Source organism: Bradyrhizobium sp. CCH5-F6 (assembly GCF_001556045.1).
Taxonomy (GTDB): domain Bacteria; phylum Pseudomonadota; class Alphaproteobacteria; order Rhizobiales; family Xanthobacteraceae; genus Bradyrhizobium.
Map to the genome: position 1 here is coordinate 1 of NZ_LSIC01000180.1, position 57,475 is coordinate 57,475.

At 59.1% G+C, this 57,475-nt stretch carries 57 protein-coding genes and 2 pseudogenes; 6 read left to right on the plus strand and 53 right to left on the minus strand.

The window, feature by feature from the left end; all coding sequences use genetic code 11:
• Positions 1–536 precede the first annotated feature (536 nt).
• Positions 537–941: a nuclear transport factor 2 family protein gene (locus tag AX729_RS30805; RefSeq protein ID WP_061027952.1), complete on the plus strand. Its 405-nt coding sequence runs from the start codon at positions 537–539 to the stop codon at positions 939–941.
• A gap of 28 nt (positions 942–969) precedes the next feature.
• On the opposite strand, the gene AX729_RS30810 is transcribed toward AX729_RS30805, so the two are convergent.
• The 3 genes from AX729_RS30810 to AX729_RS30820 form a co-directional block, all read right to left on the minus strand.
• Positions 970–1,446 (minus strand): RES family NAD+ phosphorylase, encoded by a 477-nt coding sequence (locus AX729_RS30810; protein ID WP_061027953.1) that lies wholly within the window; start codon positions 1,444–1,446, stop codon positions 970–972.
• A 9-nt stretch (positions 1,447–1,455) separates the two neighbouring features.
• Positions 1,456–2,178 (minus strand): Xre family toxin-antitoxin system antitoxin, encoded by a 723-nt coding sequence (locus tag AX729_RS39105; protein ID WP_082770579.1) that lies wholly within the window; start codon positions 2,176–2,178, stop codon positions 1,456–1,458.
• Positions 2,179–2,704: 526 nt separating this feature from the next.
• Positions 2,705–3,541, minus strand: a complete 837-nt coding sequence (locus AX729_RS30820) for a hypothetical protein (RefSeq protein ID WP_061027955.1) — start codon at positions 3,539–3,541, stop codon at positions 2,705–2,707.
• Between the two features lie 433 nt (positions 3,542–3,974).
• On the opposite strand from AX729_RS30820, the gene AX729_RS30825 reads away from it, so the two are divergent.
• Complete coding sequence (locus tag AX729_RS30825) at positions 3,975–5,240, plus strand: tyrosine-type recombinase/integrase (protein ID WP_245325474.1); 1,266 nt, start codon at positions 3,975–3,977, stop codon at positions 5,238–5,240.
• A gap of 241 nt (positions 5,241–5,481) precedes the next feature.
• On the opposite strand, the gene AX729_RS30830 is transcribed toward AX729_RS30825, so the two are convergent.
• The 19 genes from AX729_RS30830 to AX729_RS30920 all read right to left on the minus strand — a co-directional run bounded on the left by AX729_RS30830 (position 5,482) and on the right by AX729_RS30920 (position 21,430).
• Positions 5,482–6,177, minus strand: coding sequence for a HoxN/HupN/NixA family nickel/cobalt transporter (locus tag AX729_RS30830; RefSeq protein ID WP_061027956.1), 696 nt, complete (start codon positions 6,175–6,177; stop codon positions 5,482–5,484).
• A 33-nt stretch (positions 6,178–6,210) separates the two neighbouring features.
• Positions 6,211–7,344 (minus strand): hydrogenase nickel incorporation protein HypB, encoded by a 1,134-nt coding sequence (hypB, locus tag AX729_RS30835; RefSeq protein WP_082770580.1) that lies wholly within the window; start codon positions 7,342–7,344, stop codon positions 6,211–6,213.
• Complete coding sequence (locus AX729_RS30840; RefSeq protein WP_061027957.1) at positions 7,344–7,685, minus strand: hydrogenase maturation nickel metallochaperone HypA/HybF; 342 nt, start codon at positions 7,683–7,685, stop codon at positions 7,344–7,346. The genes hypB and AX729_RS30840 overlap by 1 nt, the downstream gene beginning before the upstream one ends.
• A 10-nt stretch (positions 7,686–7,695) precedes the next feature.
• A complete protein-coding gene (gene hypE, locus AX729_RS30845; RefSeq protein WP_061027958.1) occupies positions 7,696–8,763 on the minus strand; it encodes a hydrogenase expression/formation protein HypE in 1,068 nt (355 codons plus the stop codon).
• Positions 8,760–9,890 (minus strand): hydrogenase formation protein HypD, encoded by a 1,131-nt coding sequence (gene hypD, locus AX729_RS30850; RefSeq protein WP_061027959.1) that lies wholly within the window; start codon positions 9,888–9,890, stop codon positions 8,760–8,762. Before hypD ends, hypE begins: the two co-directional genes overlap by 4 nt.
• Positions 9,887–10,579, minus strand: coding sequence for a D-sedoheptulose-7-phosphate isomerase (locus tag AX729_RS30855; RefSeq protein WP_061027960.1), 693 nt, complete (start codon positions 10,577–10,579; stop codon positions 9,887–9,889). The genes hypD and AX729_RS30855 overlap by 4 nt, the downstream gene beginning before the upstream one ends.
• A gap of 13 nt (positions 10,580–10,592) precedes the next feature.
• On the minus strand, positions 10,593–10,874 hold the full coding sequence (locus tag AX729_RS30860) for a HypC/HybG/HupF family hydrogenase formation chaperone (RefSeq protein ID WP_061027961.1): 282 nt from the start codon (positions 10,872–10,874) through the stop codon (positions 10,593–10,595).
• The gene (gene hypF, locus AX729_RS30865) at positions 10,844–13,315 is read right to left on the minus strand and encodes a carbamoyltransferase HypF (protein WP_063817314.1); all 2,472 of its coding nucleotides are present in this window, start codon (positions 13,313–13,315) and stop codon (positions 10,844–10,846) included. Before hypF ends, AX729_RS30860 begins: the two co-directional genes overlap by 31 nt.
• Positions 13,312–14,514: an NHL repeat-containing protein gene (locus AX729_RS30870; protein ID WP_061027962.1), complete on the minus strand. Its 1,203-nt coding sequence runs from the start codon at positions 14,512–14,514 to the stop codon at positions 13,312–13,314. The genes hypF and AX729_RS30870 overlap by 4 nt, the downstream gene beginning before the upstream one ends.
• Positions 14,515–14,516: 2 nt before the next feature.
• Positions 14,517–15,392: a NifU family protein gene (locus AX729_RS30875; RefSeq protein WP_061028004.1), complete on the minus strand. Its 876-nt coding sequence runs from the start codon at positions 15,390–15,392 to the stop codon at positions 14,517–14,519.
• 29 nt (positions 15,393–15,421) lie between these two features.
• Positions 15,422–15,646, minus strand: a complete 225-nt coding sequence (locus AX729_RS30880) for a hypothetical protein (protein WP_061027963.1) — start codon at positions 15,644–15,646, stop codon at positions 15,422–15,424.
• A gap of 10 nt (positions 15,647–15,656) precedes the next feature.
• Positions 15,657–15,866 (minus strand): hypothetical protein, encoded by a 210-nt coding sequence (locus AX729_RS30885; RefSeq protein WP_061027964.1) that lies wholly within the window; start codon positions 15,864–15,866, stop codon positions 15,657–15,659.
• A gap of 18 nt (positions 15,867–15,884) precedes the next feature.
• Positions 15,885–16,880 carry a tetratricopeptide repeat protein gene (locus AX729_RS30890; protein ID WP_245325475.1) on the minus strand — a complete coding sequence of 332 codons (996 nt, stop codon included), beginning with the start codon at positions 16,878–16,880 and terminating at the stop codon, positions 15,885–15,887.
• Positions 16,881–17,014: 134 nt separating this feature from the next.
• A complete protein-coding gene (locus AX729_RS30895) occupies positions 17,015–17,329 on the minus strand; it encodes a hypothetical protein (RefSeq protein ID WP_061027966.1) in 315 nt (104 codons plus the stop codon).
• Positions 17,326–17,814, minus strand: coding sequence for a hydrogenase maturation protease (locus AX729_RS30900; protein ID WP_061027967.1), 489 nt, complete (start codon positions 17,812–17,814; stop codon positions 17,326–17,328). Before AX729_RS30900 ends, AX729_RS30895 begins: the two co-directional genes overlap by 4 nt.
• Positions 17,815–18,038: 224 nt before the next feature.
• Complete coding sequence (locus AX729_RS30905) at positions 18,039–18,347, minus strand: hypothetical protein (protein ID WP_061028005.1); 309 nt, start codon at positions 18,345–18,347, stop codon at positions 18,039–18,041.
• Between the two features lie 41 nt (positions 18,348–18,388).
• A complete protein-coding gene (locus AX729_RS30910) occupies positions 18,389–18,700 on the minus strand; it encodes a hypothetical protein (RefSeq protein WP_061027968.1) in 312 nt (103 codons plus the stop codon).
• A gap of 101 nt (positions 18,701–18,801) precedes the next feature.
• The gene (locus AX729_RS30915) at positions 18,802–20,400 is read right to left on the minus strand and encodes a nickel-dependent hydrogenase large subunit (protein WP_061027969.1); all 1,599 of its coding nucleotides are present in this window, start codon (positions 20,398–20,400) and stop codon (positions 18,802–18,804) included.
• A gap of 67 nt (positions 20,401–20,467) precedes the next feature.
• Positions 20,468–21,430, minus strand: a complete 963-nt coding sequence (locus AX729_RS30920; protein ID WP_061027970.1) for an NADH-quinone oxidoreductase subunit B family protein — start codon at positions 21,428–21,430, stop codon at positions 20,468–20,470.
• Positions 21,431–21,742: 312 nt separating this feature from the next.
• On the opposite strand from AX729_RS30920, the gene AX729_RS30925 reads away from it, so the two are divergent.
• Positions 21,743–23,059 carry a globin-coupled sensor protein gene (locus AX729_RS30925; protein WP_061027971.1) on the plus strand — a complete coding sequence of 439 codons (1,317 nt, stop codon included), beginning with the start codon at positions 21,743–21,745 and terminating at the stop codon, positions 23,057–23,059.
• Between the two features lie 120 nt (positions 23,060–23,179).
• Here AX729_RS30925 and AX729_RS30930 read toward each other — a convergent pair whose 3' ends face one another.
• The 14 genes from AX729_RS30930 to AX729_RS30995 form a co-directional block, all read right to left on the minus strand.
• Positions 23,180–23,869, minus strand: coding sequence for an OmpW/AlkL family protein (locus AX729_RS30930; RefSeq protein WP_063817316.1), 690 nt, complete (start codon positions 23,867–23,869; stop codon positions 23,180–23,182).
• An 857-nt stretch (positions 23,870–24,726) separates the two neighbouring features.
• Positions 24,727–26,172 carry a sigma-54 dependent transcriptional regulator gene (locus tag AX729_RS30935; RefSeq protein ID WP_061027973.1) on the minus strand — a complete coding sequence of 482 codons (1,446 nt, stop codon included), beginning with the start codon at positions 26,170–26,172 and terminating at the stop codon, positions 24,727–24,729.
• Between the two features lie 178 nt (positions 26,173–26,350).
• On the minus strand, positions 26,351–27,064 hold the full coding sequence (locus tag AX729_RS30940; RefSeq protein WP_061027974.1) for an HAD-IA family hydrolase: 714 nt from the start codon (positions 27,062–27,064) through the stop codon (positions 26,351–26,353).
• Positions 27,061–27,780, minus strand: a complete 720-nt coding sequence (locus tag AX729_RS30945) for an HAD-IA family hydrolase (protein WP_061027975.1) — start codon at positions 27,778–27,780, stop codon at positions 27,061–27,063. Before AX729_RS30945 ends, AX729_RS30940 begins: the two co-directional genes overlap by 4 nt.
• On the minus strand, positions 27,774–28,454 hold the full coding sequence (gene rpe, locus AX729_RS30950; RefSeq protein WP_061027976.1) for a ribulose-phosphate 3-epimerase: 681 nt from the start codon (positions 28,452–28,454) through the stop codon (positions 27,774–27,776). Before rpe ends, AX729_RS30945 begins: the two co-directional genes overlap by 7 nt.
• A gap of 4 nt (positions 28,455–28,458) precedes the next feature.
• Positions 28,459–29,373, minus strand: a complete 915-nt coding sequence (gene cbbX, locus AX729_RS30955; RefSeq protein ID WP_061027977.1) for a CbbX protein — start codon at positions 29,371–29,373, stop codon at positions 28,459–28,461.
• A gap of 164 nt (positions 29,374–29,537) precedes the next feature.
• A complete protein-coding gene (locus AX729_RS30960) occupies positions 29,538–29,960 on the minus strand; it encodes a ribulose bisphosphate carboxylase small subunit (protein ID WP_061027978.1) in 423 nt (140 codons plus the stop codon).
• 11 nt (positions 29,961–29,971) lie between these two features.
• Positions 29,972–31,432 (minus strand): form I ribulose bisphosphate carboxylase large subunit, encoded by a 1,461-nt coding sequence (locus AX729_RS30965; RefSeq protein WP_061028006.1) that lies wholly within the window; start codon positions 31,430–31,432, stop codon positions 29,972–29,974.
• 58 nt (positions 31,433–31,490) lie between these two features.
• Positions 31,491–32,576 (minus strand): class II fructose-bisphosphate aldolase, encoded by a 1,086-nt coding sequence (gene fba, locus AX729_RS30970; RefSeq protein ID WP_061027979.1) that lies wholly within the window; start codon positions 32,574–32,576, stop codon positions 31,491–31,493.
• 10 nt (positions 32,577–32,586) lie between these two features.
• Complete coding sequence (locus AX729_RS30975) at positions 32,587–33,795, minus strand: phosphoglycerate kinase (protein ID WP_061027980.1); 1,209 nt, start codon at positions 33,793–33,795, stop codon at positions 32,587–32,589.
• Positions 33,792–34,799 carry a type I glyceraldehyde-3-phosphate dehydrogenase gene (gene gap, locus AX729_RS30980; protein WP_061027981.1) on the minus strand — a complete coding sequence of 336 codons (1,008 nt, stop codon included), beginning with the start codon at positions 34,797–34,799 and terminating at the stop codon, positions 33,792–33,794. Before gap ends, AX729_RS30975 begins: the two co-directional genes overlap by 4 nt.
• Positions 34,799–36,826: a transketolase gene (gene tkt, locus AX729_RS30985; RefSeq protein WP_061028007.1), complete on the minus strand. Its 2,028-nt coding sequence runs from the start codon at positions 36,824–36,826 to the stop codon at positions 34,799–34,801. The genes gap and tkt overlap by 1 nt, the downstream gene beginning before the upstream one ends.
• A gap of 41 nt (positions 36,827–36,867) precedes the next feature.
• Entirely contained in the window at positions 36,868–37,740 is an 873-nt protein-coding gene (locus AX729_RS30990) for a phosphoribulokinase (protein WP_061027982.1), read from the minus strand.
• Positions 37,741–37,759: 19 nt separating this feature from the next.
• The gene (locus tag AX729_RS30995; protein ID WP_061027983.1) at positions 37,760–38,797 is read right to left on the minus strand and encodes a class 1 fructose-bisphosphatase; all 1,038 of its coding nucleotides are present in this window, start codon (positions 38,795–38,797) and stop codon (positions 37,760–37,762) included.
• A gap of 137 nt (positions 38,798–38,934) precedes the next feature.
• On the opposite strand from AX729_RS30995, the gene AX729_RS31000 reads away from it, so the two are divergent.
• Positions 38,935–39,867, plus strand: coding sequence for a LysR family transcriptional regulator (locus AX729_RS31000; RefSeq protein ID WP_061027984.1), 933 nt, complete (start codon positions 38,935–38,937; stop codon positions 39,865–39,867).
• Positions 39,868–39,911: 44 nt separating this feature from the next.
• Here the strand turns inward: AX729_RS31000 and AX729_RS31005 are convergent, their stop codons facing one another.
• Positions 39,912–42,179, minus strand: coding sequence for a TonB-dependent receptor (locus AX729_RS31005; protein ID WP_082770583.1), 2,268 nt, complete (start codon positions 42,177–42,179; stop codon positions 39,912–39,914).
• Between the two features lie 315 nt (positions 42,180–42,494).
• Between AX729_RS31005 and nikR the strand changes: the two genes are divergently transcribed.
• Complete coding sequence (gene nikR / locus AX729_RS31010; protein ID WP_061027985.1) at positions 42,495–42,947, plus strand: nickel-responsive transcriptional regulator NikR; 453 nt, start codon at positions 42,495–42,497, stop codon at positions 42,945–42,947.
• A 67-nt stretch (positions 42,948–43,014) separates the two neighbouring features.
• On the opposite strand, the gene AX729_RS31015 is transcribed toward nikR, so the two are convergent.
• Positions 43,015–44,331 carry a DUF3422 family protein gene (locus AX729_RS31015; protein ID WP_061027986.1) on the minus strand — a complete coding sequence of 439 codons (1,317 nt, stop codon included), beginning with the start codon at positions 44,329–44,331 and terminating at the stop codon, positions 43,015–43,017.
• A gap of 676 nt (positions 44,332–45,007) precedes the next feature.
• Here AX729_RS31015 and AX729_RS31020 point away from each other — a divergent pair.
• Positions 45,008–45,958: a LysR family transcriptional regulator gene (locus AX729_RS31020; protein WP_061027987.1), complete on the plus strand. Its 951-nt coding sequence runs from the start codon at positions 45,008–45,010 to the stop codon at positions 45,956–45,958.
• Here AX729_RS31020 and AX729_RS41895 read toward each other — a convergent pair.
• The 15 genes and pseudogenes from AX729_RS41895 to trbB all read right to left on the minus strand — a co-directional run bounded on the left by AX729_RS41895 (position 45,955) and on the right by trbB (position 57,264).
• Entirely contained in the window at positions 45,955–46,080 is a 126-nt protein-coding gene (locus tag AX729_RS41895; RefSeq protein WP_422867776.1) for a DUF2274 domain-containing protein, read from the minus strand. The two genes, AX729_RS31020 and AX729_RS41895, sit on opposite strands and share 4 nt — an antisense overlap.
• Positions 46,069–46,382 (minus strand): annotated as a pseudogene (locus AX729_RS41400) (TrbI/VirB10 family protein); the annotation flags it as partial. The pseudogene AX729_RS41400 and the gene AX729_RS41895, both read right to left, overlap by 12 nt.
• A gap of 3 nt (positions 46,383–46,385) precedes the next feature.
• Positions 46,386–46,625 (minus strand): DUF2274 domain-containing protein, encoded by a 240-nt coding sequence (locus AX729_RS31030; RefSeq protein WP_061027988.1) that lies wholly within the window; start codon positions 46,623–46,625, stop codon positions 46,386–46,388.
• 4 nt (positions 46,626–46,629) lie between these two features.
• The gene (locus tag AX729_RS31035) at positions 46,630–47,814 is read right to left on the minus strand and encodes a TraB/TrbI/VirB10 family type IV secretion system protein (protein ID WP_061027989.1); all 1,185 of its coding nucleotides are present in this window, start codon (positions 47,812–47,814) and stop codon (positions 46,630–46,632) included.
• Complete coding sequence (gene trbG, locus AX729_RS31040; RefSeq protein ID WP_156457302.1) at positions 47,811–48,767, minus strand: P-type conjugative transfer protein TrbG; 957 nt, start codon at positions 48,765–48,767, stop codon at positions 47,811–47,813. Before trbG ends, AX729_RS31035 begins: the two co-directional genes overlap by 4 nt.
• 14 nt (positions 48,768–48,781) lie before the next feature.
• Positions 48,782–49,465 (minus strand): conjugal transfer protein TrbF, encoded by a 684-nt coding sequence (trbF, locus tag AX729_RS31045; RefSeq protein WP_061027990.1) that lies wholly within the window; start codon positions 49,463–49,465, stop codon positions 48,782–48,784.
• A gap of 80 nt (positions 49,466–49,545) precedes the next feature.
• Positions 49,546–50,721, minus strand: coding sequence for a P-type conjugative transfer protein TrbL (gene trbL / locus AX729_RS31050; protein WP_245325476.1), 1,176 nt, complete (start codon positions 50,719–50,721; stop codon positions 49,546–49,548).
• Positions 50,645–51,880, minus strand: a complete 1,236-nt coding sequence (locus tag AX729_RS31055; protein WP_061027991.1) for an IS701 family transposase — start codon at positions 51,878–51,880, stop codon at positions 50,645–50,647. Before AX729_RS31055 ends, trbL begins: the two co-directional genes overlap by 77 nt.
• A 45-nt stretch (positions 51,881–51,925) precedes the next feature.
• Positions 51,926–52,199, minus strand: a pseudogene (locus AX729_RS31060) (type IV secretion system protein); the annotation flags it as partial.
• A complete protein-coding gene (trbK-alt, locus tag AX729_RS41900) occupies positions 52,200–52,577 on the minus strand; it encodes a putative entry exclusion protein TrbK-alt (protein WP_082770586.1) in 378 nt (125 codons plus the stop codon).
• Positions 52,577–53,311, minus strand: coding sequence for a P-type conjugative transfer protein TrbJ (gene trbJ / locus AX729_RS31065; protein WP_061027993.1), 735 nt, complete (start codon positions 53,309–53,311; stop codon positions 52,577–52,579). Before trbJ ends, trbK-alt begins: the two co-directional genes overlap by 1 nt.
• On the minus strand, positions 53,308–55,749 hold the full coding sequence (gene trbE, locus AX729_RS31070) for a conjugal transfer protein TrbE (RefSeq protein WP_061027994.1): 2,442 nt from the start codon (positions 55,747–55,749) through the stop codon (positions 53,308–53,310). Before trbE ends, trbJ begins: the two co-directional genes overlap by 4 nt.
• An 8-nt stretch (positions 55,750–55,757) precedes the next feature.
• A complete protein-coding gene (locus AX729_RS31075) occupies positions 55,758–56,021 on the minus strand; it encodes a VirB3 family type IV secretion system protein (RefSeq protein WP_061027995.1) in 264 nt (87 codons plus the stop codon).
• Positions 56,021–56,347, minus strand: coding sequence for a TrbC/VirB2 family type IV secretion system protein (locus tag AX729_RS31080; protein WP_061027996.1), 327 nt, complete (start codon positions 56,345–56,347; stop codon positions 56,021–56,023). The genes AX729_RS31075 and AX729_RS31080 overlap by 1 nt, the downstream gene beginning before the upstream one ends.
• On the minus strand, positions 56,344–57,264 hold the full coding sequence (gene trbB, locus AX729_RS31085; RefSeq protein WP_492338697.1) for a P-type conjugative transfer ATPase TrbB: 921 nt from the start codon (positions 57,262–57,264) through the stop codon (positions 56,344–56,346). Before trbB ends, AX729_RS31080 begins: the two co-directional genes overlap by 4 nt.
• Positions 57,265–57,475: the final 211 nt, after the last annotated feature.

Sequence of the window (57,475 nt, forward strand, 5' to 3'; positions counted from 1 at the left end):
GTTCGTGCTGGCAAGACTGCTCGACCTGCCGCCGATTGCGGCCGGCGTCGTCGAGCTGTTCGCGGCGATGCCAACCAGCGCGAACGCCTACATCTTCGCGGCGTAGTATCAGCGGCTGGTGTCGGTGTCAGGCGCTGGGGACGCTGCTGGCGGCGGTGACGCCGGTGGTGGTGTGGATGGTGGCGGGGTGAGGCATGCGAGGCTTTGCGGGCCCCGCACGGCCTCGCCGCGCCCAATCAACAATCAGCGCAGGCCCAGGAACGAGAGCACCGCACCAATCACGACGACAAGCCCGATGATATAGATAATTCCGTTCATAGCTCAGCTCCCTCAGCGTTGTCTGTCCTGCCGCAGCTACAAACACCTGGGGTCCTGAAAAGGTTCGCCGGCGCTCCCGCCGTTTTCTTGCAAAACCGGGGAACGAAAACGAACGATGCTGCTTCCGCGTTCGAAGCCCTTACACCTATTGAGATCATTTTTGCCTTTACACGCAAAGGTGGCTAGACTGGCCTGATACGTGTTGCAGGGAGGGTAACATGGCACAACGCGAAGACATGCTCGCATTGGTCAGGAGCGCCTATGCCGCGCGGGACGGCGGTGACACCGAAGGCTTGGTGACGGCTTTCCATCCCGACGGTCTGTTCACCCTAAAGGGCGACAAGAACGCGCTCGAGCTTACCGGGAGCATGCAGGGCCACCCGACCCTGCGCGGCGGGTTCAGCCAATTGATCAAAGACTTCGGGTTCGAAGGCCGCGAGATTCTGGCGGAGTTGGTCGATGGAGATCGGGTCGCGATCCATTCCCGCGTCAACGTCAAATACCATCCAAGCGGGAAGACGTTCAGCACCGAGATCCTGGATCTGTTCAGAATTCAGGATGGCAAGATCGTCGAGCTGGTCGAATTTGCGGATACGGCGCAGGTCAAGGCGATGATTGCGTGAAGGGGCGACGGTGGGATTCCATGCACTGTCACGGTGATCCTATTCGCAGCCCAAACAGCCGCTCGTCGTGAGGATAACGCCCAACATGAGACACGCGGATGCGCGCCGCATCCACGTGTCTCGGATTGATCAGATAATTTTGCGCGAACGGTACGATGACAGACGGCACCGACACCACGGCAGTGCGCATCTCGTCGAACCATGGCCTCAACACATCACGTGTCACCCTGGGATCGCCGGCCCAATCGGGTGTTTCCCTCTCAAGATCGCTCAAGCTCACCTTTTCGACAGCCAGGTTATCAGGCACGTCAATACCAAGCAGCTGGTAGCTGGTCGGCAAATCTTCCACATCGATTTCCAGATGCACCATTACTTCGAGCAGCGCGGAAGCCGGATGGTCAGCGGCGTAGACCACGTGCCGGCCACGATCGTGCCAGCGGCCTTCGGCCTTCAGGCCGCCAATACCGGAAAGATCGTCGAAATTGGAGATCCGCCAGATCCGCACGCCGAATCCTCAAGCGAGGATGCCATGATCGATCCGATGCAACATCTCCTCGACCACGCGAGCGCCCGCTTCCGTCGCAAGATAGGCAAGCGGCGTATCCCCGCCCAGCGCCCTCTTCGGCTTCCGAAGCCAGCGGTGCGCCTTTGCGGCATCGCCGAACACGTTTGCGGCGAGGCGGTCGACCCGCGCCAGCCGCACCGCCTTGTCGGTCTCCTCGACCGTCAGCGGCTCACCATCTGACAGCCGTCGCGCCAGCGTGCGTTTCGGCACGACGATGGCGTGAATCTCATCATCACTGTAATTGGCAAGATGCTTGAGCGCAGCGGGCTCGATGCGAAACAGGCTGTTGCCGTCGATCACGACGTCGAACATTTCGGCCGAGGAGCGCGCTTCATCCTCCGCGCGTTTGCCGAGCCCGCGTGAAGGCGCATCTGTGACGGTGGAGAGCCCGGTGACCGCATCGAAATGCCCTCGAACAACAACCGCGCCGGGCTGCGGTTGATAGGTCTGGTCTTGCTCGGCGGCGGACAGCCGCTCAAGCGTCGCCGACTTGCGGGGTTTGTCCAAAGGAGATTTGCGAGTCGCTCTCAACGACTGTTTATGGTCAGGCCGCTGAGTAAGTGCCGACGCTGCAATCGTCTTGATCTGCTTGGTGGTCAGCGAGCCGGGGGCGCGAACGCCCCGCGAAGAGGTTCGAGCAACGCCTTTGCCACTACGCTCGTTCTTACCCATGTGATTATGTCTCGGCGATCCTTGTGCCAAATGCCCGCATTATTCGGCCAGTTGGCATATAAGCACATGCAGGGATGGATTCAAGTATCGACGCGCTCGAGTTCACCGCCGCAATGCTGCCGGCGGCCGCGAAGCAGCGTGGAAGGATTTGCCGGACCCGGCGACCTTAAAGCACGACTTTTCGCCGACCATCAGCCGCGTAGGATGGGTTGAGCCCTTGCGAAACCGTTCTAGCCCTCGTCTTAACGTCACATCACGACAGCCTGCCATCGTGATGTCGTGCCGGGCGGATGCTGCTTCTTGATCACGTCGCGCCCACGAAGACCGGTCGCCAAGAAGAGATGGGTTTCGCAAGGGGCTCAACCCATCCTACGAGCTTGCTCCGCCCGAGCCGGTGCAGGGGTAGTCTCCAGCCGCGCGATAAACTACCATGTTCAAGCGATTTTCAACGATAGTACCAATCTGCGCACTGTCACCGCATTGCTGAAAATGCCACCCGGCGCGAACGCCGTCGTCGAATGAATGTTCAATCAAATCCTCTGCCAAATGTCTCTTTGAGCTTGTCATTGAATCCTTTGGTATCGCCATATTTATCAATGAACTTGGCCGCCTCGGAGGTGTAGCCGCCCTGTTTCACACAGCCGTCGTACAGCGCTTGAATCTCGTCGGCTAGTTTTCGCGCGGCTTCGGCATCTTGTGCGCTGACCCAGAGCGTAGGGAGCGCCCGACGAAGCGAGGCCCGCAGGTTGTAACCGTCAATGTCGTCATATGGACGATCAAGCTGCGCCCGCCACTCATTCACCGCGAGAATGTGTTTCTGGTGGGCGTCCTTCAAGGCCTGATCGTCTGGGTGCTGCCTAATCTGATCTGCATAATCGCGTTGGCGAACGTGCACGTAGCGATCAATCGTGTGGACGAAGGACTGGTAAAGATCGAGCCCGATAAGACGGACCAGCGGCCGCGCAATCTCCTTTCGTTCCGCCTTACTGACGTGCAGAACCTCAAGCTGTTGTTCCACCTGATCGAGAAGAGCCTTCTTCTCCTCGGCGCTCGGCGCACCCATCCTGTTGCCCCACGCTAGTGTGGTGTAGCCAACGCGTGCGTTCACTTTCGCTAGATCCCTGAGTTGCTCGATGGCCTCCTTCGCAAGGTCTACATTTTTCTTGAGCCTGACATTAACCGCAAAGGCGCTGACGCTCTCAGCTTGAGGCAGATAGGCGAGAACTACGCAAAGGAAGAAGAGACCGCTCAATGCCGCCGCTGTCTTGAGGCTTTCAAGCCAGAAGAACCAGAGCGCCATTCCGAAACAGATGAACGCGCCCAGAGCGAGCAGATACGGGGGAAGCGTATCAATAAACTTCATGGAGTCACTCAATCGGTGTTCGGGTAATCGCTTGGTACCACTTCTCGCGTGGACTTGGTGGCCTTGCGGCTTCTCGGTTTCCGCTACTCACAGGCGATTTGTCTAGGCACTACACTCTGACACCGGTGTGTAAGCGATCGGACGACACGGCTACCTGCTTTCGGATACGGATCAATCGTCTGCGACGCGGATACGCGAAGCTGCTTCAAGCTGCCGAAGATGTCGTGATTTACCCCATTGGTACAGTTGGGTGGGCTCGAACCACCGACCTCCTGTTCCACAGACACCGCACGGGCTCCGCCGATGCTACGCAACTCCCGCCTTTTGTACGAAAATCATAGTCTTATCAATTAGTAAGATCGCCGCCCCCCGCCTTACGTGCGCTGCAATTTGCGCTATGGTGGTAGCTACGTGGTAGCTACAGAGGCGATCGATGGCTGTTTCGAGTATCACGATCCGCGCAGTGCAAGCACTCAAGCCAGGCGAGACAATTTGGGACGCAGACCACCGCGAGGCGGTGCGGGGCTTTGGCGTTCGCCGCCAACGCGACCGGGCGACCTACGTTCTCAAATATCGAGTGTTCGGTCGGCAGCGCTTCGTCACCATCGGTGCTCACGGCGCCCCTTGGACGCCGGAGCTCGCACGCAAGGAGGCCAAGCGGCTTCTGGGCGTGGTTGCCAATGGCAAAGACCCGGCGGACGAGAAAGCCAAGGCGCGCCTACAGGCGGCCGACACCCTCCGAACCATTGCGGATCAATATCTGCGGACCGCCAAACAAAGGCTGAAGCCCAGGACCTATTCGGAAATAGAACGCTACCTGTTGGTCAGTTGGAAACCCCTGCATTCGGTCTCGGTCTTCCAGATCACTCGCCGCCATATCTCGGCTCGTATCGCTGACTTCGCATCAGTTCATGGAGCGGTCTCAGCAGCCCGCGCCCGTACAGCCCTGTCCTCAATGTTCAACTGGGCAATACGCGAGGGCCTTGAGATCGCTGCGAACCCGGTTCTCGGCACTAACCGACCGGCGCAGCCGGGAAGCCGCGAACGGGTCCTAACGGAGACGGAGCTATCAGCCATCTGGCACGCCTGTGAAGATGACGACTACGGACGCATCGTGCGTTTGTTGCTGCTCACAGCCCAACGCCGTGATGAAGTGGGCAGTATGCAATGGGCCGAACTTGACACCAGTTCGGGGCTATGGACGCTGCCAGGCACCCGGACCAAGAACCATCGCGAGCATTTGCTGCCATTGGTTCCCGCCGCCCTGGCCCTACTCCCACCCCGCCGAGATGGTCGAGACTTCCTCTTTGGTGACGGACCCCGACGCAGCGGTGACCCGCATCGCGGGTTTTCAGGCTGGTCAAAGTCGAAGTCGGCGCTTGATGCGCGCATTGCGGAAGCCCTGGGTGAATCCCTACCCCATTGGACCGTTCATGATCTTCGCAGATCGGCGTCCACTGTGATGGCCGACCGGCTTGGCGTGCTGCCACACATCGTGGAGGCGATCCTAAACCACGTCAGCGGCCACCGGGCTGGCGTAGCTGGTGTCTATAACCGCGCGCGGTACGCGGCCGAGATGCGCGAGGCGCTCGAACGTTGGGCAGAACACGTCGCGGCCTTACCAGCCCAAAAGCCGGGGTGTGCTGGCGCCGGCTCTCATCCTGATTTCTTCCACGAGGCAGCCTGGGTCCATTCCTAGTTCAAGCTAGCCCGCGAGGGGTCGAGGCTTCTAGTCGAGAGAGGCGCTCGCCCCCCGCCCAGTTCAAATCCGGACACCTCGGCGGCGAGTACGCTGCCTTGGTCCGAGAACCGGTTTTGGTACGTTACGCAACACATGACTTACCTACCGCTAAGTGATGATTTATGAGAATCATAAATCACAAAAAATCAAGCAAAATCAATAAATTAACGAACAAATGCAACCCGGATCTATACCGGTTCTATATAAGCGATGTCGAATAGATCGTCGTTGCACCGATCGCGATCGTGATAACCCCTACAGACCCCTGAAGACCGCGATTGGCCCAGGTCAGCCAACGCGCTGACGCCACGAGCGGCACCGCGATCACGGCTGACAACGCACCCATGCCCAGCATCGAACCTAATCCGAACAACAAAACGTAGAGAACGCCATACACTGGATCCGCGACCTGTGTAACTGCGAGCACTAGAAGCGCAGCCGACCCCGCCATTCCGTGCATCAGGCCCACGAGCAAGGATTTCCACCGAAAGCCGTGATAGTGCGCATGACTACTGCGCCGATGGGCAATGTTGTCCCCAGCATGGCCGTGGAGATGGAGGTGCTCGGAGCCGTCGTCGTGCCGATGCTGATGGAAGTGCACTCGGTCGCGCCACAATCGCCATAGCACGTGCGAGCCAAGCCCAACCAGCATGATGCCGACCGCCGTTTCCAACGGCCGCGAAAGATGTTCGGGAATCGCCTGGCCGAATAGGATCGCCGCACCGGCAAACACGAAAAGCGTGACCGTATGACCGAGCCCCCAAGTCAGGCCGTGCCTGACGATATCGCCGACGTTAGTCCGTCGCGCAGCAATGCTGGATACCGCCGCTATATGATCGGCTTCAAGAGCGTGCTGCATTCCGAGCAGAAAGCCCAACCCCACGATCCCAAACATGCTTTCCCCGGTTTCATTTACCGTCACCAAATCTCAAGCAAAAGCAGATTCGCGGGCTTTGGCGGCTTCATTTCGGAGCCAGGCATACCAGCCGGCCAGCCCCTCGCCGCTCCGCGCCGAGACCTGCAGGACGCCGATATTCGGATTGACCTCGCGCGCATTTGCAACGGCCCGCGCGACGTCGAAATCGACGTGCGGCAGCAAATCGGTCTTGTTGAGGATCATGATTTCCGCGGCGCGAAACATGTGCGGATATTTCAGCGGCTTGTCTTCCCCCTCAGTCACCGAGAGGATGACCACTTTGGCGCGCTCGCCGAGATCGAACATCGCCGGACAGACGAGGTTGCCGACATTCTCGATCATGACGACGGAGCCGGCAGCCGGCTTTAGTTCTGCAAGACCGCGCGCCACCATGTCGGCTTCGAGGTGGCATCCCGTGCCGGTGTTGACCTGTACCGCGGGCGCACCCGCCGCTCGGATACGCTCGCCGTCATTGGCCGTCGCCTGGTCACCCTCGACCACATAGAGTTTCAGTTCGCCCTTCAGGTCGCGAATGGTGCGCTCCAGCAGCGTGGTCTTGCCGGAGCCCGGCGAGCTGACGAGGTTGAGCGCCAGAATGTCTCGCCCAGCGAACCAGGCCCGGTTTTTGGCCGCCAGGGCATCGTTCTTGGCCAGGATGCGCGTTTCCAGCTCGATCACGGCGTCCGTCGTGCGCGGCCCGTGATCGTGGCCATGGCTGTGATCATGATGCCCGTCATCGTGGGCATGGCTGTGCCTGGTACCGTCGGCATGGACATGGTCATGTTCGTGGGTATGACCATGCTGGTGATCATGGCCGTGATCGTGCTCGTGGCAGTGATCGGTACCGTCGGCATGGACATGGTCATGCGAATGATGGTGCGCGGGATCGTGGCCGTGGTCGTGCGCACCGTCATCATGACCATGTCCGTGGCGATGGCGCGTTCCATCGGCGTGAACGTGCTCATGCTCGTGCGAATGGCCGTGATGATGGTCATGGCCGTGGTCATGACCGTGATTGTGACGGGTGCCGTCGGCGTGGACGTGATCATGGTCGTGGGAATGGCCGCCCATCGTCGTTTCCTTTCCGGTCTGGAGATTGAGAATGGTGGCGCCGGTTTTGTCTCCGCACCCGCAATGTCCGCACATCAGGCGACCTCCGTTTCGAGTTCCATGTTCTTGATGTTCAATTCCTCTCCCTGCAGCCGCTTGAACTGCCGCGAACCGCAGCCGCATGGCGTAAACAGGGTGTCGGCGACGAACTCGGTGCCGCATGCGTCGCAGCGAGCGCGCCCGACGATCGGCCTGATCTCCAGAGTCGCACCGTCGAGCGCCGTCCCCCGCGCGACCGTGTCGAAGCAGAAGGCGATGGCGTCCGGCATCACGCCGGACAGGTTTCCGACCTCGAGCGTGACGCGGCGGACCCTGCGCCCTTTTGCGGCATCGCCGACGATTGCGACAATATTCCTGACAATGCCGAGCTCATGCATAACAACGCCCTCAACAGATCCGGGGCAGCTGTTCGCCGACCAGCATGTCGACGATCCGCCGCCCGCCAAACACCGTGCGCATGGTCACGCGCCCGGCCTCGCCCTGATTGACGCGCCCGATGATGCCGGCGCCCCCGCCCAGCGGATGGGAACGCATTGCGCCAAGCGCCGCCTCGGCTTGCTCGGGCGGCACGATCACGACGATCTTACCTTCATTCGCCAGATAAAGCGGATCGAGCCCAAGGATCTCACAAAACGCCTTGACCTCCTCGCGGATCGGCGTGGCCCCCTCGTCGATCTCGATCGCGATCTGCGATGCATCTGCAATCTCGTTGAGTACTGTCGCAAGACCGCCGCGAGTGGCGTCGCGGATGAACCGCACCCCGGGCGCCGCCGCCAGCAGCGTTTCGATCAGCCCGTGAAGACAAGCGCAGTCGCTTTCAATCAGGGTGTCGAGCGCCATATCGCCCCGCGCGCACAGGATCGCCGCGCCGTGATCACCGAGCAGGCCATTGACAAGTACCAGGTCGCCAGGTCGCGCGGCGTCGACACCGAGCGTGCTTCCGTTGCGGATCACGCCAATGCCGGTCGTGGTAATGAACAACTTGTCGCAAGCGCCCCGCTGCACCACCTTGGTGTCGCCGGTGACAATCCGGACTCCTGCATCTCCAGCGGTTTTCGCCATCGAGCGGGCAATCCGCCGCAGCATATCGACGCTCATGCCCTCTTCGACAATCACGGCACAGGACAGATAGAGCGGGATCGCGCCGCCGACCGCAAGGTCGTTGACGGTACCGCATACCGCGAGTTCACCGATGTCACCTCCGGGGAAGAACAGCGGATCGACCACAAAGGAATCCGTAGTGAACGCCAGCCGGTCGCCATGGCGTGCCAGTTCGGCCAGATCGAAGCGCGCCTGGTCTTCCAGCGGCGCCAACACATGATTATCGAACGCGGCAACGAACACGTCGTCGATCAGGTCTTTCATCGCTTTGCCGCCGCCGCCATGAGCAAGCGTCACGGTGCCGACACTGACCTTGCCGAGCCGCCTTGTACGGATAAAGGGCGCGACGTTCATACCGCCTCCTTGTAGCGCTTGACGCCGCCATATTGATAATAGGCCGCGCATGCGCCCTCTGACGACACCATGAGTGCGCCCAGTGGAGTTTCCGGTGTGCAGGCCGACCCGAAAACCTTGCATTGCCATGGCTTGATCACGCCTTTGAGAACTTCGCCGCACTGGCACGATTTCGGATCGGCGATTTTCAGGTTCGGAATTGCGAACTTCTGCTCGGCATCGAAATGCAAGTATTCATCACGCAGCCTGACGCCGGAATGGTCGATCGAACCGAGCCCGCGCCACTCAAAGAACTCACGTAGTTCGTAGACGCGCGATACGGCCTGCAGTGCGGGCGCATTGCCACCGTCTGGGACAATGCGCGCATACTGGTTCTCGATGTCAGCGCGCCCCTCCTTGATTTGCTTCAGCACCATCCAAATCGACTGCAGAATATCGAGCGGCTCGAAACCGGCGACCACCATCGGCTTTCTGTAAAAGTTCGCGATGAACTCGTAAGGCGCGGTGCCAATCACCATCGAGACATGCCCCGGACCCAGGAAGCCATCGAGCTGCAGCCCTGGGCTATCGAGGATCGCCTTGATGGTCGGCACAATCGTGATGTGATTGCAGAACACAGAAAAATTACGGATACCTTCGGCTTCCGCCTGGAGGATAGTGAGTGCCGTCGACGGCATCGTGGTTTCAAAGCCGAGTCCGAAGAACACCACCTCGCGATCTGGGTTCTTGCGCGCCAGCGCCAGCGCATCCATCGGCGAATACACCATCCGCACGTCCGCACCTTCAGCCTTGGCCTGCAACAGGCTCTTCTTTGAGCCGGGCACACGCATTGCGTCGCCGAAGGTCGTGAATATCACGTTCGGATTCTCGGCGATCGACACGCAGTCGTCGACCCGTCCCATCGGCAGCACGCAGACCGGACAGCCCGGTCCGTGGATCAGTTCGATTTCCTTCGGCAGCATGCCTTCGAGGCCGTAGCGGAATATTGAATGGGTGTGGCCGCCACAGACCTCCATGATGTATAGCGGGCGCTCCGCCGGAATCGTCATGGTCGCGACCAGCGCCTCGATCTCCTTGATCAGGACGCGCGCCTTGTCGCCGTCGCGAAATTCGTCGAGATATTTCATGCCGCAGCTCCCTTGGTCGTTGCCGATCCACGGTCATCGGCTAGCAGCGTGTGAACGAGATCCCACAGGATGTGATAGGCGGCGACGTGACATTCCTGGGTACGGTGGATCGACGAAGTCGGCACCACCAGACAGAAATCCACCACGCCCGACGACTTCATTTTACCGCCGTCGCCACCGGCCAGGCCGATGGTGACAATGTTCATTTCCCTGGCCTTGGTGAACGCCGACATCAGATTCGCCGAATTGCCGCTGGTGGAGATACCGATCAAGGCGTCCCCCGCCCTGCCTTGCGCCAACAACTGGCGCACGAACACATGGTCGAAGCCGAGATCGTTACCGACGGCGGAAATCATCGCGAGATCCGCCACCAGATTGGTAGCGGCCAGCGCCGGACGCCCCGCGGTGATCGGATGGACGAACTCCACCGCGACGTGGGACGCATCGCAGCTCGAACCGCCATTACCCATTGAGAACAGCCGGCCGCCGCGGCGATAGACCTCAGCGAGCGATTTGGCCGCGGCGACAAGGACCGCGGCGTTTTCGCCGAAAAAGCGCGTATTGGTCTCGCGGGAATCTCGGGCCTTCTCCTCGACGGAATGCAGCAGTGCGGCGTCGAGCCGCGCCGGGGCCTGCGGTTGGCCGTGCAGGAACGGATAGAGCGCCTTGAGGTCACCATCGTTGGACATGACACGAACCTCCCTATTCGGCCGCCGATAACCGCATCGCTTCGATCTCGGCCTGGGCTTCGCCGAGTTCGGTGAGAATTTGCAGTGTCAGCGCGGCCTCTTCCTCGTTGATCCGGCTCATGGCAAATCCGACATGCACCAGCACCCAGTCGCCGACGCAAGACTCCACCAAGTGCTCGTCATTGACGATGCAGGCGATGTTGATCAGCCGCTTGACGCCGCCGACATCGACGGTCGCAAGCTTCCTGGTAACGTCGTTGATCTCTACGATCCGTCCGGGAATGCCAAGACACATGACGCGTTTCCTTCCGACTGGTTTCTTATCTGTTGGCTATTGGAATCGATGAGATGCGCGGCGGCGATCGCCGCCTGACCGAGTGCCAGGCCGCCGTCATTGGCGGGCACCAGCGCGTGCGACAGCACCGTGTAATGATCGCTTTCGAGTCGGTGGCCGACCTCCTCGAACAGGATTCGGTTCTGGAAGCAGCCGCCGGACAACGCCACAGTGTCGAACCGCCGCGGGCCGGTTTCGTCCTCGCCGCTGGCCAACTTCTTCGTCATGGCGACGATCGATTTTGCCAACCCCTTGTGAAACCGCGCCGCCATGACAGGGGCCGGCGTCTTCAGGATGAGATCGCCGAGCACCGCGTGCCACATCGCCAGCGGCTCGATATAGGGTAGTCCGGAACCCCTGAGATTGGGGATGCTGAGGGGGTAGCCGAGCGTATCGTCCTCGTGCCGCAGCGTGTCCTCGTCGACGATGGCTTCCAGCCGCGCCGCCGCTTCGCCTTCATAACCCTGCCGTTCCCGGCAGACATCCAGCGCGGCCGCAACCGCATCGAACAGCCGCCCGCATGAGGTGGCTTGCGGCGCGTTGACGCGGTTCCTGATCATGGCGTCGAGCGTGGCGCGCGGCTTTCGTTCGAAATAGCCGTGCAGTTCCAGCTCCTCGAAATTCATCGCAAACGCCGGCCAGGCCATTTCAGCCATCAGATGGGCGTAGAGATTGCGCCACGGTTCGCGTGCCGCTTGCGCGCCGCCCGGCATCGCAACCGGCTTGAAGGTGCCGAGCCGCTGATAACGGCGATAGTCGGCAAGCAGGAACTCGCCGCCCCACAGCGAATCGTCGCCGCCCCATCCCAAGCCGTCGAGCACGATACCGAGAACCGGGGGGCCGTCCAGTGGATGACCGTTCTCGGCGAGACACGAGGCAACGTGGGCGTGATGGTGCTGGACCTCCAGCAAGGGGATCGTATCGGCGGCGGCGCGCGCGCGCGCCAGTTTCGACGACAGATATTCCGGGTGCAGATCAGCGACCAGCGCGACCGGATTGTGATCGAACAGCTTTTGATACAGCGCGAGGTTCTTGCGGTAATCGTCGAAGGTCCTGAGCTCCTCGAGGTCGCCCTGATGCTGCGACAGGATCGCCGCACCATCCTTGACGAGGCAAAACGTCGATTTCAATTCGCCGCCCATCGCCAGAAGTTCCGGCGCGGTCTCGAATCCCCCAGGCAACCGGATGGAGCCGGGCGCATAACCCCGGGCGCGTCGCATCACGCGCGGGCGTCCCATCACGACACGCGCCACGGAATCATCGATCCGGTTGGCGATCTCGCGGTTGTGCATCAGCGCATAGGTCGCGATGCCGCCGAGCCTCTCGCCCGCCTCTGAATCGTCGATCACCTGTGGTTCGTCGGACAGATTGCCACTCGTCATCACCACCGGCCGGCTCATCCGCCGCAGCATGATCTGATGCATCGGCGTGGTCGGTAGCATGAAGCCCAGCGTCCTAAGACCCGGCGCGATCGCATCCGGCAGCTTCTCGCCGCCATCGGCGCGCAGCAGCACGATCGGCGCAGACGGACCGGTCAGCAACGCCACCTCCTCTGGGCAGACGCTGCAATAACGCCCGATCACATCCAGGTCGCGCGCCATCAGTGCGAACGGCTTGGCGTCGCGCTTCTTCAGATGCCGTAGCCGGGCAACCACTTCGGCCTTGCTGGCATCGCACGCCAGCTGATAGCCACCGATTCCCTTGATGGCGACAATCTCGCCGTTCTTCATAAGTCCGCAGGCGGCATCGACATCGTCCATCATCGAAAACTGATCGAAGCTGAACGGAAGACGATCGAAGCGGATCAGCTTCGCTTTGGGACCGCAGACGTGACAGGCAATGGCTTCGGCGTGAAAGCGACGGTCGGCCGGATCGTCGTATTCCGCGCGGCATATCGGGCACATCGCGAACGGCGCCATCTCGGTATTGGCGCGATCATAGGGAATGCCCGTAACGATGCTCAGCCGCGGCCCGCAATGGGTGCAATTAGTGAAGGGATAACGGTATCGCCGCTCGAACGGACTGGCGATTTCCTCCGCGCAGGCCCCGCAGATCGCGGCATCCGGCGCAACCTGCGTATGCGCAGCGCCACCAAGGCTATCGACAATCGCAAACTCGGCCGGCAGATCGCCGAAATAGGGGTGCGACGCCATGGCATCAATGCGGGCGAGCGGTGGCGGCTCGCGCTCAATGCGACTGGTCAACTCGGATATGGCGGCTACGTTGCCGAAGACACGGATCAGAACACCGTTGGAATCGTTGAGCACCTCGCCAGCCAGGCCGAGCTCACGCGCGTAGCGCCAGACCGTCGGCCGGAAGCCGACCCCTTGCACGCGACCGCGCACCCGGATTTCGACCGAGACCCGCTCGTCCAGTTCGACGATGTTGCTGCGACGGCTCACGACGCGGCCTCCCAGAGCAGAACTCGGTTATTGCCGGCATCGGCAATCGCAAGCAGCTTGCCAGACGCCGCGGCGCTGTAGGGCCAGCACACGCTATCGCGGCTGGCGGCACGCCAACGGTTGTCGCCTTTGTCGGAAAACAGCGGCTGCCCGGCAAGCGCGATCGCGGGCGAATCCATTCCAAGGCCGTCGAGCTCGAAGCCGAGCAGCCGGGAATTGGCGGTGTCTGCCACGACGAGCATACCGCCTTGAACGGTCAGCCCGTAGGGCATGTTGAGCGCACTCGAGTTCGGATAATAGGAGGCGCGGTTATGATCGAGCCCGATGAAATCGGTCTGCCCGAGCACGAAGTCGCAAGCGCGGCCGGTCGATTGCGGAAAATTCCGCCACGCCATGATGCGGTTGTTCCCGGCGTCGGACACGAACAACATGCCGCGCGCCACTGCGATGCCATGAGGCCATCGCATTCCCAATGCGCCACCGGCCTGCCCCGCATTGTCGTCTCGGGTGACGAAATCGCGCTGGCCGAGAACCACATCGGCCGGCGTGCCGTTCGCGTGCGGAATCGTATTCCAGATCAGCACACGGCGATTGCCGGTGTCGGCGACAACGAGCTTGCCGTCGGCGACGGCGACGCCATAGCTCCAGTTCAAAGTGTCCGCGGTGGGCAGGCTTGCTCCGCGGTTGGCGATCCCGCCGGTGAAATCAGCCTGACCGAGTACGACGTCGGCAGGTTGGTTGGACGTCTCGGGATAGCTGTGCCAGATCAGCACGCGGTGATTCCAGGCATCGGCCACCGCGAGAATGCCGTCGCAAGCCGCGACACCGGTCGGCATGTTGAGCGTAGCGGCGCCAACCTCGCCCTTGGCGTTGCGGCCTTCGCGCGAAAAATCCGGCTGGCCGATCACGATGTCGGCCCCCACCTGATCGTCCAATGGAGGCTTGCGCCAGATCATCAGCCGGTGATGCCCGGTGTCGCAAACAAACAGCGGGCCACGCTCGCTTGCAAGGCAGGCGCCGCGCGGGCCGAACAACGTATCCGCGCCGGGTACGATCGATCGGGCCAGCCCGTTCGCGAGCGCCTCGCCGCCAAGCACCACGCGCGCGCCTGCGGCAGACAGCAGCGGCAGCGCCACATGGTTGTCGCCGGCCCGGGGTAGAGCCTTTTGCAACCGTCTGGCGGCAAACGAGACCTGCATGGCTATTTCGACATCCTGACTTCGACGCGCTGGCCGACGACGCGCACGGCATGCGACTGCAACTGAACTTCCGGCGCAGTGAGGCATTCCCCGCTGGAGAGATCGTACCTGAAGCCGTGATGCGGGCAGGTGATAATGCCATTCTCGATATCGCCGTCATGGATCGGGAAACCAAGATGCGCGCAAGCGTTCTGGAAACAGGTAACGGTGGCGCCATTACGCGACAGCAGAACCTTTTCGCCGCCCAGCTCCATTGAGCGGATCGACCCTTCGGGTATTTCTGACAGCAAGCCAGCAGCGAGCCAATTACCTTTTGCACCGAGCGCGAACGGACTAACGAAGCGGACGCCGCTATCTTCTGAGCCGGCGAGACCCTTGACCTGCACGATGTTGGTAATCTCGGGACATGCCTCCTGAACCGCCTTTTTCACGCCGGCGTGGAAAGTCAGTGCTGAAGCCGGACAGCCATCGCAGGCCCCAATAAACCGAACTTCGACGGCGGGCGGCTTCACCTTGACGAGTTCGACGTTTCCACCGTGCGAAGCCAACATGGGGCGAATGCTTTCAAGTGCAACTTCAACGCGCTCATTCAAGCTCGGCTTGACGATGTCGTGCCGCCGCAGGACGGCATAGACCACTTCGTCTGCAATAGCGCTCTTCATGGCGGCGAATGCCGCAGGATCCGTTTTCAAGGACCGGACCAGACGACGCAAGGCCTCGGCATTAAGGGCCTCAATCGAGAGCTTGTAGGCTCCAACGGCGGCCCGGTGTGTCTCCTCCCATGTCGCGAATAAGGCCTCCAGCCGCTCAATATCACCGACGAAGCCGGCAAGATCGTCACGCGTGGTCGATACCATATCCTGATCGTGAGCGTTCATTTTGTTCTCACTTGCACGATCCGCATGCCTCATCGATAGCGGAGATTCCGAAACAAATACGGCTGCAATCCGCCTCCTAGCAGCGCGGCCACGAGCGCCGCTATCCACAGCGGCGCGCCCACCTTCGCGATTGCGATCAGTAACAATGCCGTAACGGCAATACCGATCAGAATCTTCTGAAAGGCCTTGCCTGGTTCCGCGAATAACTTGCCGCGAAAAAACAAAACGATTGAATTTTGAGCCATAGCGAACATGAGATTTTCCTCAACCAGTGACCGTAAGGACGAAGAGTCCGATGACGACGCCGGCGACGCCGGCGAGCGGACCGTAAAATCCTCCCAACATTGCGGCGAGTTCATTTCCCAGTACCTTGCCGCCGACGGCAATGCCACCGACGGCTCCGCCCACAATCGACGCAACCGCGCCGAACACAAAGGAAATGGCCAGCATTTCGGGGGAATAGGGTAGATTCATCGCTCAACAAACTCCTCTTTACTTGGTTCGGGATCGCATGGATTGGCGGCCATCATGGCCGTTGGTCGGTGGTAAAGCTAACATCTCGCGCTCGATCTGGTTGAATGCTTCCGCAACGAGACGCGCCTTTTCAGGTTCGCTGTGCGCCACGAATATCTCGCGCGCTTCGGCGTAATAGGCGCGCGCCTGCGCGAGATTGATCCGATTTCCGCTCTCCGGATCCGCGGGATCATCGGGCAAATTCCATAAGCAATTTGCCTTATTCGAGATGGTGTTCGCGTATTCCAGCGGGGTCGTCTGCCGTGTACGTACTTTCAAGGCTTCGTCGTAGGCCTCGATCGCGCGAATGTTGTTCTCAAGAGTGTGACTCGATGAAACGTATTGCAGCGCATTGCCGAGATTGTTCTGCAACATCGCGTATTCGGTCGGGTTGTCGATCAGCGTGACAACCTTGAGACCTTCCTCGAAAGCCTGCACCGCAAGCGCTTCGCGCATCTTTCCACGCTCGTCGGTCATCGGTATTGAAAGAAATGCAGTCGCAAGATTATTCTGCAGGATCACGAATTCATGCGGATACTTGGCCCGGGTGAAAGTTCGAAGGGCACGCTGGTAGGCCGAAATCGCGTCGGTGATACGCGCCCGCCCAACGCCAGCCAGATTTTGCAGCGCAAGGCCAAGGTTCATTTCGGCCTCAGCTAGTTCTTCCGGTTTTCCAAAATCGATCAACGTCGGGATGGCTTGCTCGAACGTCGCGCGCGCTTGCTCAAGCGACGCCGTTCCCTCTTCGGGAATGGCCTGCAGCGCAGTGCCTTTGCGCGCCAGGATTCGCGCCGCCAGAAGCTGCATCTCTTCCGGACAGATTGAAAGCGCCTTGTCATAGAGCGTAACCGAGGCGCGCAATTGATCGGGTGATTTGGGTTGCTGCTGCAGACCCATCGCGATTTCCATGAGCATTTCAGCGCGCTCGGAAGGACTCGCGTCCGCATCCTCTGCAGCCGCGAGTGCTGCACGCACTTCATCTCCGACAAGACTTGTATTCACTCGTTTCCCCCAATCGCGCCTTTTCGGCTGCATGTTTTTATTTCGCGATCCATGCTAACCGGAACGAGTCGCAAATGTCTAGTTGTTTTTCTAATTGCAAACTTACTTTACATGTCGAATGTGTCAGCCGCGACCAGCGCGCCCTGTTCTGCCGACCAGACGACGGACAGTTGCAGCGCGATATCTTCGTTGACGCGATGTTCACGGAAGAAATCGGGGGCATGAACAACGCGATCACCAAGCTTGTTGCGGAGTTTGAGAAGATAGCCGCCCGCGGCCGCGTGCCGGACGGGCAAGACGCAAAGGTCGCGTTCGCGGCGGATTAAAATGACGGCCTCTAGCGCCGTGAAATAGCGATCGTAAATCTCGCAACTCAGGTAGAGCGCCCCGCGCCTGAGTGTGACGGTCGCAGCCGCCGTCACGACGTTGCCCGCCGCTCGAACAGGCGCGCTTGGATCAGTCCGCTGATGCGGTCAGCGACTTTCGCGACTGCGGCTGAGACGGCTGGCGACAAACCCATCCCTAGATCCACCGTCGCCGCCTCGATCAGCAGCACCATTACGTCAGAAGGAAAGTCTTCACGAAAGATCTTTTTACCCGCGAACAGCGCGTGATCCCAACGGAAGTCATGCAGGTTGAGAGACGCTTTGTAACTTTGCTCGAGTTCGTTGCCCGGCACCTCGAAGACTGCGCCCGGCTCCGAACCGGAGCGGCAAGCATCGACAACGATCAATGTGCGGCAACCACGGGCCGCAAACATTGTCGCCATTCCGTCGGTACCTGCAGCAAGCAGCCGAACATTTTGCGCGTCGCGGCAGACGCCGCGAGCTTCCAGCATCCGCAGAACCTCGATGCCCGCTCCATCGTCGAGGCGATTTGGGTTTCCGCACCCGACAACCACAATCATGAGGAGCCTCCCGGATTCGAAGCATTACCATTCTGCAGCCGGATTGCACTCACCAATCGATGTCGCATTGCATCATCCGGGATCGGTCTGAGACATCCGATACCCGATAGAGGGCACTTCGAGCCAGCCGTCCTCGCCGGCATCCTCTTCGGCCACCTGGCGGGATACACGGTCTAGAAGGCGTTAGCCATGCCGCGGGAGCCGTAGGACTTCGTGAGCAGGCCTCAGATACGCCAGAGCCTGCATGACCACTTAGGTTCAACCGGTATATCGAGTTCAGGCAACTCGCAATATTGCCGGTGAACCTTGTAATACATGCAGGTTTCGCACAACTGCTCGATCTCCGCGTGCTCAATCGGTGCGAGTGTAAACCCTCCGATTGCGAGCTTTGCCTTCAGATCAAGGCCTGCTGCCTTGAGCCGGAACACGATTGACTGAACTTCCTCATGTGTGTCGGCACGAGGAAACACTTCGGTCTTGAAGCCGCCCTCAAGGAGACATCTAATCTCATCGCGAAGCTCTTCGTCGCTCATAGACCCCATCTTCCCGGGTCACCGTCCGTCGAACTGGAACGTCAGATTCGCCACAATCGGCACCACCATTCCGGTTCGACCGGAACTGCAAGTTCAGGCAGGTCGCACCATTTTCGATGCACGAGGTAGTACATGCACTCCAGGCAACGCTGTCTTTCCGGTCCGTATGGATGATTCACAAAGCCACCGACAACGAGCTTGCCCTTAAGATCCTTCGGATCAAGCTGGCGAAGCTGGAGAAGAATGTCGGCGAACTCTTTATCGGTCTCGGGAAAAGGCTCGACTTGCGTCTCAAGCCCTTTCTCAAGCATGTCGGCGATCGTCTTGAGCAAAACCCCGTTATCGGACGCCATATGCGACCGCCTTTCGCGATGAATATTTCAGTTCAAGGCCTTGGAGTCGCAAGCCCACCTTCCCCACGATGGGCCAACGACTTTAGATTGACAATGACTGCTTAGGCCGTCCGAAAGCGAGCCAATTCCTCACCCGTCTTTGCATCGTGGGCATGGACGGTGCAAACGAGACAGGAATCATAGGAACGACAGACGTGACCGACCTCAACGGGATCGTGCGGGTCCTTGATGGGGGCTCCGATCAGGGCTTGCTCCATCGGCCCGCGAATACCGTCCGACGACCTCGGTCCGACGTTCCACGTTGTCGGGGCAATAATCTGGTAATTCTTGATCTTGCCCTCCTTAACTTCAATCCAATGACACAGCGCGCCGCGGATCGCCTCAGTCGCGCCCCAGCCGCGGCCGTCCCTCTCGGTCGGCTTGATGTACCAAGGATCGTTCAACTTGAATTCGCGCAACGCGTGTTCAGCCTGGCGATACAACTTTACGCCCTCATGCATGCGCGCAAAGTGACGCAGCATCACGCTGGCGCCGCCGAGCTTCTTGTACATATCGAGAACCAGCGGATCGTAGTGCTGCCAAGATTCGCCGTGCTTGCCGCCCGCGATCAACTGACGCGATAGTGGTCCGGCCTCAAGGCGGCCGCTTTCATCATGGCGCACGGCAGTCGACCAAGAATACTGACCGTCCATGTTCACGGTGTTTTTCTGTGTCGGCACGGTCTTGCGGTCAAACGGATGCAAGCCGCCCGGCTCGTCGTACCAGGAATGCATCGTGTCTTCGCGCGTAAACTTCTGGTCCATCAACTTGAACTGATCAGTCTTGCCGTCGTAAACGCCACTTTTCATAATCAACGCCGCATTGCGGCCTTCGATCGTCGGCTTTTGGTATTTGTCCTCGTGCGGCAAGTAACCCCACGAAACGAAACGACCATGGCCTTTGCCGAACTTGTCCATTCCGCAATCGAGGCTCATGCGCCAGAACATGCCAAGATCCGAATTCGCATGCTCCGGCTTCTCGTCCAGCCAAGCCATGAAGTCGTCGAGGGTTTTGATTTCCTCGTAACGCTCCAACGAACAACCCAGCCAGATCTTCTCCATCCAATCACGGCGGAAATATTCGAGAATCGACCATGCACGGGTGACGTCGGTCAAAGTCGGGGCGCACATCACACCGCCAGGCACCATGTAGCTCGAATGCGGCCATTGCCCCCCCAACAGCGCGTAGATCTCAACCGGCTTGCCGGAGATGGTGACGCCGATTTCGTAATTGCTGCCCGTGTACGGCGACCATCGCTTCACGGCCTCCTCATAATACTTGGACTTCGCATAATTTTTGTGGGTGTAGTCGATCATGAAGAGGCCGTAGTGATGGCGCGGCAAGCTCTGGAGACTTTCGACGAGCTGTCCGAGATTGCGCGCCAGGATCGCATTACGGGGCACTTCGGTTTGCCACGCGGTATCGAGGGCCCACGCAGCGCATGTCAGATGCGAGGCACCGCAGATGCCGCAAGCGCGCGGCGTGACGACGAGGCCGGCTTGCGGATCCTTGTCCCGTAAAATGACCTCGAAGCCGCGAAACAACTCGGCCTGGGTCCAGGCGTCAACGACGACGCCGTCCTGAATGTTAACACGAACGTCAAGGTCCCCTTCTACTCGACCGACGGGTGAGATATCGAGGGTTTGGACTGCTGATGGCATGATAATTTATCCTATTTGGCATGAAGGCGCGAAGATGCATTCGTAATTGGTCTGGCGAGTATTTCCGTCAAACGACGAACATGTCTTCTTCGGCCCAGGCCGGAGATGCAGCTTTTGCGGCCGCGGTGAGCTTGATGTAACCTGCCTTATCGACCCCCGACGGCATGTCCTTCGGAACGCCCATGACGGTCTGAGTCTTGAAGACGGTACCTGGCATAAGATCGAAGAACGGGAATTCTGGCTCCGTACATCCCATGCACGGCATGCCCGCACGCGTTTTCGACGACTGCCGATTCCACAAGATGCGGTTGCAGGGCGAGTGCGTCATAGGACCTCGGCATCCGAGATCATAGAACAAGCAACCTTTGCGCTGCCCATATTCAGTCGCCGAAACCTTGTAGGCGAAGTGCATGTTGCGGGTGCAACCCGTCTGCGTGAAACTAGTGAAGAAGGTTTTCGGCCGCTGGAATTCGTCGAGCGACAGATCGCCGCCACGCCCCGTAGCCACCGCGACCACGATTTGCGTGATCCAGTCGGGGTGTGCGGGACATCCAGGTACGTTGATGACGGGCAAGCCAGCCTTGGACTTGTACCCTGCCCCCAGGAAACCGCCATGCTTGCGCTTCAAGAACTGCAAGCCCTCGCTATCCGACGGATTGGGCGCCGTTGCTGGAATACCGCCCCATGTCGCGCAGTCCCCGATGGCCACGGTATAGCTCGCCACTTTTGCGAGGTCCGCGACCCAATCCTTCATCGGACGGCCTGCAAATCGATTCCATTCACCGGTGCCATTTGGTGCGTTGACGACAGTGCCCTCAAACACAAAGATATCGAGCGCGAGTTCGCCGGAAGTCAGCGAGTTCAACAACTTCTTCAGATTGTCTCCCAGCTCCATGCCAAGTGACGGATGCCAGAGCACATTGATGCCAAAGTCCGTCACAAGATCGCAGGCGCTCGGCTCCTCCGCATTGAGAAACGACATCGTATTTCCGGAGCACGCTCCGCCCTGGAGCCAAAGAAGATTAGCCATCAGTTTCCTCCAACATTGTTTTGTCGCCAACCAGAAGGGCGTCGCATACTGATTAGCAAATCGCGTGCCGGTTTGGTCGAGAGCTAAATGACTACGGTATCTCAGCAGCTTAACCGTCACGGGGTACTTTTGGCACCGCACACCATGGCTGAACGTGAATGCAAACGAAGTTAGCGGTGCAAAGTTGGTATTCAGAAATACGCGCGAAAGCGGCCGCATCAAAGCCCGTATTTGGCTGCGGCACGTACTAAGATATTTTTTATCAAGGCTTGATAGAAGCAAGGCATTCCATGACCGCGGGGCACTCAACAAATGATCGAAGATATTAAGCGAGTGGCGCAACTGCACACATTGAACGCAGAGACCTGGCATTGCCTCCAGCAAGCATGGCCTGCCATCGAACCCCACGCAGAACGCATACTGGTAGAATTTTTGACACACTGCGTCGACGAACCAGCGTTCGCACGGATCGGCTCTGATCAAAAGACCGCTTTGGTTGCCGAACAGCTTGCGCACTGGCAGCTCGTTTTTACCGCCAACCTTCGTGACGAGTATCTTGAAAGCACACGCAGGATGACGTTGGCGGTCATGGAGGCCGGGCTCTCGTCCCACTGGCCCATGACCGTCGCAAATTTTTGCCAACAAGGATTTGCTGCGATCCTTGCAGGCAAGCACCGGTTCGCGCATGCTCGACGGGATCGAGCCATACATGCGCTGATAAAGACGATCATCTTCGACGTGGATATTGCTATGTCCGACTACCTCGCATGTCAGCGGGAGCTCGAACAGCAACGGAAGCTCGAAATCGAGGCAGCTATCACGGACTTCGAAGACCGCGTTGCACCGGCGACGGGTGCTTTTTTGGAGGCATCGACTATGCTCAAAAACATTGCTGAAGTTCTCGACGATGAAGCAGGGATTACCATTGAGAAGGCGAGCTATGCCAACGAGGTGTCTGGATTAATCGTCAAACGGATCGAGAAGGGCGCAGAAGTCATCAAGGAGGTACTGACTTCAATGTCCGGAATCGCTCGACAAGGCGTCAGCACCCAGGACGTGGCAGCCGAAGCAGTCGAACGCAACCGGAGCACGTCGCAAACGATAGCTAATGCCGTTGGACAAATCGGATCAATCGTCGGGACGATCTCCAAGATCGCTGCGCAAACAAACTTGCTTGCCTTGAACGCCCGAATCGAAGCCAGTCGAGCTGGCGCTTTGGGCAATGGTTTCGCGGTCATTGCGACGGAGGTGAAGGCTCTAGCGGTTCAGACATCGACCGCGACCACAGAGATCGCAGCGCAAATCAACGCCGTGGAGCAAGCAACCTCACTTTCAGTCGAAGACGGAGAATTGACGTGCCGAACAATCGGCGAGATCGCAGCCGTCGGGCACGCCATAAACGCAGCGGTCGAGGAGCAAGGGGACGCTACGCGCAGAATTAACCGGAACATCTCCGACGCCGCTAGGTTCGCACAGGCGGTTACTGAATCGATTGGATCGATGGAGGCGATGAACAGCCACGCCAAAAAGAGCGCCGGCGACCTATCTGGGTTGGCGAAATCGCTCGTTTCGCATGTTGGTACGCTCCAAGCCGACATGTTGTCGTTGCGTCATCGCGTTTTAGGATAGATCGAAATGCGGTGCCGGCCGACAAACATTTCGTCGACCGGAAGGTGCAATAGTAGAAGGTATTGCTTCACCCGTTGAAGTAAACGAGGAACCTTGGAGGCGGAAAGTAAGCCTCCGGTTCTAGAAGCGATAGCTCACACCCGTCCCGACGATCCAGGGGTTAATTCTTACCTTGCCGACAATATTGCCGTTGGCAAAACTGACACTCGGCTGCATGTCGACATATTTGACGTCAACATTGAAGCCCCAGTGCTTGTCAAGCATGTAGTCAAACCCGACATTTCCAACGATGCCTGCGGAATCGCTGATGTGAACATTCAGCAGAGCGGGCTGCCTCAGGCTTTGGTCCAAAAACCAAGTGTAGTTCGCGCCAACGCCAATATAAGGCCTGAATGCGCCGAAGTTGGTAAAGTGGTACTGCAGGGTTGCGACCGGAGGCAACAGAACCGAGTGTGCCAGTTGTCCCAACGGAGCAATCGTACCCGACCCAGTCACGGTGTGCGGCGAGAAGGCTGCAACGACCTCAAGAGCAATGTTTTTCGTAAAGAAGTAGGTCACATCGACCTCCGGCACGACCGAAGTGCTCACGTCAACGGAAGCCCCAGCGATCGGCGCGCCGGCCGCGCTCAAAGTCGCCGACGCGTCAGGGACAACGGCGATGGCGCGAACGCGAAGCATCCACGGACTCTCCTCATAGAGCACGGGAGCGGGGGCCTTGACCGGATACGTAAGGTCGGCTGCAGAAGCCTCGGCAGGCAAGCCGGCAACAGCGTTGAGTACCATTGCGACTGCAAGATAGAATCTTTTCATGACGTCCCCATCCAATATCTGTTTCCTCGACGCAAGCCGAATTGGCTGCGCTGCCAAACGTCTTCTTTTTCTTTTGATCGAGCGTTGCAACTAGCGTGCCTAATCTAGAAAAGGAAAAAAATTCATTTGCTCGAGTGGCTTAGAACAATTTACGATTTTTGGTGCCGAGTACAGGAGCGCTAGATCGAGCAAACCTACCTTGTAGCAGCAAACTACGTTGTCAGCTGACGTCCTTCTGCGGTTGGAAGATTCACCACCACGCCGGGTATCGCGCAGATATTGGAGCATCAAATGACAGACTAGCGCGATCGGGGCGCGACAGGAGCGAGCAGCATCGAAGTATCGATTTCGACCGGCTTCCGAAAGGCACGTTGAGATAGCGCAGCTCGCCGCCGAGAATGGCAGCAGAAACTATTGGGCGCGTGCCTATGACGAGGTTCGCAAACCACCTGGCTCTATCCATTCCAACCCAGGCTGTCTGTTCCGGAAGGGCTGCTACGGCGGCCAAAAGATGCCAATCAGAAGGGAAAATGACTTCCACGACGGAGGGCCAAAGCCAAATTGCAACGTCGGGCCGCGCGGCACTAACCGTGACGATTTCCGCAAACCGGGCAAGATACCTCGAGCAGATATCCGAACCAGATTCCGCGACAGCGGCTACACCAATGCCCGGTCGCCTGACGCTCGGGAAAGCCGAGACTCTTCGAAAGCGTGCTCATGCCGAGTTCTCGGAACGGCTCAGAACTTCCCGCAGGTGAAACGCGCGATTGGGGAAAACGAACGACCTCCGCCGGCGAATTAGCCTCGCCAGAACCTAGGTCATCGTTTGAATCCGCATCGTCAGCCATCGCTACACCCTAGTTGGGTTCGTTAAGACTATATCGCTTGATCTTGTTGGCTAAACCAACGCGCGAAAGGCCTAATTCGTTCGCCGCACGGCTCTGGTTCCATCGATGGCGCACCAAAGCCTCATGGAGAATGTATTTCTCGAGACTCTCGACCTTGTCCTTTAAAGTCGCTCCCTGAGGCATATAGGTGTTGGCCACACCAGAATGCTGCCGGGGGGCGGCCGCGAGTATTGCGGGCGATATGTATTTTGTTGTCAGATATTCGCCGTCCTCAGCCAAGGCGACCATGCGACGGATTTCATTTTCGAGTTCACGAACGTTGCCGGGAAATTCGAATGCGGACAGCTTCTCGAGGACTCCCGCAGATATGCCGAGAATTTTCCGACCGATCGCATCACTATGCTTGGCGGCAAAAAATTCCGCGAGCGCTGGAATGTCGTCAGGACGGTCTCGAAGCGGCGGCACTTCTAGCTCGAAACCCTTGAGGCGAAAATACAGGTCCTGTCTGTATTTTCCCTCAGCAACGAGTGTCTTTAGCGGTCGATTGGACGCCGCAATGATACGAACGTTGCATGTCTGTGTCTTGTCGGAACCGAGTGGCTTGACCTCGCCTTCCTGAAGGAAACGGAGGAGACTCACCTGGAAAGACGCCGACACTTCGGAGATTTCATCAAGGAAAACTGTTCCACCATCCCCGGCGCGAAATAGACCAAGGCGGTCGGAAATTGCACCCGTGAACGCTCCGCGCTTATGCCCGAACAATTCCGATTGAAGCAATTCATCGGACATACCGCCGCAATTCTGAACCATCAAGGGGCTGGCCTTGCGGTTCGAGCTATAATGTATCGCGCGTGCTAGCAACTCCTTGCCAGTCCCGGTTTCGCCCTGGATCAGGATCGGTAGTTCCGTCCGGGCAGCCTTACGAGAGAGATCACAAAGCTCGCTTAGTTTTTCGCTGACGTAGACGAGTTTCTCGAACCGCTGGCTCTCGGGATGCAAAGATATCCCGCTGCGTACATGGAGTCTCATCGAGTCTGCTGGAATTTTGAACTCACGTGTCAGCATTCGATGGCGGCGTGCAAGTTCGCGTGATTCCAGACCGCGTTCAACGACCAAACCTATTTGCTTCGCATCGAGTGGCTTGCGCACAAATTGGTAGATAGCCGCGGGCAAAATGGCCTGCTGGGTCAGCTCGGTCTTGGCGTCAAGCGCCAGCACGCGAATGACGTCGGGATGGGTAACACGCAGATTGGCGAGAAAACTCAATCCGTCGCCACTTGGGCCATGTTCCGCCAAAACGATATCGATATGGGCATCGGACAGTGCGCTGGCCGCATCTTCAGTCGAACGAGCAGTTAGGACCCGGTAATCATACTCTCCGGACAAGACATCGGCTGTAGCGGACCATTGCGGACCACCTCGCGCCAAGATGAGGACCGTTCCGAGCGTTTCCATGCAATATTCTTTTCAAATTGAAAACCTACTTAGCAGCACCGCGGAGACCATTCAACTCCTTTTTCGCGCGCGGCCGCAGAGCTGATCGAAACGATGCCGAACGCCGTCGCGGGCCGGCATTCCCTTCCAAGACGATCGGCGCACGCGCGATGGAGCAAGACCGACGACGCCTGCTCTTTTATCTCGCGCGCCCGCGTTGTCTCGGTTCCACAGGAACATCGAAATCTACGAGCTCATCCAGCCCGTCGATGACTGCAAAAGCGCCGTCGAACTGCTCTCCCCAGAAATACGCGCTTCGGGTAATCAGGACCGGGATCCCAGCGCGAGATGCCGCCAACAATCCATTGCGCGAGTCCTCGATAGCCAGGCAGTCACAGTTCCGAAATCCGAGCAGGTTTAGGACTTTCAGATAAGCATCGGGCGCTGGCTTCTTCCTTTCGACTTCGTCACCTGCGACGATGGCGCTGAATAGCTTTATTCCGTTTTCGCCAAGCGTCGCTGAAAATAGCGCCTCCACATTGTGCCGCGATGTCGTCGTCGCGATTGCAAGACGCTGCCCACGGAGAGTGGCCGCGTGAATTGCCTCAACTACACCTGGCCGTAGCGAACACGCTCCGGAGGCCATGAGCTGTGCGTAACGTGCAGTTTTAAAGCGATGGAGTTCTGCGAGCTCGTCGGACGAGATGTCGATCCGACCTGAGGTAAGACGGGTAAAGTGGCGAATTCTCTCCTTGCCGCCCGCAACCTGCAGAAGATTCGTGTAGACCGGAACGCTCCACTCCCAATCCAAATCAAAATACGCAAAAGTCTCGTTGAAGGCACGGCGGTGCAGCTCTTCGGTTTCAGCCAGCGTGCCGTCAACATCGAAGATGAGGGCACGGAATCGTTTCATGGCAAATTCAAGCTAAGTGTCGCGCACGCCGCTCGGAATTCGGCATAACCATCGATGGTCACGTCGGGACAAAGCTCGCGCATAGGAATTTTAGAGTAGCCAAATGAAACGCCAATCACCGCGACACCAGCGGCCCGCGCGCATTGCACGTCGACAATGCTGTCGCCTACCATGATCGCATCCTCTGTGTTGATGCCCAGGTACCCGAGCGTATCAAACAGCGGAATAGGTGACGGCTTTGCAGGCCTTCCACTGCGGGCTCCGACGATCACGTCAACATATCTGTCCAACCCCAGACCCTCGACCACGCCGACAGCCTTGTCCTCCACCTTGTTCGTGCAAATACCAATAGCAGCGCCGTACGCTTTCAGCTCGGAAAGAACAGAAACGACCCCGGCGTAAGCTCTGGTCGTCTCGGTAAGCCGAGCCCCGTATATCACCTCGTAGGATTCGACGATGGCCCGCAATTCTTCTACGCCGAAGACGATTCCCCGCGCGTGAAAGGCGCGCTCGACAAGGACATCAAGACCGTCGCCTATGAATGTGCGAATTGATCCCTCCGAGAATGGCGACAGATCCCTGGCGACCAAGAGGCTGTTAATCGAGGAAGTGATGTCCCCGACGCTGTCCACGACCGTACCGTCAAGATCGAAGACAACAGCGCCGGGCCACCGCCCCTTCCCTCTCCGATAGTGCTTATCACCAGCCGTCAGCATCGCCGTCCGGCCTCAGCGGCACCCCGAATCGCTGAAATGTTTGCCCGATACGCTTCCTCCGTACCGCCGCGGAACACGGCCGACCCCGCGACAATCGTGTCGGCGCCGGCTGCCACAACCTGAGCCGCGGTCTCGACGTTGACGCCTCCATCAACCTCCAATCGGATCGACCGCTCACCAATCATTCCCCGAATGCAGCGGATCTTATCCAGTTGCGACTGAATAAACGATTGCCCGCCAAATCCAGGATTCACCGTCATTACGAGGATGAGGTCGACCCGGTCAAGGACATGCACGAGTACCTGCTCGGACGTAGCCGGGCAAATCGTGACACCCGCCTTCTTGCCCAACCCCCGGATCGCCTGGAGTGAACGGTCCAGATGCGCGCCGGCTTCCGCATGCACCGTAATGATATCAGCTCCAGCCTTAGCGAAGGCTTCCAAATACTGATCGACCGGCGCAATCATCAGATGGACGTCGAAGATCTTGGTGGTACGTGAACGTACGGCCTTGATAACGTCGGGACCAAAACTGATGTTAGGAACAAAATGTCCATCCATCACATCGCAATGGATCCAGTCCGCGCCAGCTGCGTCAATGGAATTGATTTCGCCGCCCAGGCGCGCAAAATCGGCGGAGAGGATCGACGGAGCGATAACGATAGGTTTAGGCATCGGCTCAGGATTTCCTCTCGACTTTTAGACGCTCGACGGATGCGGGGCGGGATTTCGCAAACACTCGACTCGCCAACACGTCAGACGCTTCGATCGATTTGATGTCATCGACAACGAGGACTCGATCAATATCGGCAACGAGACGGTTCGCCTGACGTAACCGCATTCGGTCGAGCGCATTGCGGATCGATCGTGCATTGGAAAACAATGGCTGCGTCTTGCGCAGCGCTATGTAGCTAATGAATGCCGCGCGCGCATCCACACTGAATTTGTAATTCATACCGTCCAGCATTAGCTCGGCGATCACGAGTAGCTCGTCCTCGGAGTAGTCCGGGAAATCGATGTGATGCGCGATGCGGGACCGGAAGCCGGGATTGCTGGCAAAGAACTTGTCCATGCGGTCGCCGTACCCTGCGAGGATCACAACAAGATCCTCACGTTGTGACTCCATGACCTGCAGCAATATCTCGATCGCCTCTTGTCCGTAGTCGCGCTCGTTGTCTGGCCGATGCAAATAGTAGGCTTCGTCGATGAACAGGACGCCACCCATCGCCTTCTTGAGAATCTCTTTGGTCTTGGGAGCCGTATGCCCGATGTACTGGCCCACCAGCTCGTCGCGCGTGACTGACACCACTTGTCCCCGGCGCACGAAACCAAGTTTGTGAAGAATTCCCGCGATCCTCAGCGCCACGGTCGTTTTGCCAGTACCGGGATTGCCGGTGAACGACATATGCAGCGTGGGCGTCTCCGAACTCAGCCCCATTCGTTTGCGGATACGCTCGATCAGCAGCAGTGACGAAATCTCTCGAATGCGGGTCTTGACGGGCTGGAGACCAATCAGCTCGCGATTGAGCTGCTCAAGAATCTCGTCGATGCCGACGACCTCAAGTTCCTCTCGAAGACTGACGCTATCTGTCATCGCTTACCGTCTAGTAGCATCGCACAAATTCCGACGCGCACGTCTCGCGTGCAGGTTTCGGCAAGAACAAGGAAGCTCCGTCACCGCTTCGGCGGTGACGGAGCAGTACACCCGGGAGAAACCGCGACCAGGGAGGTAAATGGTGCGTTCCGGTCCGGATGGTATTACGCACCATAGCGTCGGCCTTCAGGGCGATCAGCGGCGTAGGATTTGGTTGTGTAGCGGATGTTGCGGCCCTCAACCTCGTGCCGTTCAAGCCGGAAGCCGGGTTCGTCCTTCGGCCGGTTGACGATGAAGGACATCCGCACCGACTCCCAGCCATGGCTGGAATCGAACGCCGACATCCGGATGTAGCGATCACCGTAAACCTTGCGGCATTCGTTGAGCTCCATCAGCACGCCGGCAGCATCGCGCAGGTCGAACATCGGCAGGCCCCACATTTCCCAAAACGTGTTGCGAGGATGCGGATCGTCGGTGAATTCGATGTTCACCGCCCAGCCCTTGCCGAGACAATACTGCACCTGCGCCGAGATCTGCGCATCGGTGAGATCGGGCAGGAAAGAGAAACAGCCTTGGGTAACGCGCATGGTCCTGCTCCTTATATCGAGACGCTGGCGGTGGGGGCGTAGTCGGGCATGTCGGTCGATTCGTAATTGAAGGTGACGTCCTTCCAGACCTCGAGCGCGGCTTTCAGCGGCGTACAGGTCTGCGCTGCCCTGGCGAGGATATCCGGTCCCTCGTGCAGATAGTCGCGGCCTTCGTTACGGGCCAGGATCATCGCTTCCAGCGCGACGCGGTTGGCGGTGGCGCCTGCCTGGATACCCATGGGATGGCCGATGGTGCCGCCGCCGAACTGCAGCACGACGTCTTCTCCCAAATGGTCGAGCAACTGGTGCATCTGGCCGGCGTGAATGCCGCCGGACGCCACCGGCATCAACTTGTTGAGGCTCGCCCAATTCTGCTCGAAGAACACGCCGTGTTCGAGCCGCATCGGGTTATGATCCTCGCGGCAGATGTCGTAATAACCGCGCGTGGTGGCGGGGTCGCCCTCCAGCTTGCCGACCACCGTGCCGGCATGGATATGATCGACACCCGCAAGCCGCATCCATTTTGCGATCACGCGGAACGAGACGCCGTGGTTGCGCTGCCTTGTATAGGTCGAGTGCCCTGCCCGGTGCAGATGCAGGATCATGTCGTTGCGGCGCGCCCATTTCGCCATCGACTGGATCGCGGTGTAGCCGATCACGAGGTCGATCATGATGACGACGGAGCCGAGCTCCTTTGCAAATTCGGCGCGCTCGTACATGTCCTCCATGGTGCCGGCGGTTACGTTGAGATAGGTGCCCTTGATCTCGCCCGTGGCGGCCTGCGCCTTGTTGACGGCTTCCATGCAATAGAGGAAGCGCTCGCGCCAGTGCATGAAGGGTTGCGAGTTGATGTTCTCGTCGTCCTTGGTGAAGTCGAGACCGCCCTTCAGCGCCTCGTAGACCACGCGGCCGTAGTTGCGGCCGGACAATCCGAGTTTCGGCTTCACGGTGGCGCCGAGCAGCGGCCGGCCGAACTTGTCCATCCGCTCGCGTTCGACCACGATGCCGGTCGCCGGTCCCTGGAACGTCTTCACGTAGGCCACCGGCAGCCGCATGTCCTCGAGCCGCAGCGCCTTCAGCGGCTTGAACCCGAACACATTGCCGATGATCGAGGCCGAGAGGTTGGCGATTGAGCCGTTCTCGAACAAATCAAGGTCATAGGCGATATAGGCGAAGTATTGCCCCGGCGAGTTCGGCACGGGATCGACGCGGTAGCACTTGGCGCGGTATTTCTCCGCGGCTGTCAACCGGTCGGTCCACACCACGGTCCAGGTCGCGGTCGAGGATTCACCGGCGACCGCTGCCGACGCCTCGATCGGATCGACGCCATCCTGCGGCGTCACCCGGAACAGTGCGATAATGTCGGTGTCCTTGGGCTCATAGTCCGGCTCCCAATAGCCCATCTTCTTGTATTCCATCACGCCGGACTTGTAGCGATCCTTGCCGCGGACGGTCATCGAGATCTCGTTCATGCTGGTCTCCTCAGGTTCGGTTTGGCGGCGCGGCTCAAGTGATCGAAAAGGTCTCATCTCATTCGGCAGCATCGGCCATCGATCCGATCCGGGGATCGAGGCTGCCGCTACGGTAACGTTTCGCCATTTCCGCGAGCGGCAACACCTTGATCTTCGTTGCGTTTCCCGCGGTGCCGAACTGCTCGAAACGCTCGCGGCAGAGGTCGCGCATCGCATCCATCGCCGGCTTCAGGAATTTTCTCGGATCGAATTCGCTCTTCGTCTGGGTAGCTACCTTGCGAAAAGCCGCCGTCATCGCCAGCCGGCAATCGGTATCGATGTTGACCTTGCGGACACCGTGCTTGATGCCGCGGGCAATCTCCTCGACCGGCACGCCCCAGGTCTGCGGCATCTCACCGCCGAACGCGTTGAACATGTCCTGTAGCGGCTGCGGCACCGAGGACGAGCCGTGCATCACCAGATGGGTGTTCGGCAGCCGGCGATGGATTTCTTCCACCACATTCATCGCCAGGATGTCGCCATCCGGCTTGCGCGAGAATTTGTAGGCGCCGTGCGAGGTGCCCATCGCGATCGCTAGCGCATCGACCCTGGTGGCGCGGACGAAATCGACCGCCTGGTCCGGATCGGTCAGGAGCTGATCGTGGCTGACCTTGCCCTCAACACCGTGGCCGTCTTCCTGTTCGCCGCCGCCATGTTCGAGCGAGCCGAGCACGCCGAGCTCGCCTTCCACCGAGGCGCCGATCCAGTGCGCCATGTCGACCACGCGGCGGGTGATATCGACATTGTAGTCGTAATCCGCTGCCGTCTTGGCGTCGGCCTTCAGCGAACCGTCCATCATGACCGAGGTAAAACCGTGCTGGAGCGCGGTGGCGCAGGTCGACTCCTCGTTGCCGTGGTCTTGGTGCATGCAGAGCGGAATCTGCGGGTACATCTGCTCCAGCGCATCAATCATTTTCGCCAGCATGATGTCGTTGGCGTAGGAGCGCGCGCCACGCGAGGCCTGGATGATGACGGGCGCGTCGACCGACGCCGCCGCGTCCATGATCGCCAGCCCCTGCTCCATATTGTTGATGTTGAACGCCGGCACGCCGTAGCCGTGCTCGGCCGCGTGATCGAGTAGTTGTCTCAGCGTAATTCGCGCCATATCGGCTACCTCACATTTTACTGGTCTTGAGAACATTCACGCCCGGAAGCACGCGTCCTTCTAGCCATTCAAGAAACGCCCCGCCGGCCGTTGAGACGTAGGTGAAGCTGTTGCTGACGCCCGCAGCCGAAAGCGCAGCGACTGTGTCCCCGCCGCCGGCAATCGTTTGAAGCGTTCCGGACAGAGTCCATCTTGCGGCCGCCTTCGCCAGCGCGCTCGTACCGCGGTCGAATGGCTCAGTTTCGAATGCGCCGACCGGACCGTTCCACAGCAGCGTCTTTAGATCGCCGAAGAGTTCCTTGATGTCGGCGACGGTCTCTGGACCGATGTCGAGAATCATCGCGTCTTCCGGGACCTCTCTAATGTCTACGGTCTGATGCTCCGTGTTTGCCGCAAACTCGCGGGCAACAACCGCGTCGCGTGGCAGGACGATGTTGCAGCTGTGCTTTTCGGCCTGGCGAAGAATGCGTTCGGCGAGGTCGCCTAACTGGGGTTCGCAAATCGACCGACCAACCGAAATCCCCTGCGCATGCAAGAACGTATTTGCCATGCCACCGCCAATGATGAGGTCATCGACGTGTTTGACGAGATTTTCGAGCAGGGTAATCTTCGTGGAAACCTTGGCGCCTCCAACGATCGCCCCTACCGGCCGAAGTGGACTGCCGAGTGCGCGATCCAACGCCGACAGCTCGGCCTGCATTCCGCGACCGGCGAAAGACGGCAGCAAATGAGCAATACCCTCGGTGGAGGCGTGGGCACGGTGGGCGGCGGAAAACGCGTCGTTGACGAAGATGTCGCCGAGGCCTGCAAGGGTCCGGATGAACGCCGGATCATTGCTCTCCTCGCCAGGATGAAATCGCGTATTGTCCATCAGCAGTATGTCGCCCGGCTCCGCCGCAGCCACTGCGGCGCGATGCGGGCCGTTTCTCCAGTCTGTGGCCACGAACTGTACGGGCCTCTGCAAGCATCGTTCGAGAGCCGGGCGTAGCGGGGCAAGCGAGTACTCGGCAATGACCCTGCCTCGTGGCCGCTCAAAGTGGGAGAGCACGATGACAATCGCCCGCTTGTCTGCCAGCTCCGCGAGCGTCGGAGCAATGTGCCTTATACGCAGATCGTCAGTCACACGCCCGTTTTTCATCGGCACATTAAGATCGACACGAACGACGACCCGTTTTCCGGCCACGTCAATTCCATCGAGTGTTCGCAGAGATGCTGTCAAAGAAGCCTCCCCAGCGCCACCGCGGTGTCGCTCATGCGGCTAGAGAAGCCCCACTCGTTATCGTACCAACTCATCACACGCACGAAGTTGCCATCGATGACCTTGGTCTGGTCCATATGGAACACAGCCGAATTTGAATCGTGATTGAAATCAACTGAGACGTTTGGAGCGTATGTGACGCCGAGGACGCCCTTCAAGTGGCCATTCGCCGCCTCATCGATCGCTGCGTTGATCTCTGCGATCGATGTCGACCTTTTGGCAATGAACTTGAAGTCGACGACCGAAACATTCGGCGTCGGTACACGGATAGCAACCCCGTCAAGGCGGCCATTCAGCTCAGGTAGTACAAGACCGACGGCCTTCGCCGCTCCTGTGGAGGTCGGAATCATCGAAGTCGCAGCGGCGCGCGCGCGATAGAGGTCTTTGTGCAAGGTATCCAGCGTCGGCTGGTCTCCGGTGTACGAGTGGATTGTCGTCATGAACCCCCGATCGATTCCGACGGCGTCGTTCAGGACTTTGGCGACCGGCGCAAGGCAGTTCGTAGTGCAGGACGCATTCGAAACCACCAAATGTTTGTCGTTCAGATTTTGGTGATTCACCCCGTAGACGACTGTGAAATCGGCGCCATCAGCGGGTGCCGAAACGATAACGCGTTTGGCTCCTGCCCTCAAATGCGCCGCAGCTTTGTCGCGTGTTGTGAAGACACCCGTGCATTCGAGCGCTATATCGACTTCCAACGCTGTATGGGGCAGCGTCGCGGGATCCTTTACGCACGTCACCTCTATTAGCCCTCGGCCCACATCGATGGTGTTTCCAGCAACCCTCACTTCGTGCGGGAAGCGGCCATGTATGGAGTCAAAGCGCAGCAGGTGAGCGTTCGCCTCGACTGATCCAAGATCATTTATGGCGACGACTACGATATCGCGGCGCCCGGACTCCACGATTGCGCGCAGCACATTTCGACCTATACGCCCGAATCCGTTGATAGCTACTTTGACCGGCACTATCTCAGTCCTTCCATTCGAGAACGCGCGATCGAGCGCATCGCCGCCACCGCAACAGCTTCCGGTGTCACGCCGAACTCGCGGTAGAGCACGCTTGCCGGGGCGGATGCGCCGAATCCGGTCATCCCTACAAATTCACCGTTTGCATCGATCCAGCGAGCCCAACCTCCCTGAACAGCCGCTTCAACGCCGACGCGTGGGCAGCGGCCAAGAACAGTTGATCGATACTCGCTAGTCTGCTTCTCAAAAAGCTCGAAGCATGGAGCCGAAACCACTGCGGCACGGACATCGTCCTTTGCGAGCAGGCGAGCGGCATCGATCGCGATGGCGACTTCGGATCCCGTTGCTATCAAAGTCACGTCACGCGGGCCCTCGGGATCAGTCACTAGATAGGCGCCGAGAGCGACCTTGTTCACGCCTCTCGCATCGCTGCGGAAAGTCGGCAGCGCCTGGCGCGAAAGACACAAAACGGACGGACTATGTTCAGCCCGCAGGGCGCAGTCCCAGGCCTCGGCGGTTTCAACCGAATCGGCAGGGCGGAATACAAGCAAGTTCGGAATCGCTCGCAGCGACGCCAAATGCTCAACCGGCTGGTGGGTCGGACCATCTTCGCCGAGGCCGATCGAGTCATGCGTCATCACGTGAATAACGCGCAAGCCCATCAGTGCGGCCATCCTGATCGCGGGCCGGCTGTAATCTGAGAACGTCAGGAAGGTCCCGCCATAAGGAATGAAGCCACCGTGGAGGGCGATGCCATTCATTGCGGCGGCCATCCCGTGCTCGCGGATGCCGTAATGCACATAGTTGCCTTGAAAGCACCCAGGCTTGATGGGCTTCTGTGTCTTCGCTTGGGTCAGGTTGGAATGCGTCAAGTCGGCCGATCCGCCAAGCAGATTGGGCAGCGCCATAGCGAGCGCGTCGATAACCAGTTGCGAGGCCTGCCGCGTGGCAATCATAGGACGCTCGGTTCCAAAACGAGCGCGGATCGATCGGTAGGCTTCATCGTATTCGTTCGACAGTTTTCCTGCCAAGACATCCAGCAAACGACAGCGAGCGATAGCATCGGGCTGCAGAGCACGTTGGGCCCACGCCTCATAGGCCACTTGTCCCCAAGCGCCGACCGCCCGCCACGCGGACAGCACGGCTGCCGGGATTTCGAATGGCGGATGCGGCCAGTGCAGGGCAGCGCGCGTTGCTTCAAGTTCTTCAGCACCAAGTGGGGCACCATGCGCCTTCTCAGTGCCCTGCCGCTTCGGCGCGCCGAAACCGATCACGGTTCGACAGGCGATCAGGGATGGACGGTCAATTAGCCGCTCCTCTTCGATGGCCTTGGCGATAGCTTGAGGATCATGACCGTCAATGCGGCGGACTGACCAACCGGACGCGGCAAAACGCACGATCTGATCGTCGGAACACGAAAGAGACGTGGGTCCATCGATCGATATTTCATTGTCGTCATAGAGAACGATCAACCGACCGAGCTTCAGGTGGCCCGCCAGCGATATCGCCTCATGACTGAGGCCTTCCATCAAGCAGCCGTCTCCACAAATCACATAAGTGAAATGATCGACGAGGTCATTGCCAAATCGGTAATTCAGCAGTCGCTCGGAAAGCGCCATGCCAACGGCGGTCGCAACTCCCTGACCAAGCGGCCCGGTCGTTGTTTCGACCCCTGCCGTGTGACCGTATTCGGGATGGCCAGGGGTTTTCGATCCCCATTGCCGAAACGCCTTGAGCTCCTCGAGCGTGACGTCTTCATAGCCAGTCAGGAACAGGACCGCATAGAGAAGCATCGAACCGTGACCTGCGGATAAAACGAACCGGTCGCGATCGGGCCAATCCGGATTCTTCGGGTCGAACTTCAGAAAGCGCGAGAACAGAACAGTTGCGACGTCGGCCATGCCCATTGGCATACCTGGGTGCCCAGAGTTCGCCTTTTCTACCGCGTCGATTGCAAGGAAACGGATGGCATTGGCCATCTGCCGGTGCGAGACATTGAGGTCCCTCGCTTCGATACGGCTTGACATATCCAACGTTGCTCTTTGCGGAAAGGCAATAAGATCGCTCGTCATGCACGTCTCTTTCGGTCGATCAGTTGCAGGATTAATGGCGTCAAGATTAGCTGCATCGCGAGATCCAGCTTCGATCCGTGAATTACGATCGAATTCGCCCGCGACATGAAGCTATTTGGGATCATCGACAGCAGGTAAGGAAAATCGATGCCACGCGGGTTCTTGAGCCGGATCACGACCATCGACTCGTCCGGTGTTGGGATCCATCGCGCAATAAACGGGTTTGAGGTATCGACGGTCGGGACGCGTTGGAAATTGATGTCGGTCTCCGCAAATTGCGGACAGATATAATTGACGTAATCCGGCATGCGGCGAAGAATCGTGTCGGTCACCGCCTCGGTGGAATAGCCGCGCGCGCTGCGGTCACGGTGCAGCTTCTGGATCCATTCAAGATTGATGACGGGAACGACTCCGATCTTGAGATCAGCATGCTGCGCAACATTGACCTTTTCGGTCACGACAGCGCCGTGGAGTCCTTCGTAGAAAAGCAGATCGGAAGCATCCGGGAGAGGGCGCCAATCGGTGAAGGTCCCAGGAGAACTTCCGTGGAGCGCGGCTTCCTCGTCGTCGTGGACGTAGTACCGTGTCGTGCCCGATCCGGTTTCACCATAGGCCTTGAAGACGGCCTCCAGTTCCTCGAACAGATTGGTCTCGGGGCTGAAGTGACTGAAATGCTTGTTGCCGCGCTCGGTTTCTTCGGCCATGCGGTTGCGCATTTCTAGGCGGTTGTAGCGATGGAAAGCATCTCCCTCGATATAGGCGGCCGCCACATTCTCGCGGCGGAATATCTGCTCGAAGGTTCGTTTGACGGATGTCGTACCTGCCCCGGAGGAGCCGGTAATCGATATGATGGGATGCTTCCTGGACACGATAGGTCAGTCCTTCGGGTCAGCTGCGAAACAGCCCACGGTGGGCGAAGAGCGGAGCATTTTTCTCGGATTTGATATCCGGGCTCATGTGTAGGCGATCGAGGCGCCGCACCTTGTCTCGGGAGCCCATGATCAACGGCACGCGCTGATGAAGCGTGTTTGGCGAGAGATCAAGTATCCGCTTACGGCCCGTAGAGGCGGCGCCTCCGGCTTGCTCCATGATCAACGCCATTGGGTTGGCTTCGTAGACGAGGCGCAAGCGGCCTTCGCCGTAGCCTTCTCGCGCGTCTGCAGGGTAGAGGAATATCCCGCCGCGCGTCAGGATGCGGTAGGCTTCCGCCACCAGCGATCCAATCCAGCGCATGTTGAAATCCTTGCCTCGTTCTCCGTTGGCGCCAGCCAGGCAATCCTCAATAAAGGCCTGCACCGGTGGCTCCCAATGCCGCTGGTTCGACGCGTTGATCGCAAATTCCGCGGTATCCGCTGGGATCTGTACGGCCGATCTGATCAGCTTGAATTCGTTCTCACCGCGATCCAGCGTAAAGATATCGACGCCGCAGCCGAGCGTGAGAACGAGTGATGTTTGCGGACCGTAGACAAAAAAGCCTGCACCAAGCTGAGCGTCGCCACGCTGAAGGAAGGTGGAGCGAATGTCTCGCGGTGTCGGTAGAATCGAGAAAATCGTGCCGACCGACATGTTGGTGTCGATATTCGATGAACCATCCAACGGATCGATGGCAATGCTGATGGGTGCAGCCGGGTACAATATCTCTGGGTCCGTCGCTTCTTCTGATGCCAAAGCTGCGATCGGAAGCGGCTCAAGGGCTGCGCGGATGATCCGGTCAGCGCGGATATCGAGATCCTTCTGGACGTCTCCGTCGGTGTTGCGTCCCTGAGGCTGCCCAGTAATGCCGGCCAGCGCACCGCAACCCGTCAGATTGGAAATCTCGATCGAGGCCTGCGCGAGAGCATCGATAACTTCGGTCACGGCTCGGCGAAGCGGGTCCATGCCGGCGTAATCATTTAATGATCGGCGCAAACTCAGGCCCGGATTCATTAGTTCGCCTCCCCTTCCGACGCTGCAACTGAGGGAATCGGGTGCCCGTCCCTCGTTGAAGCCGTAGATCGAGGTTGACTGCGTCAGCTAAATAAGTAAAATTTCATTATGTTTGGTGTGAGCAAAGTTTTTAATATATGTCTGGGCTGCTCGACCTAACGATCAGGCAATTGCGGGCGCTTGCGGCACTATCGGCCAACGGCAGCATCACGGCGGCTGCCAACAAGCTCAATCTCACGCAGCCTGCGGTGACGCTGCAGTTGCGCAAACTTCAAGATCTGGCGGGACTGCCGTTGCTTCAACGTACCAGCGACGGAATGTTGCTCACCGGAGCAGGGCGAGAGGTCCTTGCGTTGCATGGACGCATAGAGGCTGCCATGTCGTCCTGTGCGACCTCACTGGATATGATTGCAGGCCGAACCGGTGGTCGCGTATCGATTGGCGCGGTTAGCACTGCGAAATATTTCGTCCCTTTTGCCATCGCCGCATTTTCAAAACTTCATCCCAAGATCGATATTAGCCTGTCGATCGGCAATCGTCAGGAGATCCGTCAAGCGCTGCGCGGCTACGAACTCGATTTCGCGATCATGGGCCGCCCGCCGCCGGACGTTGAGGTGGAAACTCATCTGATCGGCGATCACCCCCACATCATCGTTGCGCCGAGGGGGCACTGGCTCGCGCAGGATTTCGGTCTGGCCGCAGTAGATCTCACCCACGAAACCTTCCTCACGCGCGAACAGGGTTCGGGGACGAGGATGCTCATGGAACAACTGTTTTCTGACACGGAGCTTCAGCCGACTGTCGGTATGGAGATGAGCAGTAATGAGACAATTAAGCAGGCGGTGATCGCCGGTCTCGGGATTGCGTTCATCTCCGCGCATACCGTCGCGACTGAACTTGAAGACGGACGGTTGGTGGCTCTTGATGTCGCTGGCTTGCCCGTCGTTCGGCAATGGTTTGTGGTCAGGAGGCAAGACAAGGTGCTGCTACCTCCGGCACAAGCTATGCTTGATTTTCTGAGAGCTGAAGGCTCGCGCTTTCTTCCCGGGATGCCGGGAAAAGCGCTTTAGACTAGAAGTGCGATGGCCGAGAAGGGAACCGCAGCATAACGCCCTCAGAATTGTCCGGCGAGCGTCAGGCGAATCGCCAGCGGTTCGACCGGATGCAGCACGCGGTCCATCACCCCGGTCTGGCAAACCACAGCCGGCGCCGTCGGCGCCCCCGCGGCAGGAAAGCACATTGCAAATAACGAATCCGATTTGATCAGCGAACCATAGGCATAAGTGATCTGGTCGGATCGGCTATTGAGCAAATTGAAACCGTCGAGTTGCACGCGCCATCCGTTCTCGAAGCGGTAGCCCAGCCTTCCGTTAAGGAGCCCGGTTGCCGGAGATACAAAGGCTCGGTCCTCCGTAAGAGGTCGTGGTCCGAAATAACGATAGCGTAGGCCGGAAAACCACCCGGTTTTCTCGCCGAGCGTGATACCCGCAGAAGCGATCATGCTGGGAGCGCCGGGAATGTAGTTGCCGGGCGCGTTGCCAATCTGCGCCGCGGGGAAGCCGGCCAGCGATGCATACAGGGCGGCTTGATCCGGATCGTCGCCCCGGAAGCGCGCATGCGTCATGGCAATGTCCCCCTCCAGGCTGAGCCACGACACCGGCCGAAAATCGTTGGTCCATTCGATCCCATAGCGGCGGCTCGGCCGGCTGGCCTCAGTGTCGCCGGCGTCGCCGGAAAACAGGATTTCAGATGCCGAGTCGAGCATGAACAGGCTGACCGCGCTGGTCAGGCCTGGGATGGCCTTGGTGCGCAGGCCGACTTCCGCGCCACGGGTCTTGACCAGAAACGGCGAGGCCTGCAACGCAGAACCATCGGTGGGCGATTCCGTGATCGTCACTCCGCGGGCGTCGTTGCTGTGAAATCCCTCGCCGGCGTTGACGAAGAATTCGGTCTTGGCGAATGGGCCCAGCACGACACCGAATTTTGGGCTGCCGATCGCCGCACTGGCATTGCCGGAATTGGCCGGGGCGAAATAGGAATTGACCGAGGTCTGGTAGAAGTCGCCGCGCCAGCCGACATTGGTTCGCAGCCAGTCGGTCCAGTGCAGCGTGTTCTGCACAAACACGCCGACGCTGCCCTCGCGCACCGCATCGCTGCGAATCGGCGACAGGAATTGGCGCTGCACGGTGTTATTCAGGTCCAGCCTGATATCGTCGTAGCGGCTCTGCACGCCGAATTCAGTTTCCATCGGCAGGCCGGCAAACTGGTTCTTGAAGGTGTGCGACGCGTTGATGCCGCCCAGGATGCGGTCATCGTGCTGATGAAATTGATCGCCGTTGACGGGATCGGCGAGAAAATACGTGAAGTTGTTCCAGAGATTGAGCGAACTCTTAATGACGTAGAAATTAGCTTTCGATGCCCCCCCGGCGTCGGTTTGCGCCCAGCGCCCCGACAGCGAGAAGCGGTCGGAATTGCCGCCGTCGCTGGGATCGAACGCGCCATAGAGGCCGATCTGCCCGGATGCCACCGCGCGCGATGGTATCTGGTCGGTGGAATTCCACTTGTTCGCATAGGCCATGCCGGTCAGCGAGAAGCCGTCCTCGAAAGTGCCCTGGCTGTAGCGCATCACGCCGTTCAGCTTGCGCAGATTGTCCGGATTGTCCCACGGGCCGTTGTAGGTGTTGACCTCACCCGCGACCAGCAGGGTGCCCTCACCCACTTTGGCGGAGGTGACGCCAAGACCCCGGCGATAGCCGAAGCTGCCAATGGTCATCGACGCCATGGTCCTGATGCTGTCGAGTAGGTTGATGTGAACCGAGCCGACTGAAGAGAAATCGCCTTCGTCGGCGAAATAAGGGCCTTTCCGGATATCGACCGAGCGGATCAATTCCGGAATCAGAAAGTTGAGGTCGGCATAGCCCTGCCCGTGCGCGTGTGTACGCATGTTGACGGGCATGCCGTCGATCGAAATCGCCAGATCGGTGCCATGATCGAGGTTGAAGCCGCGCAGGAAATACTGGTTGGCCTTGCCGTCGCCGCTGTGCTGCGTGACGATCAGGCCGGGCACGACTTCAAGCGCTTCGACAGGCCGAGAAAACGGCCGCGCATTGACCTCCTCGCCGCTGACATTTTTTGCGCTCGACGATGTGATCGGCGGCGCCGCAGCCCCCAGGCCGTTCGCGACAGGAACGGCGTTGGAGACAGCGGCGACCGGGCTTTGGATCGGGTTACGCTTTGATTGCCCGCGTTTAGCGGCGTCGTTCTTTCGTTTAAGATTGGTGTCCTGGCGCCACCGAGGTGCGTTGACCTCAATGGCAGGAAGCTCAGTGGGTCTGGCGTTCTGTGCCGATGCGCTCGATACGACGTCAGCCAGACAAGCCATCAACACTGCGCCGCACCCGCATGCACACCGATGGATCACTTGAAGCGCCGTCGGCGACCGGCGCGATGAACGGATCGGCTCCCCAACCGAAGTGAACCCGCTCGAAGATGCCCGCATAGCCGTCCCCAATCGTAGCCTCCCGTAACGAGAAACACACAAGGATCGGCGTCTTATTTGCGTGACAATGGCCGACTTGATGTATGAATCCTCGATGTCAGGCCCGTGTTCTGGCCCGACACGAACCGCACGCTGACATAGCGAGTATGATATTGTCAATACTTCAGCATACTCTTTGCAACCGGCAGGAGAATCGAATTGCAGCGCATCACGATCACTCTCGACGACGACCTGATGGACGACCTTGATCGCATGATCGCCGAACACGGCTATCAGAACCGTTCCGAGGCGATCCGCGATTTCACCCGCGCCGGCATGCAGCAGGCCGCGCAAAAGATGGGAAACTCCGGAGAATGCGTCGCCGCATTGGTCTACGTCTACGACCATGCCGCGCGCGATCTGTCGCGCCGCCTGGTGGAGAATTACCACGGGCACCACGATCTCTCGATGGCGACACTTCACGTTCACCTCGACGACGACAACTGCATGGAGGTAACTGCCTTGAAGGGTATTGGCTCAGAAGTTCAGCATTTCGCCGAACACATCATCGCCGAGCGCGGTGTGCGTTACGGCCGGCTGGTGATGATACCGACCGAGGATGGCAAGAAGACCGCCTCAACTCGCAAAGCAAGTAACCATCGGCACCGCTGATGTCCGGCCAACCCTATGCCTCGGTGTTCGCGCGACGACGGGAAAACTTCCGGCTCCCGTCGCGCGATCATCCCTCGCCGCCTATATGCTTCCGGCGGATACGCCGCACCACGGACCAGATCGTCAACGCCGCAATCGGCACAAAGGTGGCGATGACAAGATTCGGCTCGACCGGAAGCTTTCCGGTGTCGTGTGCAGCCTTGGCGAGATATCCGAATAGTCCCACGACATAATATGTGATCGCAGCGACCGACAACCCCTCGACCGTGGTCTGCAAGCGCAACTGCAGGCGGGTGCGGGCGTTCATCGATTGCAGTAATTCCTGATTCTGCTGCTCAAGTTCAACATCGACGCGGGTTCGCAGAAGATTGGCGGCACGCGATAGCTTGGCCGAGAGATTGGCCTGCCGCGCCTCCAGCGTGACGCATGTACGCATGGCCGGCGCCATTCGGCGCGCCAGGAACGAGGACCATGTCGGGAATTCACCGAGCTTCCGCTCGCCGATCGTTACTAGCCGCTGTTGGACGATTTCCTCATAGGCCCGGCTGGCACCAAAACGAAACACGCTCGCCGCAGCACCTGCTTCAACTTCCGCAGCGAGTTCAGTCAATTCGTTCAGCAAATGGCGATTACTGGAAAGATCATTTGCATTGCGCATCTCATCGGTCACCTCGGCGAGCCGCCGTTCGATCATACTGATCGAAGGCGCGAGCCGTCGAGCTTCCGGCAAACCAAGAAAGGCAAGTGTGCGATAGGTTTCAATCTCGATGACGCGCTGAACGAGCGCTCCCGCGCGCTCCGGACTCATCCCGCGGTCGATGATAAGGATACGCACGAAGCCCGAAGTTTCAGTTTGAAAATCCGTGGCATAAACAGCCTTACCGTCAGAATTCTCGGCAACTGCAAGGCTTGTACGCTGAAACAATTGCTGCGGGATAGTGCGTTCGGCATTTTCGGACAGAAGGTGCAGATTGACCGCCACCAACAAGGGGCCGGGCTGAGGAACAAGCGCCATCGGCGATGCAAGCGATGCAGCACTCGGCTCGAATGGTCTCGTATCGGCTTCAGACGAGATTTCCCAGCTATAGGTCGTGAATTCGGAATGCTGCTCCCAGCGCAAGCGAAGCTCTCCGAACGACACGCGATGGTATTTTTCTTCTGGCGACGGTGCGGCGATGCCGTGCACTACGCAAAATTCAACAAAATTCGCTCTATCTGTCTGCGCACGTCCGCCCGAGGTATCGAACGCAAAGTGAAGGATTCGGCTCGGAACAGAAATCGATGTGAACGGCCGAGCGTGCAACTCACTTAAAACCGCCGCGCGCAACGGATGGGTCGTTAAGCCGACGGCATTGTTATCGCCAATAGAGACAACGTCACTCACAACGGCGTTCCGCTATACGATTTCGAATGCCATCGCATAAAACAATTCATCAAGCGTTACCGTTTCCCGCTGCTAGCGTTCGGCCACCGTTGGTAGCGCAGGCGCATGTGCCAGCCTTCAAAGGTCGAACTGCAGAATTTTCGCCCACTAGAGACTAGCGTCATAGGCGACGTTATACGAATTATCTCTAACCGAATTCAAGGTATTCACAACGGAGCGACCTGTTCAGCAAGAGCGGCACATTTGAATGCGGTCACAAGGGCTGTTAGCTGTTTGGGTAAACGTATTCGCTTTACGACTAACGCAGCCTCCGTCAGGTATGTTCGAGAGCGGGCCACGCAGATGTATTGACAACCTATCTGGCTGAACCATCAGGCAGTTACGCGAAGAGAACGAGCGCCGCAATCCAATCCCGACTTTCGCTTACGCTCTTCACAGCAAAGATAATTTACATCTGATTGGCGGCGGCTATGCGAGCGCCCTGCAAAGATCCTTTACACGTCGGCGCCGTCAGACCTGGCCATCTTTCTCCAGCGAGGGTTAGTAATCCATGCCGAAGCGTTTTGCCGTACCCATCATCAATACTTGGCGGCGTCAATCGGCAAGGGTAGAAGACAACTGAGAGCTAACTCAAACGTTGTGCACTTCCCTTCGAAGGCAGAGGTGATGGTAGAGCATGGACAATGACTCGAGACTACCAAGCACACCCTTTGTTGCGCGAGCATCGACCGTCGGTCTCCAACATCTCCGATATGCCGTAGCGGCCGCAGATCACGGCAGTTTTCGGCGAGCGGCGGATGCGTTGCTGCTCCGGCAATCAACCTTGAGTCGCTGTATTCGCCAGCTCGAAGGCTCAATTGGTATTGTGGTCTTCGACCGGTCAAGCGGTGGCGTTCGAGCCACTGAAACCGGTCGTACTTTTCTTCGAGAGGCCCGATCGATCCTGGGACAACTGGACGCATTGATCGCGGCCACACAAACCAGCGGGCGTGGCGAGGCAGGGCGACTCACGATCGGTTTCTATACATCACTCTCGGCCGGGAACCTGCGCGCGACCCTACTGGATTTCAAACAGCGGTTTCCGCAGGTCGAACTTGGAACAGTCGAGAGATCACGGATGCAACTCGTCACCTCGTTGCGGCATGGCGCATTGGATATTGCGATCGTCACCGGCGAGGCGGCTCTCGAAAGTAACAACGTCTTGCCGCTATGGAGCGAACGTGTCTTGGTCGCATTGCCGGAAAATCATTCCCTGGCAGACCGAGACACAATTTATTGGACCGACCTTCGGAGTAAGATCGTTCTGCTGAGTCAATACGATCCGGGCCGAGAACTTGAGGACCTTCTGATGTCGAAGCTCGTCTCCCCTGAGGACCGCCCTAAAATCGAACGCCATGACGTCAGCCGTGCGATCATTAAGAGCCTCGTGAGTGTGGGGTTCGGCATCAGCCTAGTGACTGAATCTGACATTGGCGCAAGCTTTTCGGGACTGATTTATCGGGACCTACGCGATGGCGCCGGAGCGAGCCGAATCGGCTATTCTGCTCATTGGAGGTCAGATAACGACAACCCGGCGCTGGCGAGTTTTCTTAGATTTCTCGGAGAGCGCTATCCTTCACCGTCCTAAGCCGTTTGATTCATGCGCCGAGCTTTTCCGAAGGCGCGGTCAACGGCCATGAGCCGCACCAGCATCGGTGCGATGAGTTTGGAGGGATCGGCGATTGGCTGCTCGCTTTCACGAGCTGGCACGGTGGCATAGGCACTCAGATCGCGATGCACGGCGGGCGAGCTCTCGCTGGGGCCGCGGCGAAGCGCCTGGATAATATCGCCGTTGTTGCCGTATCCGAGCCCGCACCCATTGCACATCCAACGCGGAGCAACGTGGAGAGAAGTGCCGCTCTGAACAAAGCGTCCCAGTGATTGTCGACCTCATCCTCGAGACCCGCATAACCGGCTGCATCAGCGCCAGGCTGACGCTCCAACACGATGAAACGACCGTTCGGCATAACCAGGCGAGTCCAAACCAGCAGTTTTCTCACGCTGCCGAGCGTGCGCTATCCGGTACCCGCCAGTTGCTGGGTCGCTCGGCGGGTCTTTGCAAACGCGCGATCGGTCGCCATAAATCGCGCGAGCATGGGCGCGATCAGTTTGCCCGGGTCAGCAATCGACCGTCCGGTTTCTCTTCCAAGGGCATCGGCGTAAGCGAGCAGGTCACGGTGCACGGCCGCCGGAAGTTCTACCGCTAACTTTACTGGTTTGTCGTCTACGATCGAGCCGAGTTTAAGTTTTGCCATCTCCCTATCCTTTATACGGCTCAAGCACCAAATCGCGGTTCACGATCACACGGACTGGGAAACCCGCCCGAATAGCGAGGGTAGGCTGGATATTGAGATTTCGCCGAACCACCTGTTGTCCCGTTTGATTTAGGGAGTCTCCTGCCCCACGACGCAGCGCCTGAATAATATTGCTGTCGTTACCGCTAGAACCGAGTTCGGTGCCAACGCTCAACAAAGTCGAGAGCGCCGCGCCTTTGAACAGTTCGAGCCAGTGATTGTCGACCTCATCCTGAAGGCCAGCGTAACCACCAGCATCGGCTCCGGGTTGGCGTTCGAGCACAATAGAGCGACCATTTGGCATTAAGAGCCGGGTCCAAACCAGGAGGACGCGTGACTGCCCGAAGGCGACTTGGCTGTCGTAGATCCCGATCAATCGGGCGCCTTGTGGGATCAACCGCGCTCGCCCGGTCGGCGTGTCATAAACATTTTCTGTAACCTGCGCGGTGATTTGGCCCGGCATATCTGAGCGGATCCCGGTGATGAGAGCGCCCGGAATGATTGTGCCGGCTTGGACCACGAAGGGGGACGCCGGCCTCGCCAAGCGATCGGGACTGGTGGTTCGGCGATCGACAGGCGCGTTGACGAATGCGAGCTTCCGATCCTGACCGTTCTGAGAGAAAACCTCGTCCGACGACGACGCTGCGTTTGCTGATGCTTCATTGGACGTAGAGTTCGCGCCCGATGGCCGAATATTCGTGGCGGCGAATACTTTGCTAGTACGAGCCGCCTCCGACTCTTGGTTCACTCGTTGCTGTTCTGAATCAACTGCGAGCGGACCGGATTGGTTTTGTGCAGCGACAATCGGACGGCCGAGATCACCCGGCAGCGGCGGTCCGAGTCGCGGAGCTTCCCGGGGCATTCCGGCGTAGTCTTTTGGCAGGCTGGAGAGTTGATCTGCTACGTTGTGGTGATCGGTCGAGTAGGAATCATCCGAGGCAGGCGCACGCCTTTGACCGGTTTGCAGGGCCCAGAAGATAGCACCAGAGATGAAGGTAAGCGCCACAGCCGTGCCTCCGACCAGAGCTTTGCGCGAGAGGCGCGAAACCCGAGCACGATCGGGCCGAAGCCGGAAGGAGTTCTCAACCTCCACCTCGGGCTGCGGCTTATCATTGGTGCGGCTTGCGACCTTGCCCTCAGCATCAGTCATTGAGGCCTCCCATCTGTTCGGATGATGCGCACCTTTTGTTGATCTTCACCGCCTAGCCGCAGTTCGGCGGCTGCAAATAGCCGATCGACGATGAGTGCATTTCCGAACGCTCGGTAATTGACGAGCGCCGTTTTGCCGTCCGAGTTGATGACGAACAGCGGCGGCATCTCGCCTTGGCCAATACCAGGCGACAATTCGATGTAGACTTTGCGTCCATCGTCATAGGCATTGACAGGGCGCCAGGGCGGGTTGTCTCCTTCGAAGCGATAGCGATAGCGCCGCTGGGCAGGACCCGGAATAAACGGCTTCAGCGAGAGAGCACGATCGCGCGCAGCTCGATCCTCAGGATAGAACCAGGAGACTGAAGGCATGTATGGCTTTTCACGGGAGCGGAGTTCGATCAGATAGGTCCGCCGATCTGTGTTGAGAATTAGGTTGGTTTCGATGGCCGCCCGGGTCGGCTTGACCATGATATGGACCCGCCGTGTGTCCCCGCTCCCACTCTCGGTATCGCCGACGACCCAACGCACTGTGTCGCCGGCAGCAACAGGTCCCGAGCCGATCAACTGCTCTCCCGGCTCCAACGCAATATCGGTAATCTGTCCTGGTGCGGCATAAACTTGATAAAGCGCGCCGGAGCTATATGGAAATACCTGAACGGCGTTGAAGTAGCCTGCCTTCCTGGGCTGAACGCGAGCCGCATCATTGGCGCTGTCAATCCGCTCAATCGGCTCCCTGGCTTCCTTTTCCTTGCCGCCGCGCGCGGGTGTCCAGGCGGGCGGCACGTGAAGTGATCGCGGACGATCGTCCGCCAACTGCGGCTGATCGGGAGGCGCCGGGATTTCGTCGTCATAACTGATTTGCGGCGGCTTGAATGTTGTGCAGCCCGAGAGAGTATAGGCGCAGATCAGAAGAGCTGAGAGCCTCTTTCCAGTTTTCTTTGGCGGTGACATGAGGGCTGTCAGTATCACTGTCCAAGCTCCTTTGACCAATTGATGGCGTTGACGTAGATGCCGAGTGGATTTTTCCGCAGTCGGTCGACATCGCGCGGCGGTTGGATGACGACGGCGAGGATCGCGCTCCAGCGATCGGTCGCGGCAAGCTGGCCGTTCTCGTAGCGACGTTCCGTCCAGGCCAGGCGAAAGCTGTCGGGTGATGCTCTGATGACGCTGGACACTTCAACCGCGACCTGGGTTTTGCCAAGCTTCGCGAACGGATCGTTGTTACGCGCGAAATCGTTCAGCGCAGCGGCGCCCCGATTCGTTGTAAAATCGTAGGCGCGGAGCCAATCTTCGCGCAGGACGATGGCGTCCATGGGAAGGCCGCGAACGTGCTCGATAAAGCGAGCGAGGTAGAAGGCGATCTGAGAATCGGACGCCTGATAGGTTGAACTCGCCGGCTCGACCGCCCTAGCTTCCCCAAGACGATCAACCTCAACCACCCATGGAGTAATCGTCCCTTGCGACGACTCCCAGGCGAGAGCAGCGGCGAATCCTGCGGCAAGCGCCAGACACGCAAAGGCCATCAAGCGCCAGTTCTTGGCCTGGACGCGGGCAGAGCCGATCCGATCGTCCCAGACCTGAGCGGCTCTTTGATAAGGAGTAGTCGGCTCTGGTGTGCGGCCATAATGAACAGCCGATCGTTTGAACATGCTTGACCTCTTGAAAGAAAGAAGAGTGATTGCCGGCGGGCCGGTGATGCGTTTCGGGCGGCAGCTTCAAAACCTCGATTTCAATGATCAGGATTTGAGAGATCGACGGAGGCGCCGCCTCCGCCGTGATCGCCCGAGCGAACCGCTTGTGTGGCCGTTGAGACCCCATGACTGATCGTTTGTGCGCGCTTCATGCGACGTACCCAGGCAGGCGCATCGGCATTGCCGGCATCGCCCGAGGCACCGCTTTCCTTTCCAGATTGAGCCGCGGCCCCTCGCAAGGGACTGGCCGCGCTGGAGGCGCTCGCCTCACCGGATAGCCCGCCCGATCGGATTGCGGACGCGGCGCCGCCAGCCAAAGCACTCCCTCCCCGAGCCGCTCCCCCGACTGCGCCGGCGGCGAGGCCGGCCCCGCCTGCCGCGAGAGCGGCGCCGGCAGCAACCACGCCACCTGCCGCCATCGCCGTACCGACCGCAGCACCAGCGCCAAGCTGTGGTCCGCCGGACACAATGCCATTGGCAATACCGGGGCCAAAGATGCCAAGGCCCAACATAGAGAGGGCCGCCAGCACCAGCGCCATCGCATTTTCGATGGTGGGCTGATTGCCACCGAACCCAGACGTGAACTGGGAGAACAGGGTCGATCCGATGCCTACGATGATCGCGAGCACCAAGACCTTGATGCCCGACGAGATGACGTTCCCGAGAACCCGTTCAGCGGCGAAGGTGGTCTTTCCGAACAGACCGAAAGGGATCAGAACGAAGCCTGCCAGCGTCGTCAGCTTGAACTCGATCAGGGTGATGAAGAGCTGTATGGCGACGATGAAGAATGCGAGCAGCACCACGATCCAGGCAAACAGCAGCACCACGATCTGAACGAAATTTTCGAAAAAGCTGACGTAGCCCATCAGCCCGGAAATGGAGTCGAGGATCGGCCGACCAGCATCGAGGCCGACCTGAGCGATCCTCCCGGGCCTCAGGAAGTCGGCTGACGACAGACCCGTTCCCGAGGCCTTGAGCCCTAGCATTACAGTTGCCGTTTTGTTTTGAGGTGGGCGCGCCGAGCGATCGCCTGATGAGCTCTGCGCCAGAGTGACCATGCGATGATGTGGGCGGGCTTGATCCGCTTTCGCGCGAGCCTGATGGCGATGCGCCGAATTTCCTGGATTGACCATCGGATCAACGACGGGGCGGCACTGGCTTTGCTTTTGCCGTGGTCCGGCGTTGTGTTTTTTTGGGCTGCGGCGGATTGGCATGATGGCGGATCACCGCCATCATGGCGAAGGCGAGCATGGCCATGGAAACGTGGCGATGCCAGCCATGCCAGGACCGGCTCTCATTGTGGTCGAGCCCGAACTCGTTTTTGGCGGTCTCAAAGCTGTCCTCGATCGCCCAGCGATGGCCTTCGACTGCGACCAGCGTTTCGATGGTTGTCCCTGCCGGGCACCAGGTCGTGAAGAAGGCAAGATCGCCATCGGCGATGCGGCGACGGATCAGCAGGCCGCGTGTCCACAAACCGTCATTGGCGCTGTTGAACTGCCCGGCATCGAGATCGGCCAGTTCGCGATAGCACCAATCATGCAGCCGCGGTCCTTTGGTTCCGTCCCCTGCCGACAGTCGTTTCCAGTCGGACGAGCGCCGCGTCGCGGCGATGTCCGCGGCGGTGCCAGAGATTGATCGCCGCTTGCCCCAGGAATTGAATACGTGAGCGCTGTTGACTCCGAGGACATAGCCTTTTCCTGCCTGGCGTAGTTGCTGTTCGATGTCGCCAACACCGTAGACCGTATCGCCGGCAACCCACTTGAATGGGACGGACGCTGCTATCGCGCGTGCGATCATTCTCGTCGCAAGCTTCGGTTTGGTCGCAAAACCTGTGTCGGCAGGCACGTATGTGGCTTCCAGACGATCGGGATCGTCGGTCCATTGCTTCGGAAGATACAGCGCGCGATCGATGAACGCATGACCGTGGCGCGAAACGTAGCTGGCGAAGACGCCGATCTGGCAGTTCGTGATCTTGCCTGCCGAACCGGTGTATTGCCGCGCCACGCCGCATGACGCCTTGCCCTGCTTGAGAAAACCGGTCTCGTCGATGACGAGGACCGCGTCGTCGTCCGCCAAATGCTCGATGACATAGTCGCGAACAATATCCCGCAAGCCATCCGCATCCCAATCCCTGCGCCCCAGGATTGCCTGTTGCCGCCAAGGGCCGGGATCGCCAGCCGCCTCCGCCCGCATCCACCCGGTCTTGCGTTGCTCTGCGCCCAGCAGACCTTCCAGGAACAAACCCGCGTTCCTCGCAACGCGATCTTGATTGAACAACGGACGTATCCGCTTCTTGATCTCACGAAGCGACACCGCCCATAACGCAAGCGTCTCTTCAATCGACGCAGCCTGCGTCCACGATCTTCGAATCATGGTTGCCCATGGATTCAGAAATTTCCATAAAGGGCAACTGTAATGCTAGGCTGGTAAAGCTCTCGAACACGACACGGGCAAGGTTATTCCAGTTGCCGATCAGGAAGGCGAAGACTCCGACAAACAGGGTTTTTTTGACCAGCCGCGCGATAATGTCCTCATCGGTGCCCCAAGCCCAGAAAAGGCCTGCGAGCGTGATGTCGATAGCCGCGAGCGTGGTCGCAAGATAACCAACGTCCCCTCCAACCAGGCCGAACCCGGAGTCGATATAGCGGGTAAAGGTCTCCAGAAACTGGTCGATGATGCCTGTACCGCCCATCTATCGCTCGCTTTCCAATGGTGCCGGGAACAAACCTGACGGCATCCGACTCTGATCCTTTGCGGACGCAGGCGGCCGGGTCCCTGAATCGGACTGCTCGGGATTGCTTGGTGACCCTCTGTCGAACCCCAAGAATTGGCGACGTTTGTCGGCCCACAGCTTACGGCACTCGGCGAGTCTTTCTTTTTGCTCGTAGCTGATCGTGCGGCATCGCTCGAGTTCTGCCGCCACGGGATTGGAATCCCGAACGACCGATGTGGCGGACTCGGGGTGATCTTCATCGCCGCGTAGGTGGATCGTGCAGGCGGCAACGGCCAATATCCCGACACAGATTGTCGTGCACAGAGACAGCGCCTTGAATGCGTTGACTTCGCGCATTAGTGGAACATCTGCACTGTCGAGGGTTGATAGCCTTGGCTCTGCGTCAGGAAGCGCCGGAGTTGTTCCCTGCCCTGATCTTGAGCGGCCGTTCGCTGAGCCAAGTCCAAGCTCTGAGCACGTCCCTGGGCGGCGACCGTTGCCGTGAGATCGGCAAGTTGCTGTGCCTGAAGCCCGAGAAGCTGATTACCCGCCTGGCTCGCTTGCAGTGCGCCCGTCGCGCCCTGGCTCGCATTGACGAGCGCGGACATCTGGACACGATTGCTGTCGAGGTTACCGACGACGGTAGCCTGCACTCGCATGGTGTCCTGGAAGCCGGCGACCGAGTTCTGCCAGCGTGATTGTGCATTGGCGATCAGTGCCTGGTCCGAGACGTTCGATGCCGCCGGCGCGTACGTGGTCGAGAATGCGCGGTCGATCTGCTGGATGTCGTACGCAATACGCTGAGCCTGGGTGAGCAATTGCTGCGTACGCTGGAACGATTGCTCCAACTGCTGCAGCGATGAATACGGCAGGCTCGCAAGATTCTTCGCCTGATTGATCAACATTAACGCTTGATTTTGCAGCGATGTGATCTGGTTATTGATCTGCTGTAGCGCACGCGCCGCCGTCAGAACGTTCTGAGCATAGTTGTTGGGATCAAACACAATCGATTGCGCGACCGCGGCTCGAGGTGTCTGGGCCGCGGTGAGAGCAATCAGACTAGCTGCGACAAATACTGTAAGACGCCTCACGGGAGGACCTCCTGCTTTGCCAGTTGCGGGATGAGGTCACACGCCCAGGCGAGTTCCCGGGCCTTGAGCAGACCAGTCACAAAACCTAATTGTCCGTGCTCGGTCAGAACTCGGTCGATCAAGGCCTGGTCGGCCTTCGAGGAAGCCGCCGTGAAAGCGAGAGCAACCTCGCCAAGACCGAGCTCGAACAGGCGGTTGCCCCGGCGCGACTGGCAATAATAGTCTCGTTTAGGGATCGCCCTGGCCAGGATTTCGATCTGACGGTCGTTGAGCCCAAACCGCCGATAGATCGCCATGATCTGCGGCTCAATGGCGCGATCGTTGGGCAGCAAGATCCGGGTTGGGCAACTTTCGATGATGGCCGGCGCGATCGCCGAGCCATCGATATCGGCAAGCGATTGAGTCGCAAACACGACAGACGCATTCTTCTTACGCAGCGTCTTCAGCCATTCGCGGAGTTTGCCGGCAAAGTCTGCATCATCGAGAGCGAGCCAGCCCTCGTCAATGATGAGCAGCGTTGGCCGGCCATCGAAGCGGGCTTCGATCCGGTGGAAGAGATAAGACAGGACGGCCGGAGCGACCGCGGTTCCGATCAATCCGTCTGTTTCAAAGACTTGAATCGATGAGGTGCCGAGGCGCTCATTTTCGGCATCGAGCAGTCGCTCATATGGACCACCGAGGCAATAGGGTTGTAGCGCCCGCTTCAAGACGTTTGATTGGAGCAGCACAGAAAGGCCGGTGAGGGTCCGCTCCTCGACCGGTGCCGATGCCAGCGAAGTCAGCGCGGTCCAGACATGCTCCTTGGTCTCGGGGGTAACGTCGATCTTTTCGCGGGATAGAATCGAGGCGACCCATTCTGCCGCCCAGCCCCGTTCGGAAATGTCATCGATTTCTGCAAGAGGTTGCAGCGAAACGAAATCGGCAGATTCGCCCGCGATCGCACCGCCGAGGTCATGCCAGTCGCCCTCCATGGCCAACGCAGCCGCTCGCATGGACCGACCGAAATCAAAGGCGAAAACCTGTGCCTCCGGGTAGCGGCGGAACTGCAGGGCCATTAGCGCCAGGAGCACGGATTTGCCGGCGCCGGTCGGTCCCACGATCAGGGTATGTCCGACATCGCCGATATGAAGCGAGAAGCGGAATGGCGTCGCTCCCTCCGTTTTGGCAAAGAATAGAGGGGGCGCTTTGAAATGATGATCCCTCACTTCACCAGCCCATACCGCCGACAAGGGAATCATGTGCGCGAGGTTGAGAGTCGAGATCGGCGGCTGTCTGACGTTGGCGTAGACGTGTCCTGGCAGGCTGCCGAGCCACGCCTCGACCGCATTCACGGTTTCAATCATGCAGGTGAAATCGCGCCCTTGGATGACCTTTTCGACCAACCGTAGTTTTTCATCCGCCGCGCGGGGATCACCGTCCCAGACCGTGAACGTTGCGGTTACAAAAGCTTCTCCAATTTGATCGGTGCCAAGTTCCTGCAGAGCAGCATCGGCATCGAGGGCCTTGTTATGGGCGTCGGTATCCAGAAGCGCCGACGCCTCGTTGGTCATCACTTCCTTCAGGATCGCGGCGACTGACTTGCGCTTGGCGAACCACTGACGCCGGATCCTCGTTACAAGCTTCACGGCGTCGGTCCGGTCGAGCATGAGCGCTCGCGTCGACCAGCGATATGGGAATGCCAGACGGTTCAGGTCATCCAGAATTCCAGGCACTGTCGCCGTTGGAAATCCGACGACCGTCAGCACACGCAGGTGGGCCGTGCCCAACATCGGCTCCAGGCCGCCGGTCAATGGCTGATCGGCAAGCAGTGCATCGAGATACATAGGTATCTCAGGTACCCGGACGCGTTGGCGTTTAGTCGAGATCGTTGAGTGCAGGTAGGTCAACGTCTCCTGATCATCGAGCCAGGCACATTCCGGCATAAAGGTTTCGATGAGTTGCAGGACGCGGTTGCAGCGATCGACAAATCCGGCCAAAAGCTCTCGCGCGTCCGCACCAATGGTCTGGTTGCCTCCCTCGTAGAGAAACCGTTCCGCTAGGGCGGCTCCTTCCGCGGGAGGCAGGTAGACCAAGGTCAGGAAGTAGCTTGATTCGTAGTGGGCGCCGGCTTCCTCGAACTGTGCCCTGCGCTCGGCGTCGACCAGGGCGGATGCTACATCCGGGAACGTATTCGGAGGATAGGGCCCTGCGGCATGGCGTTGGGCCTCGACAAAGAGCGCCCAACCGGACCCAAGGCGACGCAAGGCGTTGTTCAAACGTGCTGCGACAGCAACAAGCTCGGCAGGTACAGCGCTGTCGAGATCAGGTCCTCGAAATTTTGCGGTCCGCTGAAACGAGCCGTCCTTGTTGAGGATAATGCCCTCGTCGACCAGGGCGGCCCAGGGCAGAAAGTCGGCTAAGCGCGCATTCGAGGAGCGATACTCGGCAAGATTCATCATGGGAGAACTCACATAGACAAGTGACCGGGAATACGTACGTGTCGGCGCGCGACCTCGACGAACTCTGGATCGCGCTTGGCGGCCCAGACAGCCGCCATATGACCGATGAACCAGAGGAGAAGACCGGCGAGCCAAAGGCGTAGACCGAGGCCGAGTGCCGCGGCCAATGTGCCGTTTATGATGGCAACGGCTCGCGGCGCGCCGCCCATGAGAATCGGTTCGGTCAACGCTCGGTGCACGGGGGCGACAAATCCTGTGATCTGCTCATCCATCAGATCACCACTCCGCCGCCAAACGAGAAGAACGACAGAAAGAAGCTGGATGCGGCAAACGCGATCGACAAACCGAATACGATCTGTATGAGCCGACGAAAACCGCCCGATGTGTCACCGAATGCCAGCGATAGCCCGGTCACGATGATGATGATAACGGCGACGATCTTGGCGACCGGCCCCTCGACCGACTGCAGGATCTGGTTGAGCGGCTGCTCCCATGGCATATTCGAGCCCGCGGACCAGGCCGGCCCAGAAAGCAGGCAGAATATCGCAAATGTCGCGCTCGAAACGGCACTGCGGCCGAGAGGTAATCGGTGGTTCATGGTTGGTCTCCTAATGCTGAAAGGCTGTAGTCACCCGACGTCCCGAGCCCGGTGACGTGAGCAAGTTCGGAAAGACGGCGATCGGCGCCACGACCATTGAGAACGGCTATGACGTTCACGGTCTCGGCGATCAGAGCGCGCGGCACCGTGATGACGGCCTCCTGAATGAGTTGCTCGAGCCGACGTAAAGCTCCGAGCGCGCTGCCTGCGTGGATGGTACCGATTCCTCCGGGATGGCCCGTGCCCCAAGCCTTAAGCAGGTCGAGAGCCTCTGCCCCGCGCACCTCGCCGATCGGGATGCGATCGGGACGGAGACGAAGAGATGAGCGGACAAGATCCGAAAGCGAGACCACGCCATCCCGTGTTCGCAGGGCCACAACATTCGGCGCCTTGCACTGGAGTTCTCTGGTGTCTTCGATAAGGACGACGCGATCCGACGTTTTCGCGATTTCCGCGAGCAAGGCGTTTGTGAGGGTGGTTTTTCCGGTTGACGTTCCGCCGGCGACCAGGATGTTCTTGCGTGAGCTAACAGCTTGTCGCAGTTCTACAGCCTGCTTCGGCGTCATGATTCCCGCCGCGACATAGTCGTCGAGGGTGAACACAGCAACGGCCGGCTTGCGGATTGCAAATGCCGGAGCAGCGACGACCGGAGGCAATAGACCTTCGAAGCGTTCGCCGGTCTCTGGCAGTTCGGCCGACACTCGGGGCGCGCCGGCATGGACTTCGGCACCCACATGATGGGCGACCAGCCGTACGATGCGCTCGCCGTCGGAAGCGGACAGGGTTTCACCCGTATCCATCAGACCACTCGACAGCCGGTCAATCCACAACCGGCCGTCGGGGTTGAGCATCACCTCGACAACCGACTCATCTTCGAGGAAACGCGCGATAGCGGGGACAAGCGCAGTGCGCAGCATTCGCGCCCCGCGAGAGATCGCCTCGGACTGATAGGAATGGATTGCCACCGCTGCCCCCCAACTGAGGTCGCCTCAAGCGCTCTCAGTGGGTTGACTAGAAATGCCAGAGCCCGGCTCAACGCAACAACTGACGTAGGGCGGTCGTAGCCTGGCGCAGAAAAGGAAATGTCGGGATGAGTCGTTTGTCGCGGATTCCTGTTCCTCGCAGAAG

Coding starts and splice junctions, on each gene's coding strand:
- AX729_RS30900 (WP_061027967.1), bottom strand. CDS start 17,814: ATGATTGTGGTTGTCGGGTGCGGAAACCCAAATCGCCTCGACGATGGA.
- fba (WP_061027979.1), bottom strand. CDS start 32,576: ATGGCGCGAATTACGCTGAGACAACTACTCGATCACGCGGCCGAGCAC.
- AX729_RS30880 (WP_061027963.1), bottom strand. CDS start 15,646: ATGTTCGCTATGGCTCAAAATTCAATCGTTTTGTTTTTTCGCGGCAAG.
- AX729_RS31035 (WP_061027989.1), bottom strand. CDS start 47,814: ATGACTGATGCTGAGGGCAAGGTCGCAAGCCGCACCAATGATAAGCCG.
- AX729_RS30965 (WP_061028006.1), bottom strand. CDS start 31,432: ATGAACGAGATCTCGATGACCGTCCGCGGCAAGGATCGCTACAAGTCC.
- AX729_RS30860 (WP_061027961.1), bottom strand. CDS start 10,874: ATGTGTCTTGGCATTCCCGGACGGATCGTAGAGATCAACGACGTTACC.
- AX729_RS31055 (WP_061027991.1), bottom strand. CDS start 51,880: ATGATTCGAAGATCGTGGACGCAGGCTGCGTCGATTGAAGAGACGCTT.
- AX729_RS30870 (WP_061027962.1), bottom strand. CDS start 14,514: ATGCAGGTCTCGTTTGCCGCCAGACGGTTGCAAAAGGCTCTACCCCGG.
- trbK-alt (WP_082770586.1), bottom strand. CDS start 52,577: ATGCGCGAAGTCAACGCATTCAAGGCGCTGTCTCTGTGCACGACAATC.
- AX729_RS30960 (WP_061027978.1), bottom strand. CDS start 29,960: ATGCGCGTTACCCAAGGCTGTTTCTCTTTCCTGCCCGATCTCACCGAT.
- AX729_RS31030 (WP_061027988.1), bottom strand. CDS start 46,625: ATGGCAAAACTTAAACTCGGCTCGATCGTAGACGACAAACCAGTAAAG.
- cbbX (WP_061027977.1), bottom strand. CDS start 29,373: ATGACAGATAGCGTCAGTCTTCGAGAGGAACTTGAGGTCGTCGGCATC.
- AX729_RS30910 (WP_061027968.1), bottom strand. CDS start 18,700: ATGGCGTCCGATAACGGGGTTTTGCTCAAGACGATCGCCGACATGCTT.
- AX729_RS30820 (WP_061027955.1), bottom strand. CDS start 3,541: ATGAAGTTTATTGATACGCTTCCCCCGTATCTGCTCGCTCTGGGCGCG.
- AX729_RS30830 (WP_061027956.1), bottom strand. CDS start 6,177: ATGTTTGGGATCGTGGGGTTGGGCTTTCTGCTCGGAATGCAGCACGCT.
- AX729_RS30855 (WP_061027960.1), bottom strand. CDS start 10,579: ATGTCCAACGATGGTGACCTCAAGGCGCTCTATCCGTTCCTGCACGGC.
- AX729_RS30935 (WP_061027973.1), bottom strand. CDS start 26,172: ATGGAAACGCTCGGAACGGTCCTCATCTTGGCGCGAGGTGGTCCGCAA.
- AX729_RS30920 (WP_061027970.1), bottom strand. CDS start 21,430: ATGGCTAATCTTCTTTGGCTCCAGGGCGGAGCGTGCTCCGGAAATACG.
- AX729_RS30805 (WP_061027952.1), top strand. CDS start 537: ATGGCACAACGCGAAGACATGCTCGCATTGGTCAGGAGCGCCTATGCC.
- AX729_RS30825 (WP_245325474.1), top strand. CDS start 3,975: ATGGCTGTTTCGAGTATCACGATCCGCGCAGTGCAAGCACTCAAGCCA.
- hypB (WP_082770580.1), bottom strand. CDS start 7,344: ATGTGCGGACATTGCGGGTGCGGAGACAAAACCGGCGCCACCATTCTC.
- AX729_RS30995 (WP_061027983.1), bottom strand. CDS start 38,797: ATGAATCCGGGCCTGAGTTTGCGCCGATCATTAAATGATTACGCCGGC.
- rpe (WP_061027976.1), bottom strand. CDS start 28,454: ATGCCTAAACCTATCGTTATCGCTCCGTCGATCCTCTCCGCCGATTTT.
- AX729_RS30905 (WP_061028005.1), bottom strand. CDS start 18,347: ATGAGCGACGAAGAGCTTCGCGATGAGATTAGATGTCTCCTTGAGGGC.
- AX729_RS30925 (WP_061027971.1), top strand. CDS start 21,743: ATGATCGAAGATATTAAGCGAGTGGCGCAACTGCACACATTGAACGCA.
- tkt (WP_061028007.1), bottom strand. CDS start 36,826: ATGTCAAGCCGTATCGAAGCGAGGGACCTCAATGTCTCGCACCGGCAG.
- trbG (WP_156457302.1), bottom strand. CDS start 48,767: ATGTCACCGCCAAAGAAAACTGGAAAGAGGCTCTCAGCTCTTCTGATC.
- AX729_RS31020 (WP_061027987.1), top strand. CDS start 45,008: ATGGACAATGACTCGAGACTACCAAGCACACCCTTTGTTGCGCGAGCA.
- trbE (WP_061027994.1), bottom strand. CDS start 55,749: ATGATGAATCTTGCCGAGTATCGCTCCTCGAATGCGCGCTTAGCCGAC.
- hypD (WP_061027959.1), bottom strand. CDS start 9,890: ATGAAATATCTCGACGAATTTCGCGACGGCGACAAGGCGCGCGTCCTG.
- AX729_RS39105 (WP_082770579.1), bottom strand. CDS start 2,178: ATGGGTAAGAACGAGCGTAGTGGCAAAGGCGTTGCTCGAACCTCTTCG.
- hypE (WP_061027958.1), bottom strand. CDS start 8,763: ATGAACGTCGCGCCCTTTATCCGTACAAGGCGGCTCGGCAAGGTCAGT.
- AX729_RS30885 (WP_061027964.1), bottom strand. CDS start 15,866: ATGAATCTACCCTATTCCCCCGAAATGCTGGCCATTTCCTTTGTGTTC.
- trbL (WP_245325476.1), bottom strand. CDS start 50,721: ATGCCAATCCGCCGCAGCCCAAAAAAACACAACGCCGGACCACGGCAA.
- AX729_RS30930 (WP_063817316.1), bottom strand. CDS start 23,869: ATGAAAAGATTCTATCTTGCAGTCGCAATGGTACTCAACGCTGTTGCC.
- AX729_RS30915 (WP_061027969.1), bottom strand. CDS start 20,400: ATGCCATCAGCAGTCCAAACCCTCGATATCTCACCCGTCGGTCGAGTA.
- AX729_RS31080 (WP_061027996.1), bottom strand. CDS start 56,347: ATGAACCACCGATTACCTCTCGGCCGCAGTGCCGTTTCGAGCGCGACA.
- AX729_RS30840 (WP_061027957.1), bottom strand. CDS start 7,685: ATGCATGAGCTCGGCATTGTCAGGAATATTGTCGCAATCGTCGGCGAT.
- AX729_RS31005 (WP_082770583.1), bottom strand. CDS start 42,179: ATGGCTTGTCTGGCTGACGTCGTATCGAGCGCATCGGCACAGAACGCC.
- trbB (WP_492338697.1), bottom strand. CDS start 57,264: ATGCTGCGCACTGCGCTTGTCCCCGCTATCGCGCGTTTCCTCGAAGAT.
- AX729_RS30875 (WP_061028004.1), bottom strand. CDS start 15,392: ATGAACGCTCACGATCAGGATATGGTATCGACCACGCGTGACGATCTT.
- AX729_RS30940 (WP_061027974.1), bottom strand. CDS start 27,064: ATGAAACGATTCCGTGCCCTCATCTTCGATGTTGACGGCACGCTGGCT.
- AX729_RS31000 (WP_061027984.1), top strand. CDS start 38,935: ATGTCTGGGCTGCTCGACCTAACGATCAGGCAATTGCGGGCGCTTGCG.
- AX729_RS30945 (WP_061027975.1), bottom strand. CDS start 27,780: ATGCTGACGGCTGGTGATAAGCACTATCGGAGAGGGAAGGGGCGGTGG.
- AX729_RS31075 (WP_061027995.1), bottom strand. CDS start 56,021: ATGGATGAGCAGATCACAGGATTTGTCGCCCCCGTGCACCGAGCGTTG.
- trbF (WP_061027990.1), bottom strand. CDS start 49,465: ATGTTCAAACGATCGGCTGTTCATTATGGCCGCACACCAGAGCCGACT.